Origin of the sequence: Paraburkholderia sp. RHO2 (genome assembly GCF_050955445.1) — a bacterium.
GTDB classification, from domain to species: domain Bacteria; phylum Actinomycetota; class Actinomycetes; order Mycobacteriales; family Mycobacteriaceae; genus Prescottella; species Prescottella agglutinans_A.
On record NZ_CP162617.1, the window covers coordinates 401955 to 458501 of the forward strand.

At 68.3% G+C, this 56547-nt stretch carries 52 protein-coding genes, 1 tRNA gene and 1 other RNA gene (2 of these 54 running past the window's edge); 28 read left to right on the top strand and 26 right to left on the bottom strand.

What is annotated here, in order from left to right; all coding sequences use genetic code 11:
* Positions 1-181, top strand: partial view of a tRNA guanosine(34) transglycosylase Tgt gene (gene tgt / locus ABTV10_RS01805; RefSeq protein WP_433609294.1) — the 3' portion only. It extends 1085 nt beyond the left edge of the window; the window shows 181 of its 1266 coding nt (coding positions 1086-1266); its start codon lies off the left edge, out of view; its stop codon occupies positions 179-181.
* On the opposite strand, the gene ABTV10_RS01810 is transcribed toward tgt, so the two are convergent.
* From ABTV10_RS01810 to gluQRS, 3 genes are all read right to left on the bottom strand, one after another.
* On the bottom strand, positions 148-900 hold the full coding sequence (locus tag ABTV10_RS01810; RefSeq protein ID WP_499032137.1) for a queuosine precursor transporter: 753 nt from the start codon (positions 898-900) through the stop codon (positions 148-150). The two genes, tgt and ABTV10_RS01810, sit on opposite strands and share 34 nt — an antisense overlap.
* A 120-nt stretch (positions 901-1020) precedes the next feature.
* On the bottom strand, positions 1021-2049 hold the full coding sequence (locus tag ABTV10_RS01815) for a DUF2189 domain-containing protein (protein WP_499032138.1): 1029 nt from the start codon (positions 2047-2049) through the stop codon (positions 1021-1023).
* A gap of 101 nt (positions 2050-2150) precedes the next feature.
* Positions 2151-3065: a tRNA glutamyl-Q(34) synthetase GluQRS gene (gene gluQRS, locus ABTV10_RS01820; protein ID WP_499032139.1), complete on the bottom strand. Its 915-nt coding sequence runs from the start codon at positions 3063-3065 to the stop codon at positions 2151-2153.
* Between the two features lie 210 nt (positions 3066-3275).
* Between gluQRS and ctaD the strand changes: the two genes are divergently transcribed.
* On the top strand, positions 3276-5069 hold the full coding sequence (gene ctaD, locus ABTV10_RS01825; RefSeq protein WP_499032141.1) for an aa3-type cytochrome oxidase subunit I: 1794 nt from the start codon (positions 3276-3278) through the stop codon (positions 5067-5069).
* A gap of 23 nt (positions 5070-5092) precedes the next feature.
* Here the strand turns inward: ctaD and ABTV10_RS01830 are convergent, their stop codons facing one another.
* Positions 5093-5650, bottom strand: coding sequence for a TIGR03086 family metal-binding protein (locus ABTV10_RS01830; RefSeq protein ID WP_499032143.1), 558 nt, complete (start codon positions 5648-5650; stop codon positions 5093-5095).
* Entirely contained in the window at positions 5647-6456 is an 810-nt protein-coding gene (locus ABTV10_RS01835; RefSeq protein ID WP_499032144.1) for a helix-turn-helix domain-containing protein, read from the bottom strand. Before ABTV10_RS01835 ends, ABTV10_RS01830 begins: the two co-directional genes overlap by 4 nt.
* Positions 6457-6534: 78 nt before the next feature.
* Between ABTV10_RS01835 and ABTV10_RS01840 the strand changes: the two genes are divergently transcribed.
* Positions 6535-7029, top strand: a complete 495-nt coding sequence (locus tag ABTV10_RS01840) for a COG4315 family predicted lipoprotein (RefSeq protein WP_433609308.1) — start codon at positions 6535-6537, stop codon at positions 7027-7029.
* Positions 7030-7044: 15 nt separating this feature from the next.
* Here ABTV10_RS01840 and ABTV10_RS01845 read toward each other — a convergent pair whose 3' ends face one another.
* From ABTV10_RS01845 to ABTV10_RS01860, 4 genes are all read right to left on the bottom strand, one after another.
* Positions 7045-8091, bottom strand: a complete 1047-nt coding sequence (locus tag ABTV10_RS01845) for an ABC transporter ATP-binding protein (protein WP_499032146.1) — start codon at positions 8089-8091, stop codon at positions 7045-7047.
* The gene (locus ABTV10_RS01850) at positions 8088-9644 is read right to left on the bottom strand and encodes an ABC transporter permease (RefSeq protein ID WP_499032147.1); all 1557 of its coding nucleotides are present in this window, start codon (positions 9642-9644) and stop codon (positions 8088-8090) included. Before ABTV10_RS01850 ends, ABTV10_RS01845 begins: the two co-directional genes overlap by 4 nt.
* On the bottom strand, positions 9628-10665 hold the full coding sequence (locus ABTV10_RS01855; protein ID WP_499032148.1) for an iron ABC transporter substrate-binding protein: 1038 nt from the start codon (positions 10663-10665) through the stop codon (positions 9628-9630). The genes ABTV10_RS01850 and ABTV10_RS01855 overlap by 17 nt, the downstream gene beginning before the upstream one ends.
* Before the next feature lie 204 nt (positions 10666-10869).
* Positions 10870-10957, bottom strand: a tRNA-Ser gene (locus ABTV10_RS01860).
* A 96-nt stretch (positions 10958-11053) separates the two neighbouring features.
* Between ABTV10_RS01860 and ffs the strand changes: the two genes are divergently transcribed.
* Positions 11054-11148, top strand: an RNA gene (gene ffs, locus ABTV10_RS01865) — signal recognition particle sRNA small type.
* Between the two features lie 43 nt (positions 11149-11191).
* Positions 11192-12484: an aspartate aminotransferase type Ic gene (locus tag ABTV10_RS01870; RefSeq protein WP_499032149.1), complete on the top strand. Its 1293-nt coding sequence runs from the start codon at positions 11192-11194 to the stop codon at positions 12482-12484.
* A gap of 72 nt (positions 12485-12556) precedes the next feature.
* Here the strand turns inward: ABTV10_RS01870 and fepB are convergent, their stop codons facing one another.
* Complete coding sequence (fepB, locus tag ABTV10_RS01875) at positions 12557-13588, bottom strand: Fe2+-enterobactin ABC transporter substrate-binding protein (protein ID WP_499032150.1); 1032 nt, start codon at positions 13586-13588, stop codon at positions 12557-12559.
* Positions 13589-13659: 71 nt separating this feature from the next.
* Between fepB and fes the strand changes: the two genes are divergently transcribed.
* The 3 genes from fes to ABTV10_RS01890 all read left to right on the top strand — a co-directional run bounded on the left by fes (position 13660) and on the right by ABTV10_RS01890 (position 16874).
* Complete coding sequence (gene fes, locus ABTV10_RS01880) at positions 13660-14826, top strand: enterochelin esterase (RefSeq protein WP_499032151.1); 1167 nt, start codon at positions 13660-13662, stop codon at positions 14824-14826.
* An 83-nt stretch (positions 14827-14909) separates the two neighbouring features.
* Positions 14910-16235, top strand: a complete 1326-nt coding sequence (locus tag ABTV10_RS01885; RefSeq protein ID WP_499032152.1) for a hypothetical protein — start codon at positions 14910-14912, stop codon at positions 16233-16235.
* A gap of 54 nt (positions 16236-16289) precedes the next feature.
* Positions 16290-16874: an HhH-GPD-type base excision DNA repair protein gene (locus tag ABTV10_RS01890; RefSeq protein WP_433609323.1), complete on the top strand. Its 585-nt coding sequence runs from the start codon at positions 16290-16292 to the stop codon at positions 16872-16874.
* Between the two features lie 4 nt (positions 16875-16878).
* Here ABTV10_RS01890 and ABTV10_RS01895 read toward each other — a convergent pair whose 3' ends face one another.
* Positions 16879-17280 carry a VOC family protein gene (locus ABTV10_RS01895; RefSeq protein ID WP_499032153.1) on the bottom strand — a complete coding sequence of 134 codons (402 nt, stop codon included), beginning with the start codon at positions 17278-17280 and terminating at the stop codon, positions 16879-16881.
* Between the two features lie 287 nt (positions 17281-17567).
* Between ABTV10_RS01895 and ABTV10_RS01900 the strand changes: the two genes are divergently transcribed.
* Entirely contained in the window at positions 17568-17915 is a 348-nt protein-coding gene (locus ABTV10_RS01900; RefSeq protein ID WP_499032154.1) for a hypothetical protein, read from the top strand.
* Positions 17916-17967: 52 nt separating this feature from the next.
* Here the strand turns inward: ABTV10_RS01900 and ABTV10_RS01905 are convergent, their stop codons facing one another.
* A complete protein-coding gene (locus tag ABTV10_RS01905) occupies positions 17968-19290 on the bottom strand; it encodes an ammonium transporter (RefSeq protein ID WP_499032156.1) in 1323 nt (440 codons plus the stop codon).
* A 186-nt stretch (positions 19291-19476) separates the two neighbouring features.
* On the opposite strand from ABTV10_RS01905, the gene ABTV10_RS01910 reads away from it, so the two are divergent.
* The gene (locus tag ABTV10_RS01910) at positions 19477-21666 is read left to right on the top strand and encodes a DNA polymerase III subunit gamma and tau (protein WP_499032157.1); all 2190 of its coding nucleotides are present in this window, start codon (positions 19477-19479) and stop codon (positions 21664-21666) included.
* Positions 21666-22703 (top strand): DUF6670 family protein, encoded by a 1038-nt coding sequence (locus tag ABTV10_RS01915; RefSeq protein ID WP_499032158.1) that lies wholly within the window; start codon positions 21666-21668, stop codon positions 22701-22703. Before ABTV10_RS01910 ends, ABTV10_RS01915 begins: the two co-directional genes overlap by 1 nt.
* Here ABTV10_RS01915 and ABTV10_RS01920 read toward each other — a convergent pair.
* Positions 22634-23203 (bottom strand): dioxygenase family protein, encoded by a 570-nt coding sequence (locus tag ABTV10_RS01920; RefSeq protein ID WP_499032159.1) that lies wholly within the window; start codon positions 23201-23203, stop codon positions 22634-22636. The two genes, ABTV10_RS01915 and ABTV10_RS01920, sit on opposite strands and share 70 nt — an antisense overlap.
* A gap of 354 nt (positions 23204-23557) precedes the next feature.
* On the opposite strand from ABTV10_RS01920, the gene ABTV10_RS01925 reads away from it, so the two are divergent.
* Positions 23558-23923, top strand: a complete 366-nt coding sequence (locus tag ABTV10_RS01925) for a YbjQ family protein (RefSeq protein ID WP_348610635.1) — start codon at positions 23558-23560, stop codon at positions 23921-23923.
* A gap of 413 nt (positions 23924-24336) precedes the next feature.
* Here the strand turns inward: ABTV10_RS01925 and ABTV10_RS01930 are convergent, their stop codons facing one another.
* Positions 24337-25206: an alpha/beta fold hydrolase gene (locus ABTV10_RS01930; RefSeq protein ID WP_499032160.1), complete on the bottom strand. Its 870-nt coding sequence runs from the start codon at positions 25204-25206 to the stop codon at positions 24337-24339.
* A gap of 171 nt (positions 25207-25377) precedes the next feature.
* Between ABTV10_RS01930 and acsA the strand changes: the two genes are divergently transcribed.
* Genes acsA through ABTV10_RS01955 form a run of 5 tightly spaced genes read left to right on the top strand, consistent with a single transcriptional unit; the run spans position 25378 to position 30502 of the window.
* Complete coding sequence (acsA, locus tag ABTV10_RS01935) at positions 25378-27150, top strand: acetate--CoA ligase (protein ID WP_499032161.1); 1773 nt, start codon at positions 25378-25380, stop codon at positions 27148-27150.
* Entirely contained in the window at positions 27150-28154 is a 1005-nt protein-coding gene (pdhA, locus tag ABTV10_RS01940) for a pyruvate dehydrogenase (acetyl-transferring) E1 component subunit alpha (protein WP_499032162.1), read from the top strand. The genes acsA and pdhA overlap by 1 nt, the downstream gene beginning before the upstream one ends.
* Positions 28151-29137, top strand: coding sequence for an alpha-ketoacid dehydrogenase subunit beta (locus ABTV10_RS01945; protein ID WP_499032163.1), 987 nt, complete (start codon positions 28151-28153; stop codon positions 29135-29137). The genes pdhA and ABTV10_RS01945 overlap by 4 nt, the downstream gene beginning before the upstream one ends.
* Positions 29134-30237, top strand: coding sequence for a dihydrolipoamide acetyltransferase family protein (locus tag ABTV10_RS01950; protein WP_499032165.1), 1104 nt, complete (start codon positions 29134-29136; stop codon positions 30235-30237). The genes ABTV10_RS01945 and ABTV10_RS01950 overlap by 4 nt, the downstream gene beginning before the upstream one ends.
* A gap of 13 nt (positions 30238-30250) precedes the next feature.
* A complete protein-coding gene (locus ABTV10_RS01955; protein WP_499032166.1) occupies positions 30251-30502 on the top strand; it encodes an acyl carrier protein in 252 nt (83 codons plus the stop codon).
* Positions 30503-30575: 73 nt separating this feature from the next.
* Here the strand turns inward: ABTV10_RS01955 and ABTV10_RS01960 are convergent, their stop codons facing one another.
* The 8 genes from ABTV10_RS01960 to ABTV10_RS01995 all read right to left on the bottom strand — a co-directional run bounded on the left by ABTV10_RS01960 (position 30576) and on the right by ABTV10_RS01995 (position 39177).
* Entirely contained in the window at positions 30576-30959 is a 384-nt protein-coding gene (locus ABTV10_RS01960) for a carboxymuconolactone decarboxylase family protein (protein ID WP_499032168.1), read from the bottom strand.
* A gap of 64 nt (positions 30960-31023) precedes the next feature.
* Positions 31024-31458, bottom strand: a complete 435-nt coding sequence (locus tag ABTV10_RS01965) for a CBS domain-containing protein (protein ID WP_499032169.1) — start codon at positions 31456-31458, stop codon at positions 31024-31026.
* Positions 31459-31551: 93 nt separating this feature from the next.
* On the bottom strand, positions 31552-32004 hold the full coding sequence (locus tag ABTV10_RS01970) for an Hsp20/alpha crystallin family protein (protein WP_499032170.1): 453 nt from the start codon (positions 32002-32004) through the stop codon (positions 31552-31554).
* A gap of 536 nt (positions 32005-32540) precedes the next feature.
* Positions 32541-34595 (bottom strand): erythromycin esterase family protein, encoded by a 2055-nt coding sequence (locus ABTV10_RS01975; RefSeq protein ID WP_499032171.1) that lies wholly within the window; start codon positions 34593-34595, stop codon positions 32541-32543.
* A 137-nt stretch (positions 34596-34732) separates the two neighbouring features.
* Positions 34733-35332, bottom strand: a complete 600-nt coding sequence (locus tag ABTV10_RS01980) for an Rv1733c family protein (protein WP_499032172.1) — start codon at positions 35330-35332, stop codon at positions 34733-34735.
* Positions 35333-35410: 78 nt separating this feature from the next.
* The gene (locus ABTV10_RS01985) at positions 35411-36016 is read right to left on the bottom strand and encodes a GNAT family N-acetyltransferase (RefSeq protein ID WP_499032173.1); all 606 of its coding nucleotides are present in this window, start codon (positions 36014-36016) and stop codon (positions 35411-35413) included.
* Between the two features lie 276 nt (positions 36017-36292).
* The gene (locus tag ABTV10_RS01990; protein ID WP_499032174.1) at positions 36293-38017 is read right to left on the bottom strand and encodes an adenosylcobalamin-dependent ribonucleoside-diphosphate reductase; all 1725 of its coding nucleotides are present in this window, start codon (positions 38015-38017) and stop codon (positions 36293-36295) included.
* A gap of 8 nt (positions 38018-38025) precedes the next feature.
* Complete coding sequence (locus ABTV10_RS01995) at positions 38026-39177, bottom strand: site-2 protease family protein (protein WP_499032175.1); 1152 nt, start codon at positions 39175-39177, stop codon at positions 38026-38028.
* 286 nt (positions 39178-39463) lie between these two features.
* Here ABTV10_RS01995 and ABTV10_RS02000 point away from each other — a divergent pair, with 286 nt between their 5' ends.
* The 3 genes from ABTV10_RS02000 to ABTV10_RS02010 are packed head-to-tail and all read left to right on the top strand — an operon-like array spanning position 39464 to position 42787.
* A complete protein-coding gene (locus ABTV10_RS02000; protein ID WP_499032177.1) occupies positions 39464-40153 on the top strand; it encodes a hypothetical protein in 690 nt (229 codons plus the stop codon).
* A gap of 43 nt (positions 40154-40196) precedes the next feature.
* Positions 40197-42152: a sensor histidine kinase gene (locus ABTV10_RS02005; protein ID WP_499032178.1), complete on the top strand. Its 1956-nt coding sequence runs from the start codon at positions 40197-40199 to the stop codon at positions 42150-42152.
* On the top strand, positions 42146-42787 hold the full coding sequence (locus tag ABTV10_RS02010; RefSeq protein ID WP_499032179.1) for a response regulator: 642 nt from the start codon (positions 42146-42148) through the stop codon (positions 42785-42787). The genes ABTV10_RS02005 and ABTV10_RS02010 overlap by 7 nt, the downstream gene beginning before the upstream one ends.
* Before the next feature lie 3 nt (positions 42788-42790).
* On the opposite strand, the gene ABTV10_RS02015 is transcribed toward ABTV10_RS02010, so the two are convergent.
* Positions 42791-44497 (bottom strand): amidase, encoded by a 1707-nt coding sequence (locus ABTV10_RS02015; RefSeq protein ID WP_499032180.1) that lies wholly within the window; start codon positions 44495-44497, stop codon positions 42791-42793.
* A gap of 225 nt (positions 44498-44722) precedes the next feature.
* On the opposite strand from ABTV10_RS02015, the gene ABTV10_RS02020 reads away from it, so the two are divergent.
* From ABTV10_RS02020 to ABTV10_RS02040, 5 genes are all read left to right on the top strand, one after another.
* Complete coding sequence (locus ABTV10_RS02020; RefSeq protein ID WP_433609348.1) at positions 44723-45937, top strand: acetyl-CoA C-acetyltransferase; 1215 nt, start codon at positions 44723-44725, stop codon at positions 45935-45937.
* A 31-nt stretch (positions 45938-45968) separates the two neighbouring features.
* Complete coding sequence (locus ABTV10_RS02025; RefSeq protein WP_499032182.1) at positions 45969-48110, top strand: 3-hydroxyacyl-CoA dehydrogenase NAD-binding domain-containing protein; 2142 nt, start codon at positions 45969-45971, stop codon at positions 48108-48110.
* Between the two features lie 302 nt (positions 48111-48412).
* The gene (locus ABTV10_RS02030) at positions 48413-49186 is read left to right on the top strand and encodes an SDR family NAD(P)-dependent oxidoreductase (RefSeq protein WP_499032183.1); all 774 of its coding nucleotides are present in this window, start codon (positions 48413-48415) and stop codon (positions 49184-49186) included.
* A gap of 25 nt (positions 49187-49211) precedes the next feature.
* Positions 49212-49979 (top strand): IclR family transcriptional regulator, encoded by a 768-nt coding sequence (locus tag ABTV10_RS02035; protein ID WP_499032184.1) that lies wholly within the window; start codon positions 49212-49214, stop codon positions 49977-49979.
* A gap of 84 nt (positions 49980-50063) precedes the next feature.
* Positions 50064-51233 (top strand): IS30 family transposase, encoded by a 1170-nt coding sequence (locus ABTV10_RS02040; RefSeq protein ID WP_499028866.1) that lies wholly within the window; start codon positions 50064-50066, stop codon positions 51231-51233.
* A gap of 47 nt (positions 51234-51280) precedes the next feature.
* Here the strand turns inward: ABTV10_RS02040 and ABTV10_RS02045 are convergent, their stop codons facing one another.
* The gene (locus ABTV10_RS02045; protein ID WP_499032186.1) at positions 51281-52585 is read right to left on the bottom strand and encodes a class I SAM-dependent methyltransferase; all 1305 of its coding nucleotides are present in this window, start codon (positions 52583-52585) and stop codon (positions 51281-51283) included.
* Positions 52582-54036 carry an FAD-binding oxidoreductase gene (locus ABTV10_RS02050; RefSeq protein ID WP_499032187.1) on the bottom strand — a complete coding sequence of 485 codons (1455 nt, stop codon included), beginning with the start codon at positions 54034-54036 and terminating at the stop codon, positions 52582-52584. The genes ABTV10_RS02045 and ABTV10_RS02050 overlap by 4 nt, the downstream gene beginning before the upstream one ends.
* Before the next feature lie 170 nt (positions 54037-54206).
* On the opposite strand from ABTV10_RS02050, the gene ABTV10_RS02055 reads away from it, so the two are divergent.
* From ABTV10_RS02055 to recR, 3 genes are all read left to right on the top strand, one after another.
* Complete coding sequence (locus ABTV10_RS02055) at positions 54207-54641, top strand: SRPBCC family protein (protein ID WP_499032189.1); 435 nt, start codon at positions 54207-54209, stop codon at positions 54639-54641.
* A gap of 74 nt (positions 54642-54715) precedes the next feature.
* Positions 54716-55015 carry a YbaB/EbfC family nucleoid-associated protein gene (locus tag ABTV10_RS02060; protein ID WP_499032190.1) on the top strand — a complete coding sequence of 100 codons (300 nt, stop codon included), beginning with the start codon at positions 54716-54718 and terminating at the stop codon, positions 55013-55015.
* Positions 55016-55027: 12 nt separating this feature from the next.
* A complete protein-coding gene (gene recR / locus ABTV10_RS02065; protein ID WP_499032192.1) occupies positions 55028-55636 on the top strand; it encodes a recombination mediator RecR in 609 nt (202 codons plus the stop codon).
* A gap of 10 nt (positions 55637-55646) precedes the next feature.
* Here the strand turns inward: recR and ABTV10_RS02070 are convergent, their stop codons facing one another.
* Positions 55647-56547, bottom strand: partial view of a LysR family transcriptional regulator gene (locus ABTV10_RS02070; protein WP_499032194.1) — the 3' portion only. The gene runs 38 nt beyond the window's last position; the window shows 901 of its 939 coding nt (coding positions 39-939); the start codon falls outside the window, past its right edge — the gene reads right to left on this strand; the stop codon is at positions 55647-55649.

Consider the following 56547-nt stretch of genomic DNA (forward strand, 5'->3'; position numbering starts at 1 on the left):
CCACCTGTTCAAGGCGAAGGAGATGCTCGCCTCGACGCTCTGCACCATCCACAACGAGCGGTTCACCGTGCGGCTCGTCGACCGGATCCGCGAGAGCATCGAGGGCGGCTACTTCGACGAGTACAAGCGCGAGACGCTCGGCCGCTTCTACGGCAAGCGGCCGTCGGCCAACGGCGCGTAGCTGGGCTCGCGCTTCTTCACGTACGCGATCACCCGGTACGTCACCGGCATCACGAGGATCTCGACGAGGGTCTTCCACAGGAAGCCCACGATCACGTAGTTGATGAAGTCGTCCCACGTGGAGATGCCGATCGCACCGGCCGCGATGGAGCAGAAGATCACGGTGTCGGCGAACTCGCCGACCACGGTCGAGCCGATGAGCCGCGCCCACAGGTGCTTCTCGCGGGTGCGTTCCTTGATGAGCACCAGGACGGCCGAGTTGAGCAGCTGGCCGACGAGGTAGCCGGCGAGCCCGGCGATCAGCAGCCGCGGCACGACGCCGACCACGGCGTCGAAGGCGGCCTGGTTCTCGTAGAAGTCGGCGGGCGGCAGTTCCTGGGTGATCCAGAAGGCCAGCGCCGCGAGCAGCAGCGACCCGAAGCCGATGTAGATCGCGCGGCGGGTGGCCTTGAAGCCGTACACCTCGCTCAGGACGTCGCCGACGACGTACGCGAGGGGGAAGAGGAAGAATCCGCCGTCGGTGATGATCGGCAGGATCTGGAACGGGCCGACCGAGACGTCCTGGTCGACGAAGAACGCCACCCCCTTGGTGGCGCAGATATTGGAGATCAGCAGCGTCGCCGTGAACAGTGCCACCATGGTGGCGTAGTAGCCGCGGCTGACGTGGGCGAAGGACGCCGGATCGGACGCGTTGGGCGGGGACTGTACTGACTCTGTCACCGCGCCATCCAAGCATCCGCCGCGGTGTGACGCCGATCCGCACCCCACCCGCGCCCGTTTTGCGCACTTACCGCTGGTCGGGGGCGGCCCGGGCAGCGGTAAGTGCGCGCAACGTGGGAACTACGGAGCGACCGGTTGGCCGACGGTGACGCGGTATGCGTACGTCGACGCGATGATCGTCATCGGGATCGTGATGAACAGTCCCAGGCCGAGCGGGATTGCGCCGAGGATGTTCAGGCCCACCATCGCCAGGGCGAGCAGCAGCAGCGTGCCCCAGTTCGACGAGATCGCGCGGAAGCTGGACTTGATCGCGGTGACCGCATCCTGGTTCTGGTCGAGCACGAACTGCAGCGTCCACCAAGTCAGGAACGCGACGATGATGCCCGGGATGAACAGCAGGATGAAGCCGATCGACGTCATCAGACCGACGAGGAAGCTCGCCAGGACGATCGCGCCGACGTTCGCGAACTGGAAGAACGACCCGAGCGCCGGCTTCGTGCCGGATGTCTCGTGTAGCGCGCCGCCGATCATCGCGGCCTGGATGAGGTAGCCGACGACCGTGGTCACGATGAGGCCGATGATCCCCCACACCGAGAACATGTTCGAGAACTCGATCGTCCCGTCTGCCGCAACCTCGGGGCCCCTGGGGAAGATCAGGCCGAGCACGATCTGGATCGCGGCCGCGATCACCATGATCAACACCCACGTCCCGGCGTTGCCCGCGAATTTCCGCCATCCGTAGGAGATGGCGTCGCCGACGCTGAGTGCGCCGACGTGCTGCAGTTGGCCGTAGCCGGCGTCGAATGCCGGCGGGGGCGGTGGGAAGTTGCCGGGCGGCGGCGGGTAGCTACCGGGCGGTGGCGGGAATCCACCCTGCGGGGGCGGGTAGCTTCCGGGCGGAGGGGGCGGGGCGCCGGCGCCGGGCGGCGGTGGGTATCCACCGGGCGGCGGATAGTTCCCGGGCGGTGGCGGCGGCGGATATCCACCCTGCGGGGGCGGGTAGCTTCCGGGAGGGGGAGTCGGGGCGCCGGTGCCGGGCGGTGGCGGGTATGCGCCGGGCGGCGGGGGTGGAGTGCCACCGCCGGGCTGCGCCGGGGTGTCGTTCCCGCCTTCCGGGTTCTGGTTCGGGTCTTGTCCACCAGTTGTCATGTGTGCACCTGGGTCTCGTCGGGGTATTCGGCGAAGTAATGAACTTCTGGTTCGAAACCCTACGTGGCGAATGGTTGGTTTGCGTGTTCTACCCGGCCGAATCAGCCGCAGAAGATCCACGGGTCCGCCGGAATGCCCTCAGGATCCCACCGATCGAGAAGCTGAGTGAGAGTAACGATCTCGCCGTCGGCGGCCATCCCCAGCGACCGCGCGAGCACTGCCAGGACGTCGGCGGAGGTGTGTCCCGACGCGGCCTGGTCCGCCAGGGTGACCGCGCCGTCGCGCTTGGCGAGCCGCTTGCCTTCGGTGTTGAGCGCGAGCGGCACGTGCGCGTACGTGGGCGCGGGCAGGCTCAGCAGGCCGGCGAGGTAGGCCTGGCGGGGCGCCGACGACAGTAGGTCGTCGCCGCGGACCACCTGGTCGATGCCCTGCGCGGCATCGTCGACGACCACCGCGAGGTTGTAGGCGGGGATCCCGTCGCCGCGCCGTAGTACGAGGTCGTCGACCGTCCCGGTGTAGCGGCCGTGCAACGCGTCCTCGACGGTGAACTTGTCCGTGCCCGCCCGCAGACGCAGCGCCGGCGGGCGCCCGCTCGCCCGGCGCTCGTCGCGTTCGACGTCGGACAGATCGCGGCACGTACCCGGATACGCACCCGCCGGTGCGTGTGGGGCGGACGCTGCCTGCAGGATTTCCTTACGTGTGCAAAAACATTCGTAGGTGAGCCCGGCGCGCTGCAACCGCGCGATCGCGGCGTCGTAGAGCGGGAGCCGCGACGACTGGTGGGCCACCTCGCCGTCCCAGTCCAGTCCGAGCGCGGCGAGATCGGCGAGCTGCCGTTCCTCGGTGCCGGGGCGCACCCGGTCCAGGTCCTCGATGCGGACGAGGAACCGGCGTCCGGTGGAGCGGGCGAACAGCCAGGCGAGCAGGGCCGTGCGCAGGTTGCCCAGATGCAGATCGCCGGACGGGCTGGGAGCGAATCGTCCCGCATGCGTGGTTCCGTCGACCTGTTTCGGCATTGGTGCAGCTTATCGAGGTCGCAACCGTCCTTCGGGACCCGGTCCGGTCGGCAGAATCCGTAGCCAAACGGCCCTCGGGAGGCGTAGCGTCCACAGTGCTGAGTCTGCGCCGGTCGCCAATCTGCCACTGGTCGCTTCGGCAGACCGCGACCGGTGACGCCCTCGATGCAGCGCGCGCCCGGAGCCGGGACGTGCGGTCAGGAGGTCCCGGTGGCGACCGTCGCATCCAAACCTGTTGCCGTTCGGCCCTATCCGCCGCGCTGGGCCCGCAAGGGCGCATTCATCTATCGCGTGATCACCACCACCGATCCCAAACTCCTCGGGATCATGTACCTGGTCACGTCGTTCGCGTTCTTCATGTTCGGTGGTCTGCTGGCGCTGCTGATGCGCGCCGAACTCGCGGTCCCCGGTCTGCAATTCCTGTCGAACGAGCAATACAACCAGTTGTTCACGATGCACGGCACGATCATGCTGCTGCTGTATGCGACGCCGATCGTGTTCGGGTTCGCGAACTACATTCTTCCGCTGCAGATCGGCGCCCCCGATGTGGCGTTCCCGCGGCTCAACGCCTTCAGTTACTGGGCGTTCCTGTTCGGCGGGATCATCGCCTCGGCGGGTTTCATCACGCCCGGCGGCGCGGCCGACTTCGGCTGGACGGCGTACTCGCCGCTGACGAGTGACCTTCACGCGCCGGGGATGGGGCCCAACCTGTGGATCATGGGGCTCGCGCTCAGCGGGCTCGGCACGATCCTGGGCGCCGTCAACATGATCACGACCGTGATCTGCCTGCGGGCGCCCGGCATGACCATGTTCCGGATGCCGATTTTCACGTGGAACATCTTCATCACCAGCATCCTGATCCTGGTGGCGTTCCCGATCCTGACGTCCGCGCTGATGGGGCTGTTCGCCGAGCGGTTGGTCGGGGCGAACGTCTACGCACCCGCAACGGGTGGAGTGCTCCTGTGGCAGCACCTGTTCTGGTTCTTCGGCCATCCCGAGGTGTACATCGTCGCGCTGCCGTTCTTCGGCATCATCTCCGAGATCCTGCCTGTGTTCTCCCGCAAGCCGATCTTCGGTTACACGGGTCTGGTGTACGCGACGATCTCGATCTCCGCGTTGTCCGTCGCGGTGTGGGCGCACCACATGTACGCCACCGGTGCCGTGCTGCTGCCGTTCTTCTCGTTCATGACGTTCCTCATCGCGGTCCCGACGGGGGTGAAGTTCTTCAACTGGATCGGCACCATGTGGCGCGGCCAGCTCACGTTCGAGACCGCGATGCTGTTCTCGATCGGGTTCATCGTCACCTTCCTGTTCGGTGGCCTGTCCGGCGTCATTCTGGCGAGCCCGCCGCTCGACTTCCACGTCACCGACACCTATTTCGTGATCGCGCACTTCCACTACGTGCTGTTCGGCACCATCGTGTTCGCGACCTACGCGGGCATCTACTTCTGGTTCCCGAAGATGACCGGCCGCCTGCTCGACGAACGGTTGGGCAAGTGGCACTTCTGGATGACGTTCATCGGGTTCCACACCACGTTCCTCGTCCAGCACTGGCTCGGCGCCGAGGGCATGCCGCGCCGCTACGCCGACTACCTGCCGACCGACGGGTTCACGACGCTCAACGAGGTGTCGACCATCGGCTCGTTCATCCTCGGCGCCTCGACACTGCCGTTCCTGTGGAACGTCTTCAAGAGTTACCGCTACGGGCAGGTCGTGACCGTCGACGACCCGTGGGGCTTCGGCAACTCGCTCGAGTGGGCAACGACGTGTCCGCCGCCGCGGCACAATTTCACGGAGCTTCCCCGAATTCGTTCGGAGCGACCGGCATTCGAGCTGCACTACCCGCACATGGTGGACCGGCTGCGGGCGGAGGCCCACGTCGGCCCCGGCATATCGAAGCAGCAGTTGACCGAGGTGATCGAGAGCAGCGACCGCGAGGCGGACAGTGACCGCACTCCGCCCCCGGAGGAGGAGCGGCACGGTAGACCCGGCGCCGACGCATGACGTCGCCGCCGGGTGCGGTCGAATCAGGCGCGGCGACCGAGCGTCGCGAGGATCCGCGTGTGTCGATCGGCGTCCGGGGCGACGGCGATGGCGGGGCCGCACACGCCGTCCATCCGGATGGAGTCGCCGAGTTGCGCGATGACCGCGTCGAGCATGTCCATGTCGCGCTCCGGGATGGTCACGTCGAGGCCGGCAGCGCGGGCGATGTCCCAGCCGTGGACGATCAGGTCGAAGCAGTAGAACGTGCGGATCGTCGACGCCAGGTCGGTGCGTCCGAAGTGTCCGTCGTACTGGAGTCCGGCCTTCGCGGGGTCGTCGAGGATTGCCTGGACCGCGTCGCGGGTGTGCCGCCATGCGCCCGCGGGGTCGTCGGCCGCCGCCGGGCCCTCCGGAATGGACAGGCCGACGACGCCGACCATCTGGGCCTGCGTGTCGACGATGTGCGCGACCACGTCACGGGTCGTCCAGCCCTCGCACGGAGAGGGGCTCTGCCAGCGGTCGGCGGGGACGGCGTCGACGATCTCGGTGAGGGCGGCGGCGAGACGGCGGTACAGGTCGGGAGTGGATTCGGTGGTGATCATGCGGCCGATTCTCCTTGTGCCGGGACGGGGAGGTCTTGCATCGATCGGACATCGAGCACCGACGCGCCGCCGTGCCAGTCCGGTGCCTCCCCGGCGAGGAGTTCGGTGGGCGTGACCGTCGCGATGCGTCGGCACTCGCGCGACAGGTGCGCCTGGTCGCTGTACCCGGCGTCGGCGGCGAGCGCGGCCAGCCCCCGGTCCCGGTCCGCACGGGCCACGTGCATGAACCGCTGGAGTCGCAGGATCGAGCGCAGCGTCGACGGCCCGTACCCGAACGCGTCGTTGCAGCGGCGCTGCAGTTGGCGTCCGGTCATCGACGACGCGTCGGCCAGCGCGTCGACGCTCCACGAGTGGGCGGACAGCGCCGAGGTGATCCGGGCCGCAAGCGGATCGGGGTCGGGCCGGGCGTCGAGCCAGCGCCGTCCCGCGGCCTGGAGGATCGCCAGCCGGGCGTCGATGCTGTCGGTGTGCTCGAGCCGGTCGACGAGGGTGCGCTCGGCCGCCGACCCGAGGACGTCCGCGAGGTCGACTCGGGTGTCGCGGATCTGGGCCGCCGAGGTGCGCAGCACGTGCGGGGCCGTACCCGGCCGGAATCGGATGCCGAACGACTCGGTGCCGGGCGGCAGCGTGAACGACCACGCGGTGGTCTCCGGGCCGCAGACCCGTACGCCCACACCGGGAATCCACAGCACGTCGATGCAGCCGTCCGGTACCAGCAGGTGCCGTCCCTCCGCGCGCGCCGACCACGCGCAGACGAGCGCTCCGGCCAGATCCGGCGTCACCGCGGTCGGCGTGTACCACCCCATGCGGCCAAGGGTAGGTGCGGCCACCGACAGCCGGGATCCGAACCGGAACGACCCGCAGGTCACGAGAGGAGTTCACGCATGAGGAGAATTCTGGCGTTCCCGCTCACCGTGCTCGCGGCGGGCGCGGTGGTGGTCGGCTGCTCCGACAACGACGATTCCGGGCCGGCGCAGTCCCCGACGCCGATGCCGTCGACGGTGCCGGCGGCCGGACCGGTACTGTCCACGGCCCAGACCGGCATCGGCGAGGTGGTGGTCGACGTGGACGGCATGACCGTGTACGCGTACGACCGGGACCAGCCCGGCACCAACGCCAGCGCGTGCGACTCCACCTGCCTCCAGATGTGGCCGCCCGTCACCAGCGACAGCACCCGGCCCGAGGTCAACGGGGTCGCCGGCACCATCGGCACGATTCCGGGACCTCTCGGCGGCCACCAGGTGACCGTCAACGGTATGCCGCTGTACCTGTTCGCGGGCGACGCGCGGCCCGGTTCGGTGGCCGGTCAGGGCATGGACAACCTGTGGTGGGCGCTGAACCCGGCGGGGGAGAAGATCACCAACGCTCCGGGCGGGTGAGGGTGCGGCCGCCGGTCAGCGCGCCGGCGGGAAGACTTCGGCTTCGCTGATGACCTCGACGGTCACCCGGGTGCCGACCTCGGGCGTACGCGTGCTGGCCTGCCGCACCAGGATCTCCGTGCCGGAGTCGAGGGTGATGTCGAGCAGGGCGGGGGCGCCCAGGAACTCGGTGCGGGTCACGGTGCCGGTGCCGCCCTCGGACACCGTGGTCGCGACGATCTGTTCGGGCCGCAGCATCAGCCGACCGGGGCCGCGGAAGTCGGTGTTGCGGACCAGGATCCGGCCAAGTGCGCACGACGCGACACCGTCGGCGACGTCGGCGGGCAGCAGCACGCACTCGCCGAGGAAGCGCGCGGTGAAGTCGTCCACGGGGGAGTGGTACAGCTGCTCCGGGGTGCCCACCTGGGTGAACTGTCCGGCGCGCATCACCGCGACCTGCCCGGCGAACGTCAACGCCTCCTCCTGATCGTGGGTGACCAGCAGTGTCGTCACCCCGGCCGCGCCCAGGGTCTGCGCCACCGACTTGCGGGTCGTCACGCGCAGGCCCGCGTCGAGGGCGCTGAACGGTTCGTCGAGCAGCATCACCTCGGGGTCCCGGGCGAGTGCGCGGGCGAGGGCGACGCGCTGCTGCTGGCCGCCGGACAGTTCGTGGGGCCGGCGACGTGCATAGGAGCCGTCGAGCGAGACCATCTCGAGCAGTTCGGCGACGCGCGCCTCGGACGCCTTGCGCCCGCGCCACCGGGAGCCGGGCAATCCGTACGCGATGTTCGCGCCGACGGTCAGGTGCGGGAACAGGGCGCCGTCCTGCGCGACGTAGCCGACGCGACGGCGGTGCGCCGGCACCATCCGCCCGTCGCCGGCGACGGTGGTGCCGCCGATCGACACGGTGCCGCCGTCGGGACTCTCGAAACCGGCGATGATCCGCAGCAGTGTGGTCTTGCCGCAGCCCGACGACCCCACCACCGCGGTGATGGAACCGCGCTCGACTTCGAGGCCGACCTCGCGCAACACGTCCGTCGGCCCGAACGACTTCGACACCTTGTCGATCACGATCTCGCTCACGCGCCGGCCGCCTTCCGGGATTGGCTGAACAACAGGTAGGTCATAGGCAGCGACAGCACGATCATGAGAAGCGCGTACGGCGCCGCGGCCGCGTAGTCGAGTTCGCCGGTGAGGGCCCAGAACCGGGTGGACAGGGTACTGGTGCCGTTGGGTGCGAGCAGCAGCGTCGCGGTCAGTTCGGTCGCGACAGCCATGAACACCAGTGCCGCGCCGACGGCGGCCGACGGCGCCGTCAGCCGCAGCGTCACCCGCCGGAACGTCGCGGCGGGCGGCTTGCCGAGCGCGGACGAGGCCTCCTCGAGGCCGACTGGCACCTGGGCGAGCCCCGAGCGCAGTGACACCAGCGACCGGGGCAGGAACATCAGCACGTATGCGACGATCACCATCGTCGTGGTCTGGTACAGCGGGTTGGCGTAGCGGATCGTGACGGTGATCAGCGCCAGCGCGGTGACGATGCCGGGCAGCGAACTGGTGACGTAGTTGGTGCCTTCGACGATCTTGCTGAGCACGCCGGGCCAGCGGACCGCCAGCCAGGCGACGGGGAACGCGAGGGCGGAGGCGACCAGTGCGCCGGCCAGACCGAAGGTGAGCGTCTGCGACAGCGCGGGCCACATCTGCGGCGACTGCCACACCTCGGCACCGCCGATCCGCAGCCACCGCACGATCGTCCACACCGGTACGCCGAGTGCGAGAGCGGTGAGCGCGGTCAGCGACAGCACCGCCGGAATCGCGCTCCACCGCAGCCGCACGCGCGACGCGTGGCGTGGCGCGCCGGAGCCGATGCGGGCGTAGCGGGCGGAGCCGCGGGCACCGGCCTCGGCGATGAGCAGGACCAGGCAGCACACGACCAGCACGCTCGCCAACATGCTGCCGGCGGCGCCGTTGAACGTGGACTGGAACTGCTCGAGGATCGCGGTGGTGAACGTGTCGAACCGCAGCATCGCGAAGGCGCCGTACTCGGCCAACAAATGCAGGCCGATCAGGAGGCTGCCGCCCAGGATCGGCAGGCGCAGCTGCGGAATGACAACCCGGAAGAACACCGCCCAGGGGCCGGAGCCGAGTGCGCGGGCGGATTCCTCGACCGCGGGATCGAGCCGCCGCAGGGCCGCTGCGACGGGCAGTGCGATCAGCGGGAAGTACGAGAGGGTGGCGACCAGGACGCCCGACCAGAGTCCGTGCAGGGACGGGACGACGGTCACCCAGGCGTAGCTGTTGACGAACGCCGGGACGGCCAGAGGGGCGGCGAGAACCGGACCCCACCAACGAAATCCGGCGACGGTGGTGCGTTCGACGAGCCACGCCGCGCCGACGCCGATCGCAGCGCAGATCGGGATGGTCACCACCACCAGCGAGACGGTGTTGACCATCAGTTCGCCCACGCGGGGGCGGAAGATCAAGGCAGAGGCCGTGTCCCATCCGGTCGTGATGGTGGTGACGACGACGTATCCGAGGGGAATCAGGGTGACGGCGACGAGCGCCGCCACGATCACGACGAGAGCCAGCGGGGGGCGGGGCTTGGCCTGCCCCCCGATCCTCCTAGAGAAGGCCGGCATCCGTCATCAGCTGAGTGACCTTCTCGCTGTTGAGCTTCGACGGGTCGACGTAGGGAGCCTGCAGGTCCGCCAGCGGCACCAGCGCGGGGTTGGCTGCGACGCCGCTGCCGACCGGGTACTCGAACGACGTGCCGGTCTGCAGGACCTCCTGGCCGGACTTGCCGGTGATGTACTTCAGGAACTCCTGTGCGGCCGCCTGGTTCTTGCTCGACTTCAGGACACCGCCACCGGAGACGCTCACGAACGCGCCCGGATCCTCGTTCTTGAAATAGTGCAGCTGGGTGTTGCTGCTGTTCTCGCCGGTCTTGGCCTGATCGCCGAACCAGTAGTAGTGGTAGATGACACCGCCGTCGATCTCGCCGGCGTTGACGGCCTTCATCACGGCGCTGTTGCCCTTGTAGGCGATCGAGTTCGTCTTCATCCCCGCCAGCCACTGCTTGGTGGCGTCCTCGCCCTTCAGTTCGAGGAGAGCGCTGACGATCGCCTGGAAGTCTGCGCCGGACGGCGACGCGCCCCAGCGGCCCTTCCACTCGGGGTTCTGCAGGTCCAGCAGCGACTTGGGCAGCTGATCGGCGGCGAGCTTGTCCTTGTTGTAGACGAACACCGTCGAGCGGGCCGCGATGCCGGTCCACTTGCCGGTCGACGGACGGAACTGGGTGGGAACCTGGTCGAGGGTGGCGGCGTCGACGTCGGCGAACTGCCCGGCGTTCTCGACGATCGCCATCGCCGGCGAGTTCTCGGTGAGGAAGACGTCGGCGGGCGAGGCCGACCCTTCGGCGACGATCTGGTTCGCGAGCTCGGTGTCCTTGCCGTTCCGCAGGGTGACCTCGATGCCGGTCTCGGCGGTGAATCCGTCGACCCACTCCTGCGTCAGCGACTCGTGCTGCGCGTTGTAGACGGTGATCTTGCCGGCGGAAGTGCCGGCGTTGTCGGAATCGGTGTCGTTCGAGCATGCCGCGACGCTGAGCAGCGTCGTGGCCGCGAACGCCGCGCCGAGGATCTTCTTCCACCGTGCTGCCATCTCGGACCTCTCATCGCCCTCACCGGCGCCTCCGATGAGGTATGGCTAAGCAACTTACACCCGCTGATGGCGGCCTCGAATCACGCCTACCCAGGTCGGGACCTTCGGCCCTGAGGTGAGGCCGGGCGGACTCCGCGGTGCCGAGCGGAACCCGAAACGAGAGAAGCCCCCGATCTGCGATGTCGCAGATCGGGGGCTTCCCGTTGGCGGAGGATAGGGGATTTGAACCCCTGAGGGCGTTAACCCAACCCGCGTTCCAGGCGAGCGCCATAGGCCACTAGGCGAATCCTCCGTTGGGCAGCATACCGGGTCGAGGGGTCGGAATGCCAAACGGGCCCCGGGGGAGGGGTGCGTCACTGCGGAGTCTCCGCATCCGGTTACACTCGTAGGCGGATCCCGCGCGGCGCGCATCCTGTGAACTCCCCCAGGGCCGGAAGGCAGCAAGGGTCAACGGGCTCTGCCGGGTGCGCGGGGTCCCCTATCTCTTCCCGTCCCCGACCAGTCGAGTCGGTGAAAGGCCGCCCGCATGCCTGTGCAGACCCAAATCGGGTTGATGAGCCACGAAGAACTTCGCTCCGAACTCGAGCGTCAGACAGCGAAGTACGAGCAGCTCAAGGCGGAGAAGCTGAAGCTCGACCTCACGCGTGGCAAGCCTGCACCGGAACAGCTGGATCTGTCGGCGGCCCTGCTCTCCTTGCCCGGGGACGGCGATTTCCGTGACGGCGACGGCACCGACTGCCGCAACTACGGCGGCCTGATGGGTCTGCCCGAGCTGCGCGCGATCTTCGGTGAGCTGCTCGGCATCCCGACGGCGAACCTGGTGGCCGGCAACAACGCGAGCCTCGAGATCATGCACGACACGATCGTGTTCTCGCTGCTGCACGGCGCCGTGGATTCTCCGCTGCCGTGGTCGCAGGAGTCGGTCGTGAAGTTCCTGTGCCCGGCGCCCGGCTACGACCGCCACTTCGCGATCACCGAGTCGTACGGCATCGAGATGATCGCGATCCCGATGCGCGACGACGGCCCGGACGTGACCAGGGTCGCCGAGCTGGTGGCGTCGGATCCGCAGATCAAGGGCATGTGGTGCGTCCCGACGTACTCCAACCCGACCGGCGCGGTGTACTCCGAGGACGTCGCGCGCGCGCTGGTGTCGATGCCCGCCGCGGCCCCCGACTTCCGCCTGTACTGGGACAACGCGTACGCGGTGCATCCGCTGGTCGAGGAGTGCGCCCCGGCGCTCGACATCCTCGGCATGGCCGCCGCGGCCGGCAACGCGAACCGTCCGCTGGTGTTCGCGTCGACGTCGAAGATCACCTTTGCCGGCGCGGGCGTGAGCTTCTTCGGCGGCTCCGAGCAGAACCTGGCCTGGTACCAGCAGCACCTGGGCAAGAAGACGATCGGCCCGGACAAGATCAACCAGCTGCGTCACCTGCGTTTCTTCGGGAACGCCGACGGTGTCCGCGCGCACATGGACAAGCACCGCGAGATCCTGGCGCCCAAGTTCTCCAAGGTGCTCGAGATCCTCGAGGATCGCCTCGGTGCGTCGAAGGTCGCGTCGTGGACCGAGCCGAAGGGCGGCTACTTCATCAGCCTCGACGTCGTCGACGGCACCGCGAAGCGGGTCATCCAGCTCGCGAAGGACGCCGGTATCGCGCTCACCGCGGCCGGTTCCGCCTTCCCGTACAAGCAGGACCCGGACGACAAGAACATCCGCCTCGCCCCGAGCTTCCCGTCGATGGAGGAGCTGGCGAAGGCGATGGACGGCGTCGCTACCTGCGTCTTGCTGGCGGCCGCGGAGCACGCGCTCACCAAGCAGTAACCCTCGAACGCCATAGTGGCCGGGCACCGAAAGGTGCCCGGCCACTCGTGTTTCCACGCGGCGGTGCGGGGGCTAGGAGAGTGCGGCCACGATGCGGTCGACGACGTTGGTCGCGCTGTAGTAGTCCAGGCGGAAGCTGTCGTAGTCGAGCGGGTAGACGGCGCCGCGCTGCACAGACGGGACGGCGGCGAGCGTCGGATCGGCCTTCAGCTTGTCGGCGCCGGGCTGCTGCGCGTTGATGACGAACGTCGTCGGGCCGGTCAGGGCGAGCGGCAGGTTCTCCGCGTTCACGGCGACGATGTCGGAGCGGCCCGCGGCCGCGCCCGTGCCGGTGATCTCGGTCGGCGGTGTGGCCACGGTGAGGCCGAGGCGCGTGGCGAGTCGTCCCTGCGCCGATTCGGCGGTGAAGATGCGTGAGTCCTCGGGGGTGTTGTAGGTGAGGATGTTCACCGGTGCCGCCCCGGCCTGCAGGGCGGGCGCGATTGTGGTCTTGGCGTCGTCGACCTTGGCGTCGAACTCGGCGATCAGTTCCTTCGCGCGGGCCTCCTGGCCGACCGCGGCGGCCAGCTGGGTGGTGAGGTCCTGCCACGACTTGTCCGAGTAGTCGAACAGCAGCGTCGGGGCGATGTGCGACAGCGTCTCGACCTGCTGTCCGGCCGAGTCGGCACCACTGGTGGAGACGACGATGAGGTCGGGGGCCGCGGCGGTGATCTTCTCGACGTTCGGCTGGCCCTGGTACAGCACCTCGACGTCGCGCTCGGCTGCGACCTCGGCCCACTGCGTGAACAGGCCCCGGTCGTCGGTGACGGTGCCCTTGGGCTGTGCGCCGGTGCCGATCAGCGGCGCGTCGAGCGACAGGAGCGATCCGGTGAGCGTGACGCTCGTGGACACGATGCGCTGCGGCTGAGCGTCGAGTGTCACTGGGCCCCTGGCGGTCTCGACGGTGCGGGGCCATTCGCCCGACTGGGCGCCGGTGGGAGTGGCGGCATCCGCGGAGTCGGTGTCGGACGAGCAGGCGACGGTCGTCAGTCCGATCGCGAGTGCGCCGACGGCGACCGCGATCCGGGCGCCGACGGAGCGCCGGCGCAGCGTGGTGGGGGACAAGGGATTCCTCCTGCGGGTAGGTACGATGAGACACTAATGTTAGGCAAGCTTCACCTAAGTAAGGGGTACCTATGTTGGACGTCGGCTCCGTCGCCGCGCTGGAGCGACGGCTGGGTGTCGAGGGTGGGCCGCTGATCGATCCGGGACCGCCCGGATCCGTGACCGCGACGTTCGTGTGGCGGGCCCCGGCCGGGTCGCCGGTCCGGTACGTCTACCTCGACGCCAACGGCGTCACCGATCGCCGCTTTCCCGAGCGCAACGCGCTTCGACGGGTGCGGGGGAGCGACCTGTGGGCGTTGTCGATCGAGGTCCCGGAGCGGTGGCGCGGCGGCTACGGTTTCCTGCCTCGCCTGGACCCGATCACCCGTCCCGATCCGGGGCGGACCGAATGGGAGTGGTGGCGTGGTGTGCTCGCGGGACTCGTGACGGACGATGCCAATCCGCTGCCTCCCGTCTCGTCGATGGGACTGCCCGCGCGGTCGGAGGCGGTCATGCCGGGTGCTCCCGCGCAGCGCTGGTGGGTCCACGGTGAGTCGCCACGTGGCCGCATGACCGAACGGACGTGGTCGCGTGCCGGCGTGGACCGGAGCATCTGGTTCTACGAACCCCCGGGGATCGCCACCGAGGACCGTCCGGTGCTGATCGTGTTCGACGGTCGCGTGACGGCGGTCGAGATCCCGATCGCGGCGGCCCTCGATCGGCTCCGCGCGCGCGGCTACCGGGTACCGCTGGTGGTGATGATCGACAGCATCGATCCCGGGCTGCGTTCCCGGGAACTTTCTTGCAACGCAGAATTTCTCGATGCGCTCACTGGCGACCTGCTGCCGCACCTGCGCGAGCAGTGGCGTGCGACGGACAATCCGGCGTCGGTGCTGGTCGCCGGCTCGAGCTACGGCGGTCTCGCGGCCACGTTCGCCGCCCTGAACGCGCCCGACCACTTCGGCGGGGCGGTCAGCCTGTCGGGATCGTTCTGGTGGCCGCGGCCCGACATGGCCGGGCGCTCCGTGCAGGCGCAACTCGCGGATCTGGAGGTGAGTCGGTCCCGCTTCTGGATGGCGGCCGGGCTCCTCGAGCCACGGCTGATCGAGCAGAATCGCGAGGTTCGAGATCTACTGGTGCAGAAGGGTTTCGGCGTCGACTACCGCGAATTCTGTGGTGGCCACGACTACATCCACTGGCGAGACGCCCTGGTCGAGGGTGCGTCGGCGCTGCTCGGCCGCGCACACGAGGCGCCATAGTTTCCCCACGCGGCCGAGAAAGCTGCCATACTCCGGCCAGTGTCGCCGCGCCGGACGCGGCGGGTTCGAAAGTGGTGAGTGCCATGGCCACCCCGGCCGCTGTCGACGGACAGGGATTGCCGACGGCGTCGCGTCGACCGGCGACTCTCGACGTTTTCCTCCTGGCCCTGAACATCCCAGGCGCCCTGGACGACTCGGCAGACGCGTCGGAGCAGCGCTCCGGCTCGCGACCCGAGTTGGCTCCGTTCCTGCCCGCGTCCAGTGCCGATCCGGTGAGCACGCCGCTGCCGGTGCGTCTGTCCGCGGTGCGGGGACGGATCGATCGCGCCGGGCAGGAGCTCGTGCTAGGAAGCGATTCTGAGGCAATCCACGTCGGGCACCCGGCCGGATGCCTGTCGTTGTGGATCGTGCCGGGGCACGGCGCGGTGCTCGCGTGCGAGACGTTGGTCGCCTGCCCGAGTGACGGTTTCGTCGACTGGCGTCCCGGCGAGGTCGACGCCACGGTCGACCGCTTCCTCGCGCCCGTCGGGCTGACCGTCGAGGCCCGGTTGCGTGACGTGTTCCCGGACCTCGACGCCGCGTTGCCGAACACACGTCTGTCCGAACTGCTCGCCGGTGCCGGGCACGAACGTGCGTCGGCGGGCCTGGCGATCGAGGTGAACGGCGACGGCGGCGACCGCGTCCGGCAGCGGGTGGAGGCCGGCGGTACGGACGCCGCGGGATGGAGTTGGGAGAGCATCGTGCTGGTCGAGCGGCCCGCCCGGGCCGGTGCGGGCATCGCCGTCCGTGAGGACGCCGGAGCCATCCTGTTCGATCTCGGCGCGACCGCCGCGGACCACGACCACGGCGTGTTCGGCGTCGGCGAGATGATCCGTGCCCTGGTGCCGTGGGTCGCGGTCCGGGCCCGGCATGCCGCGGACTACCGGTTGGTGCTCGATCATCTGCGTGACCACGATGTCCTCGAGGACGGTCGTCTGCTCGCCGCGCTCGACGACGTGGCCGCGGTCCAGGCGCGGCGCATGGAGCGCGTCCTGCTGGTCACCGAGGCGCGGCACAACGGCGTGGCACTGCCGCGGATGGCGCCGACGCAGCTGCGCACGGTGTTGGTGCGGCGGCTGTCGGCGGAGATGACGACGCTCGACGCCGAACTGGGGGAGGCGACCCGGGTGATCGAGCGGGCCCTGCTGCGCAGCGCGGACCGCCGCGGACACCGGCACTCCCGGATCGCGCAGGCGTGGTCGGTCGCCGCCGGCGTGATCGGCGTGGTCGCGGTGTTCGCCGCGCTTGCGGCTGTCCCCGCCGTGGACCAGCCGACGCTGTTCGGGCACTGGCTCGAGGCGCTGGCGGCGACGATCGCGATCCTCGCCGGTGTCGTCGTCATTGTGATCGTCTGGCGGCGCCCCTCCTGACCCCGGACCGGCGGATGACGCCTGCGGCGTCCGGTCGGATGGCAGGATCGGGGCATGGCCCTCACGCTGAACCTCGTCGGTGACCCGGAAGCGGACGCCCTGCTGGCGTCGGACCCGCTCGCGCTGCTGATCGGCATGCTCCTCGACCAGCAGGTGCCGATGGAGACCGCCTTCGCAGGACCGAAGAAGCTCGACGACCGGCTCGGCGGCCTCGACGTCCACAAGATCGCGCAGATGAACCCGGACGACTTCATCGCGGTGTGCGCGCAGCCGCCGGCGGTGCACCGGTTCCCGAAATCGATGGGCGAGCGGATCCAGTCGCTGTGCGGATACATCGTGGAGCACTACGACGGCGACACCGCCGCGATCTGGACGTCGGGCGACCCGGACGGCAAGGAGGTGCTGAAGCGCCTGAAGGCGCTGCCCGGCTACGGCGACCAGAAGGCTCGGATCTTCCTGGCGCTGTTGGGCAAGCAGATCGGCGTGCAGCCCAAGGGCTGGCGGGAGGCGGCCGGGTCGTACGGCGACGAGGGTTCCCGCCGGTCGATCGCCGACGTCGTCGACCGGCAGACGCTCCTCGAGGTGCGCGAGTTCAAGCAGGCCGCCAAGGCCGCGGCGAAGGCGGCCAAGGGGAAGTAGGCCGTCAGCCCGCCGGGGGTGCGAAGAACTCGAGCGCGATGTTGTCCGGGTCGCGGAACGAGAGCCCCGACCCGTAGCCGGCGGACTTGATGCCGCCGTGAGCGATGCCGAGTTCGTCGAGGCGGTCGCGCCAGTATTCGAGTTCGCCGGTGGTGCAGGCGAACGCGACGTGATCGAGGCCGATCCGTCTCTCGTCGAACGCGGCGTCCGGGGTGGAGCCGGTGTGGGTGTGCAGGCCGAACATCGTGCCGCCACCGAGTACGAAGACGGCGTGGCGGAATTCGCCGGATTCCTCGTCCTCGTCGAGCACCGGGGGACTGCCGAACAGCCGCGTGTACCAGTCGGTGCTGGCCGCCATGTCCGACACGGTCACGGCGATGTGGGTGAGAGCGGGAAACGGTGCCACAGTGCTCTTCTTTCGTCGGTGCGTGCTGAACACGCTGCGTTCGTGCGGTATCGCAGCTCCCCTCGAATGCGAATGTAGTTCACAGACAATGCGGTACAGCAGGTGTTCCGGATGCGGTTCCGTGACGATGTGGCAAGTTGGACAAGTCAGCCGTTCCGTAACGGCCACGCGCTGAATACCGACCCATTGGTATGAAACTCTTGCGAATCGCCCGTTTCGCTCCGCTCGCGGCTGCTGCGTGTGCGGCTGTGGTCACCGTGTCTGCTCCGACGGCCGCGGCCGACGTCGTGGACGTGACAATCGTCCCGGGACTCAGCGGTGGTCCGACGACGTCATTCGGGGCCGGCTGCACCTATCTGGTGGTGGCCAGAACGAGCCAACTGGTAGAACCGGGCGTGTCCATCGGCGACTACAACCGGGCATCGACGATGTTTCCGCAGGAGCTGATCTGGGACACCGTCGATCCCTATTACGTCGCGCCTGTCGTGCTCGGTCATGCGTTCACGCTGTGGACCCCGACGGCGCCCGGCGAGCATTCCCTGATGGCGTATCAGACGTCGGCGGGAGGTCCGGTTGAAACGGTCACCGTGAATCCGGGTATCGCGATCGGGCCCGGCTGCATCGTCGCGCCCTGACATTGCACGGGACATGACGGCGGCCGTGCCCGAAGCAGGACGGCCATCAGCGTCAGACCTCGTCGGTCTCCGGCTCTGCCTCCGGCCGCGGCCTCGGCCGCTCGTGCTCCCGGGAGAACAGCCCGGTCGGCGCCCCGTGCGCGAGGACGGCGTGCTCGTAGGCCGATTCGGCGTGCAGGGCGAGGTCGATGCCCGACGTCTCCTGGTCGGCGGTGACGCGGAACCCGATCCAGCGGTCGATGAGCTTGCCGAGGCCGTACGTGACGCCGAACGCGTAGAGGCCGACGACGGCCACCGCCAAGGCCTGCTTGCCGAGCTGGACGAGCCCGCCGCCGTACAGCAGTCCCTCGACACCGTGGGTCATGACCTGCGTGGCGAGCAGGCCGATCAGCAGGGTGCCGACGATGCCGCCGACCAGGTGCACGCCCACGACGTCGAGGGAGTCGTCGTAGCCGAAGCGGAATTTCCAGCCCACCGCGAACGAGCACACGGCGCCCGCGACGACGCCTACGACGGCGGCCCCGACCATGCTGACCCACCCGCACGACGGGGTGATCGCGACCAGTCCGGCGACGACACCCGACGCGGCGCCGAACGTGGTGGGGTGGCCGTCGCGCTTCTGCTCGACGAACAGCCAGCCGAGCAGGCCGGTGCAGCCGGCGACGAGGGTGTTGAGGAACACCGCGGCCGCGGTGCCGTCGGCGGCCATGGCGGAGCCGGCGTTGAACCCGAACCAGCCGAACCACAGCAGACCGACGCCGAGCAGGACCATCGGCAGGTTGTGCGGGCGCATCGGCTCGCTGCGGAACCCGATGCGCGGGCCCAGCACCAGCGCCAACGCCAGCGCCGACGCGCCGGACACGATCTCGACGACCAGGCCGCCCGCGAAGTCGAGCGCCCCCAGCTTCGCGATCCAGCCGTCCGGCCCCCACACCCAGTGCGCGACGGGCACGTAGACCAGCAGCGCCCACACCGGCACGAAGACCATCCACGACGAGAACTTGGCGCGGTCGGCGATCGCCCCGCTGATCAGTGCGGCGGTGAGGATCGCGAACGTCAGTTGGAACGTCGCGAACAGGAACTCGGGCACGCCGCTGCGGGCGGTGTCGGGCGTGATGCCGGCCATGCCGAAGTGCTCGAGCCCGCCGATGAGTCCGCCACCGACGTCGTCGCCGAAGGCCAGGCTGTAGCCGACGAACAGCCACACCACCGTGACCAGCGCGATCGAGATGAAACTCATCATGATCATGTTGAGGACGCCTTTGGAGCGGACCATGCCGCCGTAGAACAGGGCGAGGCCGGGCGTCATCAGCAGGACCAGCGCGGTACTGATCAGCAGCCACGCGGTCGTCGCGGGATCGATCGTCTCGAGCATGTGAACTTCTCCTCACCGGCGGGGTGTCACCGCACGCGAGAAACGACGATCGCGTCCTGCAGTTTCCGGGGCGGGGCGTGCGTGTTGCGTCTGTGTTTCGGATTTCTCTCGACGCCCGGAGCGCGCGACGGGGGTGGGGTGCGACACCTGCGGCGAACTGTCGTCGGTCGCCGGTAGTCTTTCGCCGTGGCCCTGTACCGGAAGTATCGACCAGCTTCGTTCGCGGAGGTGGTGGGTCAGGAGCACGTCACCGAGCCCCTGAGCACCGCACTCGACGCGGGACGCATCAACCACGCCTACCTGTTCTCGGGTCCGCGCGGCTGCGGCAAGACGTCGTCGGCCCGCATCCTGGCGCGCTCGCTCAACTGTGTGCAGGGGCCCACGTCGACGCCGTGCGGCGAGTGCTCGTCGTGCATCGCGCTCGGTCCCGGCGGCGCAGGCAACCTCGACGTCATCGAGCTCGACGCCGCCAGCCACGGCGGCGTGGAGGACACCCGCGAGCTGCGCGACCGCGCGTTCTACGCGCCCGCCGAGTCGCGGTACCGGGTGTTCATCGTCGACGAGGCGCACATGGTCACCACCGCCGGCTTCAACGCGCTGCTCAAGATCGTCGAGGAGCCGCCGGAGCATCTGATCTTCATCTTCGCGACCACCGAGCCGGAGAAGGTGCTGCCGACCATCCGGTCCCGCACGCACCACTACCCGTTCCGGCTGCTGGCGCCGTCGACCATGCGCGGGCTGCTCGAGAAGATCTGCGGGCAGGAGAACGTGCCCGTCGAGGACGCGGTGTACCCGCTGGTCATCCGCGCGGGCGGCGGCTCGCCGCGTGACTCGCTGAGCGTGCTCGACCAGCTCCTCGCCGGTGCCGGCGAGGAGGGTGTGACGTACGCGCGGGCGCTGGCACTGCTCGGTGTCACCGACGTCGCGCTCATCGACGAGGCCGTCGACGCGCTCGCCGCGAACGACGGCGCCGGGCTGTTCGGCACCGTCGACAAGGTGATGGACGCCGGGCACGATCCGCGCCGATTCGCCGTGGACCTGCTCGAGCGCCTGCGCGACCTGATCCTCATGCGCGCCGTCCCCGACGCAGCCGAGCGCGGCCTGGTGGACGCGCCCGGCGACGTGCTCGACCGCATGCGTGAGGAGGCCGACCGGATCGGTCCCGCCACGCTGGCCCGCTACGCCGACCTCGTGCACGCGGGTCTCGGCGAGATGCGCGGTGCGACCGCACCGCGCCTGCTGCTCGAGGTGATGTGCGCGCGGATGCTGCTGCCGGCCGCATCTGATGCGGAATCCGCTGTCCTGCAACGGCTCGAGCGGATCGAGCAGGGTGTCGTGGTGCCCGCGCCGGCCGGCGCCGCACCGGCCGCGGCCGCGCCGGCGGCCCCCGGGCCTGCCGCCGTCGAGCCGCCGACGTCCGGTCCGGTCTACCAGCGCCCGTCGCAGCGCCGTGCGGCCGAGGCCACCCCGGTCGCTCAGGAAACGGCTCGACCCGAGCCGGCACCGACACCGCCGCCCGCTCAGACCCCGCCGCCCGCTCCGACACCCGAGCCGGCACCCGCCCAGGCGCCGGAACCGGCCCCCGCGCCGCAGGCGGAGGCACCGCGCCCGCCCGAACCGATGGTCGCCCCACGTCCGATCGAAACGCCGCGGCCCGAGCCCGCGCCCGAGCCCGTGCCGCGACCGGCCGAGCCCGTTCGGCAGGCGGAGTCGGAACCTGCTCCGGTGCAGCAGAATTCGTCGTCTCGCCCCGATGCCGCCGCGATCCGTGCGGTGTGGTCGGAGGTCCGCACGAAGGTGCGCGAGCGCAGCCGCACGGTCGAGGTGATGCTGTCGGGCGCGACGGTGCGGTCCGTCGACGGCCCGCGCGTGGTGCTCGGCCACGACTCCGCCCCGCTCGCGAAGCGACTGGTCGAGCCCCGCAACAGTGACGTCATCCGGGCGGCCCTGCGTGACGTGTTCGGCGGCGACTGGGAGGTCACGTGCGAGCACGGTGCCGCGGCGCCGTCCGCCGCGCCGGTGCGGGCGCCACAACCGCAGGCGAAAGCGCCTGCTGCGCCACGCTTCTCGCGTCCCAGTCAGGGGCGCGCCGCCGCGGCGCCTGCCGCGCCGACGGCGTCTGCCGCGCCGCGCCCGGCCGCGTCCGACCTTGACGACATTCCGCCGCCCGAGGCCCCCGACTACCCGGACGATCCGGGCCCGCCGCCCGCCGACTACTACGACGACGCTCCGCCGCCGCCCACCACCCGGGAGGACGAGGAGGAGATGATGGCGGAGGCTGCGGTGCCGGTCGACCAGGCCAGCCGACGCGATCCCGAGGACATCGCGAACGAACTGCTCGTCGAGGTCCTCGGCGCCCGCAAGATCGACGGCTGATGACGCGGCGGTCGCTCGCCGAACGGGTCGTCGGCGTCGTCAACCGTGTCGGCTCCGGTCCGGAGCGCCCCCTGACGGCGCCGCCGCCGATGCCACCTCCAGTCGGGCGGTGGTTCAACTGGGCGCACTACGGCGTGATGGTGCCGAATCTGCCTGAACCACACCGGTATTTCGGAATCATGGCGATCGTCGGTACGCCCGAGGTCGCGGTGTTCGCGAACGATCACGTCGTCGCGACGACGCCGCGGGACACCACGACGGTGGTCTCGTCCACGGCCGCGATGACGCACGGCCAGTTCCTGCACTACAGCACCGCCCGCGACTGCGACTTCGCCGACGACGGTTCCCGACTGCGGTTCGGCGACGACATCGCAATCGACGGCCGGTATCCGACGTTCACCGTCGCCCGCCGCCACCCCGAGGTGGGTGTCGAGTTGAGCCTGCGGGCGACCGGAACCATCACCCGGTTCTTCGACATCGCGGGGCTCTACCGGCACTGGAGTCTGCTGTGCGAGTACGACGGTGTCGTCGGCGATACCCCGGTGTCGGGGTTGTGCGCGCTCGAATACGCCTGTGGCGCAGGACCGCACAGTCTGCTGCCACCTGCGCTCGCAACCCGCGCCAAACTGCCGGCGCAGGTCTTCACCTACCAGATCGTCAATGTCGACGACCGAACCCAGGTGCTGCTCACCCATGTGAGCGGTCCGTTCGGGACCCCGGTGATCCGCACCGCCTACGTCCGGACGGTCGACGGCGGCAGCCACGGCTACACGGTGGGCTGTACGTTCACGGTGGACCGGGACGCCGAGCAGAAGCTGCGAACCCCGGACGGTCGGTCGATGGGCGTGCCCGATCGGTACCGGTGGCGGCTCGTCGACGCGGCGGGGAAAGAAGTGTTGTTCCTCGAGTGCGAGGCGACCGACGACTGGACCTACGGTCTCGGCGCCGGTTTCGTCGGCAGCTTCCGCTATGTCGGCACGTTCGGCGGCGACGCGATCGAGGGCGTGGGATACGCGGAGTACGTCGACGTCGGCTGAGCCGCGGACTCGAGCGTGAAGTTGTGGACGGCGTGGTCGACTCCGTCGGCCCCCTGGCACGGATCCAGGATCGCCCAGGCCGGCGCGCCGTGCCGAATCCAGTCGTCCCGCCGGAAGTACAGCCGCGTGGTCTGGGTCAGCATCTCCGGGGCCTTCACGGTCACGAGCAGGTGTGCCGGTCGCCACGGATGCCAACCCTCGTTGGCGACAAACCAACCGGCCGGGCCGTTCGTGCGGATCTGGTAGGGCGCGGGCTGGACGGTCGAGACGACGAAACGGCCGTGGTCGTCGGCCGCGCAGGCTGCGGCCAGGCGGGTGCCGGACCGGACAGTCCCGGCTCCGTCGCTGTGTCGGACGAGGAGCGTCGCGCCGCGTAGCCCGCGTCCGGTTTCGTCGTGAATGCGGCCCTCGAGCACGAGTGGAGTGCCGACGACGTCCTCGAACGTGGAATGGGTCGATATCGGAATGGCGGTCGAGCAGAACCGGAGCGGGAAGATCACAGTAGTTCCCTTCTGCGGAGTGAGCTGGGGGACGGGGGATCAGGCGCTCCGGAGCGTCGCGGAGGCTCCGGGACGGCCGAACTCCTGGCTCATCCAAGTGCGGCAGGCGCAACCTTCGGCCTGCTCCCGACGTGCGCTCGCAGAGTTGGACATTCGTCCGCTACCTTTCTACCCCGACGTCTGTTCCACGGGGGTAATTGAACCCCGGCCGTGCTCGTTGCGCCAGAGTCCAGCCGGTCTGTATTCGCGCCTCGGTGCGGAGTCTGGAGGGCGACTGCGTTCCATGGACACCGCCCTTCGGGTCAGGGGCAGTCGATGAGACAAAGGCGCGCGGCCTCAAATAGGCTCGCACTCATGCTTGTTGTGACAACGAACGACATTCCCGGGTGGGAGATCCAGCGCGTGATCGGCGAGGTCTTCGGCCTGACCGTGCGCTCCCGGAACATCGGATCGCAGATCGGTGCCGGGCTCAAGTCCCTGGTCGGCGGCGAACTTCAGGGCATGACCAAGAATCTCACCGAGAGCCGCAACGAGGCGATGGGACGCCTCATCAACGAGGCCGCGCAGCGCGGCGGAAACGTCATTGTCGCAATGAGATTCGAGACGTCGGATCTCGGCGGCAACTGGTCGGAGATCTGCGCGTACGGCACGGCGGCCTACGCTGTTCCGGTGACGGACGCCGCGAGGCAGACGGCGGCGGAGTTGGGCTATCGGAGCTGACGCGAGCCGTAGAGCCGAACCGGTCGCCCGTCCATTCCCAGGGCGGCCGGTTACCTTCGATTCGTTCCTTCCTTCCTTCCGACGTCGACGACGGACGACCCTTTCCGATCGCTACGCAGGGGGGCAGCATGGGGGGTATGGATCCGTTCGATGTCTGTGTGAACATCGACCCTATGTGCACAGTCCTCACGATTCGTGACGCGACAGGGCGGGTCGTCTACCGGGAGCGGCGCCCCCCGAGATGGGGCCTCAGTTTGGCGGGCGACGACTTCGACTTCGATGCAATGGATTCGGCACTCGCCGGTGCCGGGTTTCGGCGACCTACCTCGGCTGAATGGTTGAGGGGGCACTGGTCGGCGCACACCGTGGTCGACGAGACGGCCAGGTCCGGCGCCGATGCAGGTGCGCGATGATCAGCCGTTCTCCCCGCTCTCGTCCTCGGCTTCCTGTGGTGCCGAAACGATGTTGGTGATGATCTCGCCGAACTCGGCCGGGGCACCGATCAACCAGGAGTGACCGCCGGGCACGGTCACCAGTTCGGGATCACCCAAGCTGGTTCGAAGTGACAGCAGGGTCGACTCTGGAATCACCGTGTCGCGAGTGCTCCACACGATGACGATGGGGAGCCGGCGAGCGCGTAGTTCCGCGAGCTCCTCCTCGAGATCGGCCGTGCGCGCGAGGTGTGCGACTCGCCATACGGCGCGCGGATTGCGAAGGATGTTCGGAACTGCTTCGCGTGTGATTACCGGCAGCACGCGGGTTGCTTCACGGCTCATCGTCAGATCTGTCTGCAGGTGCAGCCCCCAGTCCCACAGCGGCCGCTCGATGCTCGCCCGGATCACGCCGCGGCCGTCGGTCCACTTGGAACCTCCGATCGAGTTGACGAGAACCAATCGTGAAGCGAGGGAGTCGAAGTCGTGGGCCGACTGGATTGCTACGCCACCCCCGAACGAATGGCCGACGACGGTGATCGGTGTCGGGATGTCGGCCGCTTCGCAGAACCTCCATACCCAGCGCGCGTAACCTGCGAGCGATCGTTGACCGACCGGAAGGTCCGCGGTGCCGCCGAAGCCGGGTAGGGCCGGCGCGAACACTCTGAGATGGTTACGGGTCAGCTGCGAGAGCGGCCGCAGGTAGGCCCGGTGGGTCATCGCCCACCCGTGCAGGAACAGCACGGGAGTCCCTGCGCCGCCGACGCCGTAGCTCGTCGGGCGCTTCTCGACCGTGATGGTTCGCCACGCGATTCGTGGAATCGGCGGTTCGGCGACATCCATGCGGGTCATGGAACACCACTCGAGCGCGCCGGAACAGGGCCCATCGTCACCGCTGTCGGGGTGACCGGGTTTGCGAGTCGGCCCGGTTGGGGACCTTTTCCCCTGTCGGTACGCCGTGCTCGGGCGGAGAATGAATGATCGGAGTGGTCAGGTTGCAGACGTGCCCGCCCGGGAGTGACGATGATCCACAAGAGCGCACGCGATCTGTGCGTCGAGCCCAACCTCGCCGACTACGATGCGGTGCGCGCGTCGTTTTCGTGGCGGCAGATGGCACAACGTCTGGACGGTCTGCCCGGCGGTGGAAGGAACATCGCATACGAGGCGCTGGATCGACACGTGGCTGAGGCGGGCGGAAGTCGTGTCGCGTTGCGTTTCGTCTCCGGTGAAGAAACGACGGACATCACCTTCGAGGAACTGCATCGGCTCGCGTGCCGCTTCACCAACGTCCTCCGGAGCCTCGGTGTCGGCAAGGGCGACCGTCTGTTCGTCCTCTCGGGTCGGATACCCGAGTTGTACGTTGCAATGCTCGGGAGTTTGCGTAACGGGACGGTAGTCACGCCGATGTTCTCCGCGTTCGGTCCCGAGCCGATCGCCGCGAGGATGCGATTGGGAGACGCACGGTTGCTCGTGACGACCGACCGGCTGTACCAGCGCAAGGTCGCCGGAATCCGGGAGCAGATCCCAACACTTGAGCACGTTCTGGTGGTGCCGACCGGAACTGCCGACGGTCCACCACCGGGCACGCTCGACTTCGACGCCGCGATGCGCACCGTCGACGATCACGCTGACATCGAGCGGACCGGCCCTGAGGACCCCGCACTGATTCACTTCACGAGCGGCACCACCGGAAGACCGAAGGGCGCCGTCCACGTCCATGACGCGGTGGTCACACACTACGCGACAGGCCTGTATGCCCTGGATCTACATCCCGACGATATCTTTTGGTGCACAGCAGATCCCGGTTGGGTCACCGGCACCTCGTATGGCGTCATCGCCCCGTTGGTCCACGGTGTCACGTCGATCGTCGACGACTCGGACTTCGACGCCGAACGGTGGTACCACCTTCTCGAGAAGCACCGGGTGAGTGTCTGGTACACCGCTCCCACTGCGATCCGCATGCTCATGAAGTCCGGTAGCGATATCGTGCGCCGACATGATTTTCCGGCGTTGCGATTCGTCGCGAGCGTGGGCGAACCTCTCGGACCTGACGCGGTGGTGTGGGGTGACGACGTGCTCGGGCGCCCAGTGCACGACAATTGGTGGCAGACCGAGACCGGCGGCATCATGATCGCCAACACTGCTGCGCAGGACATCAAGCCGGGATCGATGGGGCGGCCGCTCCCGGGGGTGGATGCGACCGTCGTCCGGCGTCTCCCCGGTGGCGGCGTGGAGGAGGTCATGTCCGCGGACACCGACGGCGAGCTCGCGCTGAAGGCCGGGTGGCCCTCCATGTTCCGCGGCTACGTCGGTGACGAGGAGCGGTACCGAAAGTGCTTCGCCGACGGCTGGTACCTCACCGGCGACCTCGTCCGCCGCGACTCCGACGGCTACTTCTGGTTCGTTGGCCGGTCCGACGACGTCATCGAATCTGCGGGGCACCTGATCGGCCCGTTCGAGGTGGAGAACGTGCTGATCGAACATCCGGCAGTCAGCGAGGCTGCGGTGATCGGCAAGCCGGACCCACTGGTCGGCGAGGTCGTCAAGGCGTTCGTGACCCGGACCCCGGACAGTCCGGAACCTTCCGAGGTGGTCCGGCGTGAACTCTTGGCGCACGCTCGGATCCGGCTCGGAGCAGCGGTGGCGCCCAAGGAGATCGAGTTCGTCGACGAACTGCCGCACACGAGGAGTGGGAAGACGATGCGCCGGCTACTGAAGGCGCGAGAGTTGGGCCTACCGGAGGGTGACACCTCCACCCTCGAGACACCGGTCGGCACAGAGCCTGGGAGCACGTGATGACCACGCCACTACCCGCGGATCCGGAATTCGGTCGCAGACTGCTGTTCGACATGGTGCGAATCCGGCGTATGGAGGAGAAGGCAGCGGAACTGTACGGAGCTACGAAGATTCGCGGATTTCTCCACCTGTACGTCGGGGAGGAGGCTGTTGCGGTCGGCGCGCTGCACGCGTTGCGCGCGCAGGACAACATCGTTGCGACCTACCGCGAGCACGGCCACGCCCTCGTCCGCGGAGTGTCGATGAACGCGATCATGGCCGAGATGTTCGGCAAGCGCGAGGGATGCTCACGTGGGCGCGGTGGCTCGATGCACCTCTTCGACGCCGGCACGCACTTCTTCGGGGGAAACGCGATCGTGGCGGGTGGCCTGCCGGTCGCCGTGGGGCTCGCGTTGGCCGACCGGATGCAGGGCCGCCGGAACGTCACCGCATGCTTCTTCGGCGACGGTGCCGTCGCCGAGGGCGCCTTCCATGAATCCATGAATCTGGCTGCCTTGTGGCGCCTTCCGGTGCTGTTCTGTTGCGAGAACAATCTCTACGCGATGGGGACGGCCATCGAACGGGCACAGTCACAGACCGACCTGTGCGTCAAGGCGGCATCCTTCAAGGTTCCAACGCTCAAAGTCGACGGAATGGACGTCTTCGCCAGTCACGCGGCCACGGTGACGGCGGCCGGGCATGTGCGTGAGGGGCACGGTCCGTTCTTCGTCGAGTACTCGACTTACCGTTTTCGTGCGCACTCGATGTTCGACCCGGAACTCTACCGGGACAAGGCGGAGGTCGAGGAATGGAAGAAGCGGGACCCGATCGACGGTTGCCGTGCGCGGCTGGAACAGGAAGGCATCGTGTCTGCGCGTGGTTTCGAGGAGATACAACGCCGCGCCGACGAGGAGGTCCTTGCGGCAGTCGAATTCGCCGATACCGGAACGTGGGAGGACGTAGGGACACTCGAACGTGACGTCATGACGCCGGCTACGGAATCAACAGCGGGGTATGGGGGATGAAGCTCACCTATCGTGAGGCCGTGCGCGACTCGATCCGCGAGGCGCTGCAGTCCGACCCTCGGGTCTTCCTGATGGGTGAGGACGTGGCGCGGTACGGCGGCACGTATGCCGTCTCCAAGGGACTGCTCGACGAGTTCGGGCCGGACCGGGTCCGCGACACACCGCTGTCGGAGCTCGGATTCGTCGGCGTAGGAATCGGTGCGGCACTGGGAGGAATGCGTCCCATCGTCGAGGTGATGACGGTCAACTTCAGCCTCCTGTCCCTCGACCAGATCGTCAATACCGCAGCGGCCCTGCGACACATGTCCGGCGGCCAGTTCTCGGTCCCGCTCGTGGTGCGGATGGCTACAGGTGCGGGAAGGCAACTGGCCGCTCAGCATTCGCACAGTCTCGAGTGCTGGTACGCCCACGTCCCCGGCATCACGGTGCTGGCTCCGGCTACCGTCGAGGATGCGCGTGGAATGCTCGGTCCCGCCCTCGCCGATCCGGATCCGGTGGTCATCTTCGAACATGCGCAGCTGTACAACCGCTCCGACGACATCGAACCAGATCCGGTGGACATCGCGTCGGCGCGGGTGCGCCGGCCGGGCACCGACGTCACGATGATCACTTACGGCGGTTCTCTTCCGAAGACGATGGAGGCGGCGGATCTGTTGGCGGGATCGGGGATCGACGCGGAGGTGATCGATCTGAGGGTGCTGCGCCCGCTCGACGCCGTCACGATCGTAGACTCGGTGCGTCGCACGCACCGCGCGCTCGTCGTCGACGAGGGCTGGCGCTCGGGCAGTCTGGCCGGCGAGATCATGGCCCGCATCGTGGAGGAGGCATTCTTCGATCTCGATGCGCCGCCGGCTCGGGTGTGCAGCCGTGAGGTTCCGATCCCGTACGCACGTCATCTCGAGGAAGCGACGTTGCCGCAGCCCGACCGGATCGTCGCTGCGGCCGCAAGTCTGATGGGGTCCGTTGCAGGGGGTGGGCTTTGATCGAGTTCGCGCTACCGTCACTCGGGGCCGACATGGACGAAGGTCGCCTGAACGAGTGGTTGGTGAAACCGGGCGACACGGTCGAGCGGGGCCAGATTATCGCTGTCGTGGAGACGACGAAGGCTGCGGTCGAGGTCGAGTGCTGGCACGACGGGACCGTCTACGAATTGCTCGTGCCGGTGGGGCGGACGATACCGGTGGGGATGACGATCGCGACGCTGCTCGAGCCCGGGGAGGAGGCGCCGCCTCGACCAGTTGCGCCCCGGGTGCCCGAGAAGCACGGACGCCCCGCTCGGGCCCGAGTGACGCCGGCCGCCCGACGGGAGGCCGCATCGTGCGGTATCGATCTCGGGTCGATCGTCGGGACGGGTCCGGACGGAGCGATCACGCTCGACGACGTCGAGTCGGCGGCTGCCGCAGCGGCACCGGTCGACCGGACGGCTGAAACTCGACGGGCTATCGCCGCGGCGATGAGCCGGTCCAAACGCGAGATACCGCACTACTACCTCACGGAACGGATCTGCCTTGCCCACACACTCGACTGGCTGTCGGAAGCCAACGCCGAACGGTCGGTCACCGAACGGCTACTTCCGGTGGTGTTGCAGGTCAAGGCTGTTGGGCTCGCGGCGAAGAAGTATCCCGACATGAACGGCTTCTGGCGCGACGGGGGCTTCGAGCCTGCAGAGTCGGTGCACGTGGGCGTGGCGATCGCGTTGCGGCAGGGCGGTCTGGTGGCACCCGCTGTCCACGACGTCGTGGACAAGAGTCTCGAGAAGATCGGCGCGGACCTGGTGGATCTGGTGCGCCGCGTTCGGGCGGGCAGCATGCGCAGCTCGGAGATGTCGGATCCGACGCTCACTGTCACCAGCCTGGGCGACGAGGGTGTCGAGTCGGTGATCGGCGTCATTTATCCGCCGCAGGTCGCCTTGGTCGGTTTCGGGCGGACCGTCGCTCGGCCGTGGTCGGTCGATGGCGAGGTGCGGGTGGTCCCGACGGTGGTGGCCAGTCTCGCCGCGGATCACCGCGTGAGCGACGGACGGCGGGGCGCGCTGTTCCTCGCGGAGGTTGCGGATCTGCTGCAGCATCCGGAGCGGATGTGAGAAGGAGGGCCGTGTGAAAGACGCAGACGAGATCCGAGTTTCGCTGATCGAGGCGCTGCGTGCTGTCGCCCCGGAGGTGGGACCGGACGATCTGGTTCCGGATCGTCCGCTCCGCGACCAGATCGATTTGGACTCGATGGACTGGATCAACTTCCTGATGGGTATGAAAACATCTCTGGGGGTAGATGTTCCGGAGGTCGACTATGCACGGCTGATCACCCTCGACGACATGGTGCGCTACGTGCAGGATGTGCGGGCCACGTGACTGTCCGGGGAGCGACCGTCGTCCACATTCCTCGGCGATCTCGTTCGTCCCCTGCCGTACCCCCGTGCAGCCCCTACGGGCCCGGGTCGGGGCGGCCTTCCTCACCGCCGGTGGCCTGTGCAGCGTGGTACTCGTTGAACGCGGCGAAGGCACGCGGACCGTAGACGGTCCCCGGCCCACCGGACATCATGATCGCCACGCCGATTGCCTCGGCCGCCTCCTGCGGCGTGCTGCCCTGCACGGCCGCCCCACGCGCATGCGTGGCGATGCAGCCGTCACATTGGGTGGTCACCGCGATCGCCAAACTGATCAGTTCTTTGGTCTTCGTTTCGAGCGCGCCAGGCGCCACGGATGCCCCGTACAGTTGTCCGAACTTCTCATATACCTGCGGAATCGCATGCCTCAACTCCCGGGCGGGTGCGACCAGTTCCTGCTGAACGTCCTTGCCGTACCCCATGCTGCCTCCGACTGGCCCGCGCGATTCGCTGCCTCTATTGCTGTCACGTTCGTGCCTGAGCCCGTCAGGGGCCCGCGGTGGAGGTGGGTGCGCATATCGACTCGACGAACTGGCCGACAGTGCCGTCGGGAAGGTGGCGGGCAATGTCCGCCTCGCTGATCACCCCGATCAGTCGGTGCTCCTCGATGACCGGGACTCGGCGGACCTGATGTTCCTCCATCACTGCGAGGACGTCGTCGATCTCGGCGTCGGCATCGACGTGGTAGACGCTGCCCTGGGCGAGTTCACCGACGGTCATCACCGAGGGATCGTCGTTCACGGCAACGCACTTGAGGACGATGTCGCGGTCGGTGACGATTCCGTGTAGACGATCGTCGTCGCCGCAGATCGGCAGTGCCCCGACATCGAGTTCCCGCATGCGCTGCGCGGCAGTGGTGACGGTGTCGTGCTCGCCCACGCAGGTCGCCCCGGTGTGCATGATTTCCCGAGCCGTGGTCATGTTCTCTCTCGAACCGTGTTTGCGGGTACTCTGCCCGTTCGAGTCGATGCGTGATCGGTGCCGGAGGGCTACCCCGCTTCGGTCGTTCTGCGTCTACTTGCGGGTGGTCTTCTTGATGTCGACGTGCTTTTCCCGGGAGCCCGACGCGGTGACCGGGATCGATACCGTCAGGATTCCGTCGGTGTAGGTGGCGTCGATCGAATCCTCGTCCGCGCCCGCCGGCAGCACCATCGATCGATAGAAACTCCCGTACCGGAATTCCGATCGTGTTCCCTCTTCCTGTGTCTCTGCACGCTCGGCCTTGATCGTCAACTGCCCTTCCCGAACACTGATGTCGATGTCCTTGGCCGGGTCCATTCCGGGCAGTTCCGCCCGGACCGTGTAACGGTCGTCGCCGAGGTGCTCCTCGACACGAATCATGTGCCCTTCCAACGATGTCCAAGGTGGCATCGACTCGAACCGTGCCATCAGATCGGACCAGTCGGGCAGTGCCGGCCAGTTCGGCACGAGGGCCTGTATCGGCCTGTGCGGTGAATTGACGCTCATGATCGAACCCCTTCCGGCGCGGAAACCCATACTCTGCGCCTGCCACCGCCCTGCGGTTCGGCGCAACCCCTGCATGTTTGGGGCGAGCGGGGCAACACCGCAGACGTCACCCGTCGCGCGGTGCCGACCCGGGATCTCCACGGCCTCGCCGCCCGGGCGCTCGACGCCGCCCTGTTCGACGACGCTGTGGGTTGGGCAGCCCACCGAGCACGAGGCGCCGCATTGAAGGAGGTGGCATTCGCCACTACTGACGTTACTCACCCTCTCTCAGGTGTCAACGGCACCTGACACGACTCTCGGGTGCGCTCGTTTCGGCCCAATTCGTCTGATAGATGGGTCCTTCCCGCGGTGTTGCGAGGCGATAGAGGAGGCTCAGCCGATCGGGTCTCACCGAAAAGTCGGGTCGCGTCGGTGCGAACACCCAGTGCGCGGCATGGGGCCGAAGGTAGTGGCTTTCGCAGCCGTGACGGTTCTCCGCTCGATTCGTGGAAGAGGGCGACAGCGACCGACAGCTATGCGGGTCGTGAAACGCCGCGTCAGAGTGATGTCGGGTACGTTGCGGGGCGTTCTCCGTCGACCCAGGTGCTCGTGTACTCGATGGGTTCGAGTGCGCGGGTGGTATCGATGTGGATGACGGCGTCGAACTGGTCCGAGAGCCGCGCGTGGAAGTAGTGGCTGTATCGTTCGGTCTCGGGCGAATAGATGACGCCGATCGCTCTCTCGAGCCGTGCGGTCCGAAGTGCGTCGGCCACAGCTTTGTCGCTCGCGGTGCGGACGAGAAACGACTCCTTGTCGATCTCATGGAAGAGTTCCTCGACGCTGCCGGCGAGTGCGGGACGGACGATCTTGCGTTCGGCGATGCCTCCCCATTCGCTGGCGGCGGTGACGGTTCCGTGGTGCGTGGTGAACCCGATGAGTCGACACTGGTCCTGATGTCGCTGACGGACCAGATGTCCGAGTGTGAGTTCGCCGTGGGCGCCGGCTTCGGTGGCGTGCGCGTCACCGACGTGGGAGTTGTGGGCCCACACGACCACGCGTGCCGAGGTGTCGTCGTGGCGTTCGAGGTGGGCGATCAGGGCGTCGAGGGTATCGGCCATATGAAGATCGCGGAGGTTCCAGGACGATACGTGCCCATGGAACATCGTCCGATAGTATTCCTCCGCGTTGCGGACGCTCCAAGCGTTGCGCTCGGCGTAGAACTGCTCGTTCTCGGCGGTGATTCCGTCGGCTCGGATGTAGTCGATGGCGTGGCGTTGCAGCTCACGCAGCTGGTCGACTACCTCAGTTTCGCAGGACTCCCCGGCGCCGAAGGCGGCGGCGTACCCGTAAGCCTGACCGTCACTACGCGGGACCTGGTCGAAGCAGGCGTACCGTTGACGTGCCCGGTCGGCGGCCTGTGGGTCGATGAGATCCAGGTAGTCGATGACTTCGTGCATCGATTGGTGCAGGCTGTAGAGGTCGAGTCCGTAGAATCCGGCTGGGGAACCACCGTCGGCGGCGCTGTCGGCGTTGTGTTTTCTGAGCCAGGACGCGAAGTCGAGCATGACCGTGTTGCGCCACATCCAGGCTGGGAAACGCACGAATCCTCGGAGCGACTCCTCTGCCGAGGTGTCCGAACCCTGGTGATGGACGTACCGGTTGACGCGGTAGGCGTCAGGCCAGTCCGCCTCTGCCGCTACCGCCGTGAAGCCCATATCCCTGATGAGGGTGCGGGTGATCTCCGCACGCGCAGCATAGAACTCGTGTGATCCATGGGAGCTCTCGCCGATCAAGACGATCCGCGCGTCGCCGACGAGATCCTGAAGATCGTCGCGGTCGGGAACTCCTGCAGGGGCGTTTCTGCTGGCGAGGCTGACGACTTCGGTCGTGGAAGTGAATCGGCGTTCCCGCATGGTCGGCGCACCGCGACCGACGGTCGATGTGCGTAGCAGAGTGCGCACTTCGGCGTCCGTAACCTGGCGGAAGTCCCAGAACGACTCCCCGACGGCTCGGAACGGGAACGGCATGGTGGCGCAGACGACATCGTCGACCATCGTTTGGAGTTCGCGGCAGGTCGATTCGGGCGCTGCCGGAACGGCAACGACGATCTGTGCCGGATCCTGCTCCCGCAAGGCGTCGACAGCTGCGAACATGCTGGCTCCGGTGGCGAGGCCGTCGTCGACGATGATCACGGTCTTCCCGGTGACGTCGATCGGCGCTTTGCCGCCACGGTAGGCCGCTTCCCGGCGTATGAGCTCTCGTGCTTCACGTTCGACGACGTCGTGCAGATTCTCGGGACTGATGTCGAGATCACGCAAGATGTCGTCGTTGAGGACGATCGACCCGCCACTGGCGAGGGCACCCATGGCGAACTCCTCGTGGCCGGGGACTCCGAGCTTGCGCACCACGAAGGTATCCAGGGGGACACTCAGCGCGGTTGCGACCTCCCACGCGACAGGGACACCTCCGCGGGCGAGGCCGAGCACCACGACATCATCGTTACCCCGGTAAGCCGCCAGCAGCTCTCCGAGGACCTGTCCGGCATCTCTCCGGTCTTGGAAGATGCGGCCGGGCTCGGCCGGCCGAATCTCTGTAGCGCCACTGCTGCTCATGGAGTCGACAACCTTTGCTGTTCACCCGGGTGTCACCTATCCGGGAAGGTGTTCCGCTGCCTTGTCTCGCACAGATGCCCACATGGGCAGGGGGCAGCACGTGTCTGCACGCACACCTACGTTGCCCTGTCTCGGGGTCAGCTCAGTGACCATCCGGTTCTCCGATCCCGGCGGTCCCATTCGCGCTGCCACTGGCGCAGACGGTGTCTGTCGGCCTGCCAATGAAGTGCGAGGATGACGAGTACGCACCCCACCGATCCCAGGGCCCAGACCCCGACCGCAACGCCCACTGCTGCGACGGCGTTGTCCGCACCTGAACGCGGGGCTCCCACGTTGGCGCCGGAGGGATCGATCCAGATAGGCACGGTTTGCCCCGCCTTCGCGCCCGCGTCGACAGTGACCAAGCCGGTGTGCGCGACGCCGTTCATCGACCACCTGGCATGCGCGTGCGCGACAAGGTAACTACTCGAACCTGCGGGCGAGACCAACGGCTGAGGCGCGTCGTCGGTGAGTACGGCAGAGACTTCATGGTTGCGCTCGCGGGCGCCGGTTGTGCCGCTGAGGCGGGCGTAGGTGTTCGTGCCCACCGCACCGGCCACGGGGATCAACAACGCCAGCAAGACTGCGATGACGAGGATCGAGAGAGTCTCGAGTCGATCACTGCCACGCAGGAGAGGGTTACTGCTCCACGGCCTCAGCCGCCACCAGCGGGCGGCAGCGAAGTTGATGTCCGTCATCCCGTCTCCCGGAACGAGTCGATGCACCACAATTGTCTCGCGCACCGACCCGACCAAATAGGGGAATAGGTCCCGTCCTCAGCCTTCGCGTTCTTCGTTCGGACGGAGACGGGGCGGCGGGAAAGGCGATGAGTTTACTTCGTGGCGCTGGAGATCGAGGTCGAAATGCGCGACGGTGCCGTCCAGACGAAGTGCGTGCGACCATCCCAGTTCGGCGATCACCGCAAGCATGAGCGTGTTCTCGGCGAGAATTTCTGCCGTCAGATGATCGACACCACGCTCGAATGCGGCTGCGCTCAGACACATGAGCAGCACGGTGCCGATGCCGTGGCGCTGCTCGTTCTCGTCGACGACGAGAGCAAACTCCGCAGTCGAGTGCCCCCGACCGGTGTCGACGATGACATAGTTGGCTACGCCGATCAGCGCGCCGTCATCGAACGCTCCAAGCGCATAGTGCTCGAAATCCTGTCGACAGATCATTGCCGCCAAAGTGTCGAGCCGGTTCGGTCGCGGCCCACAGAAGCGGAGATGGGCATCGGAGTCCGATAACTGCTCATGTAGCAAACGCACCGCATCGCAGTCGCCGGGTCCGAGATCCCGCACCACGATCCCTCCCGGTGCCTCGCTAGGAGAGGACTCAGCCGCAGGATCGGGGCGCCCCGAGGCCTCGGGAACCTCGTCCATGAGTGCGACCTCCCTACCTTCACCGCTTTCGCGATGGTTGGAGCAACTGCGCGTCCTCAGCGGCGGGCTTCACGTAGCGACTGGTCGGCGGCACGTCTCGAATCTGCGCCCGTCCGGCAACACCACAGATCGATCAGAAGCCGTCGTGCCGTAATTCTCATCGTGCGCCATCCACTCTCCCTGTGTCCAACTCTGCGCATTTCACGCGGAAGAGCACGTTTTCTCCGCCATGATGCACATGGCCTGCACACCTCCGAACGGTGACGCCATGGTCCGCTACGTGCAGGACGCGCAGGTCACGTGATCGTCCCGTGGCCTGCCCGCAACGTCGTCGACGCTCCCGGCGCGGAACACAGTGATGCCCTTGGCGCCCGCGCGCCAGGCGGCGAGGAACACCTCCGATACCAGCTGCACGGATGCCGACTCCGGCAGGAGGACCGTCTTGGACACAGCGGCGTCCACATGTCTCTGCACCGCGGTCTGCATCCGGATGTGCCACTCCGGAGCGATCTCGACGGCGGTGGGGAATGCGGCTCGGAGTTCTTCGGGCACGCAAGGGTTCGATCGCACTGTCCCGGTCTCGAGCACCGCGGCGATGACTGCGTCGCTGTAGCACCCGCGGTCGCGGCAGGCCGTGGTGAAAGCGCGCTCGACTTCGACCACCTCGTGCCCGAGGATCTGCCGTCGTCCACCGATCGCGGTGTACGGTTCGATGCCGGCGCTCGTCCCCGCGAGCAACGAGATGCTCCCGGTGGGGGCGACGGAGGTGACTTGGAGGTTTCGCCGTGCCCGGGCGCCGGCGTCGGGCACTTCCGAGGCGGCGGGGTAGGTGCCGCGCGTGGCGGCCAGTTCGGTGGAGGCATCGTGTGCCGTCTTACTGATGTGCTGGGCGAGATCTTCTGCGAGGTGCACAGCGTCGGCGCTGTCGTACGGAATTCCCAGTACTGCAAGCAATTCGGCGAGGCCCATGAAGCCGAGGCCGATCTTTCGGGTACGTCTGGCGGCGCGGTCCAGCTCGTCGAACGGGTAACGGCTCACATCCACGACGTCGTCGAGGAACCGGACACCGATCCGGACAGTGTCGGTCAGGCGCCCCCAGTCGACGGCCCGGCCGCGCACGCACGCAGCGAGATTCACCGACCCCAGGTTGCAGGACTCGTAAGGGAGTAGGGGCACCTCACCGCACGGGTTGGTCGCTTCGATGCGATCGGGCAGTGGGTGGGCCCGATTGATGCTGTCGAGGAACAGAAGTCCGGGATCGCCGCAGCGGTGTGCGGCCGCGCAGATTGCATCGAACACCTCGGACGCCGAGATCCGGCCGACCGTTGCGCCGGTCCGCGGGTTGATCAGGGGTTGGGGGCCGCCGGACTCGACGGCCTGCAGGAACGAGTCGGGCGCCGCGACCGACAGTGCGAAATGGGGCAGCGCGCCAGGCGTCGAGGCCTTGGACGCGCTGAACTCGAGGATGTCGGGGTGCGATACGTCGAGCGCGCCCATGCAGGCGCCCCGGCGACGGCCGCTTCGCTCGACGACGTCGACCGCGGTGTCGAACAGACGCAGGAAGGACAGGGGCCCACCGGCAGTACCTCCGGTGCTGTCCACACGGTCGCCGGCCGGCCGCAGATGCCCGAACGTGAATCCCGTACCGGCGCCGGCCTGGTGCAGTAGTGCCGTCTGCTTCAGCGTCGTGAAGATCGACGACAGCGAATCCTCCAGTGGAAGCACGAAACAGCCCGAGAGGACGCCGAGGCGGGTGCCGGCGTTCATCAACGTCGGTGAGTTCGGCAGGAACGCCAGGTGCCGCATGACCGCCGAGAACTGCCGCGCCCAGCGCTCCGTCGAGCCCGGTTCGTACCGGTCCTCGGCACGCGCGACGAAGGTCGCGACTGCATCGAACAGGTCCGCGGCCGTACCGGCGACATGGCCACCGGCGTCGCGACGCAGGTACCGTTCTTCGAGCATCGCCTGTGCGGACGCGGTGAGCTCGGGGACAGCGTCCATCGTCGGACTCATCCCGTACCGGCCGGTGGTCGACCGATCGGAAGTCCGAGCGATGTCCTCTCGCAGACCCGTCGTAGATCGGTTGCAGTGACGATGCCCACCAAGTGACCGTCGGCATCGACGACTGTGATCAGGTCCAGCCCTGGTCGGAGGACGGCGGTCGCCAACACGTTCTCCACGCGGGCGTCGGGATGGACGCGCGCTCCGTCGGCGAGCGGCCGAGCGAGTCCGGCCACCGCACCGGACCGGTCGCGGGCGCGCGTGAGGTCCTGCAGAGAGAGGACGCCCACCGGACGACCGAAACGGTCGACGACTGGGAAAGTGTGGTGGCGCAGGCCGGGCAGAACGTCGGCGACGAACGCATGTATGCCGTCGTCGGCGTGGACGACAACCGGGGACGGGGTCATGATCTGCCCGATCTGTAAGTCGCCCAACTGATGTCGCATCGAGGCGCTCATCAGTTCGACGTTTGCTGCACTGCGCAGGAACCAACCGAGCAGCATCAACCACAGACCGCCGATGCCGTGGGCATACAGCGCCTGGAACGCGCCGAGGACGATCAGAGCCAGCCCGAGCGCACGTCCGCTACGGGCGGCGCCGACTGTCGCCGAGAGACGGTCACCGCTGCGCCGCCACAGGATCGCGTGCAAAACTCGGCCCCCGTCGAGAGGCGCGCCCGGAAGCAGATTGAACACGGCCAGAATGACGTTCGTGATTCCGAGCCAGGCCAGCGATGCCGTGACCACGGGGTCGACGGCGTCGCGGAGAACGATTGTGAGCCCTATCGACACGATTCCGATGGCGAGGCTGGTCAGCGGACCGGCCAGGGTGATCCTGAGTTCGGTCCGAGGATCCGCGGGTTCGCCTCGAAGCTCCGACATGCCGCCGAGGAGCCACAGCGTGATCCGTCGGACTGGTACGCCGTGCTGAACCGCGACAACCGAGTGCGCCAACTCGTGCGCCGCCAGCGATGCCACGAACACCACGGCTGCCGCGGCACCGACGGACCAGTACAACGCCGTCGACCGGCCCGCATACTCGGCCGGCAGGATCGACCCGGCCAGCAGGACGGTGATCAATCCCAAGGTCACCAATAGCGACCAGTGGAGGTACAGCCGGACCCTGAACACCCTGCCGATCGGTATCGACCACTTCAGCATCGGCCACCTCGCCCCGCGCGTTTGCTGTCCCCCGTATTCCACAGCTTTCAGCGGCAGTGCGCGAGAGTCGTTGGTCATCTGGTGCTCCGGCAGGCAGTGCCTACTGACGTGACCGGAGCGCGGACGAGGTATTGCCGGCGGATCGGCACGGCAGCCCGAGAACTCAGGACGGCGGTCCCTGGTTTCCGGGACGCCGGGCGAGTGAGCGTGGACGGCGAACACGGCGATCGTGTTCCGGCAGACGCCCGCCACCCGGTCGGCGCAGCCGCGACCGAAGGAAGTACCCGTGAGTGCAATCGAGGTGTCCCCGAACGAGGCGGTGGAGACGGTATCGGGCCGTCGTTCCCGCGCGTGGGCGTACTGCGGCGTCGTCGCCGGCGTTGCCGGTGTTGTCGGCATCCAGGCGAGCGGCATGATCGACGCCGCGTACACCGAGAACATCGCCGGCAACGCCGGCGCGATCGCGCACCGACTGGCCGACCAGCGGACCGCGATCGTCGTCATGCATACCTCGCTGATGATCGCCTGCCTGCTGATGCTCGTCTTCGCGGCCGGGACGGCCCGCCGACTCGCCGACCGCCTGCCCGAGGGCACGCTGCTGCCCGCGGTGGCCGCCGGTGGCATGGTCGTCACCAGCGCCGCGTGCCTGCTCGGCACCGGATTCACCACCGAGCTGCTGTTCGGGCTCGGCCACCTGGACGAACTCGTGCCCGAGTACGCGGTGGTGGGTGCGCACTGGATGGGGACCATCCCGTGGCTGTGGGCGGGCGTCGGCGTGAGCGCGCTGGCGGTGGCATCGGCGCTGCTGCGGCACGGCGCGGGCCCACGCTGGATCGGCTGGGTCTCGGTGGTTCTCGGCGGGCTGACGGCGCTGTTCGGGGTCTCCCCGTTGCAGTACATGGCGGGATTCACCGGACCGGTGTGGGTGTTGGTGGCCGCCGCCGGTTTCGCGTTCGGTGACCGGGTACGCCCGTAGCCGTTCATACTGCTGAGGCGGCGGACCGAGCGGCGGAGGGGACATGACAGAGCGAAGCACGGGGGGTGCCCCGATCGCCGCAGCGGCGGTGGCGGTGACGTGTTGGACGATCGTGGTTCTCGCCCTCGTCGTGTTCTTCGCGGCCGCACCGTCGATCGACGAGAACCAGCTGTTCTTTCTCGTCGACGTCGTCGGCGGCGCGGTGTACGGCACGGTGGCGGGGGTCGTGCTGGCGCGGCGGATCCACCCGGTGCCGATCATTCTGGGGGTCGCGGCGATCGGGATCGCGCTCGCGGCGTTCGGCTACGCCTGGTCGCAGTGGGCGGAGATCCATCCGGGGCTGCCGTGGGTGGACGTGATCTCGCCGCTGCAGAACACGGCGTGGATTCCGGGCACGTTGGCGCTGTTCCTCGTCATTCCGTGGCTCGTGCGGGACCATCGGCTCGACGCCGTCGGCCGCGTCGGTGTGGTCGCGGGCACCGCGGTCACGGCGGGGTACTTCTGGGCCCGGACGTTCACCGACGTGCCCGAGGCGTCCCTGCTCGCACCGGTCGTGGTCGTGGGGTTCGCGGCCGCGGCGGACGCGGCCCGGCGGTGGCGCCGCGGACCGGTCGACGAACGGGTCGGGCTCGGGTGGCTCGCCCTGGGGACGGCGCTGATGGCGTTGTCGTTCGTGCCGCTGATGATGCCGCCGGCGTGGCCGGGCCTGTGGATGTTCACGCCGGTGATGCATCTGGTGGTGCAGCCGTTCTTCCTCGCGGCCATCTTCGTGTCGATTCTGCGGCAACGCATGTGGGGGCTGGACCTGGTGGTGAGTCGGGCGGTGGTGGCCGGCAGCCTGACGGCACTGCTGATCGCGCTGTACGCGGCGGTCGCGACGATCCTGGCCAAGCTGCTGCCGGCCGGCGCCTCGACCGGCGCCCAGGTGGTCGCCGCGGCCGTCGTCGCGGTCGCGGTGCAGCCGGCGCGAATCTGGTTGCAGCGCAGGGTGCACCGCCTGATCTACGGCGTCGGCGCCGAGCCCGGCCGTGCGGTCCGGGAACTGGGCCGGCACTTCGGGAGCGCGGAGTCACCCGCTGAACTGCTCGACGGGCTCGCCGCCGGCGTGGGGCTCGGCCTGCGGCTCGAATCGGTGACGGTGCTCCGCGTCGACGGTGCGGTCGCCGCGAGCTGGGGCACCGCGACGGGGTCGGTCGAGTCCGTGGAGTTGGTGCACCGGGGTGCGCCGGTCGGACGCCTCGAGGTCACGGCACCGCCGGGGGAGTCGCTCGGGATCCGGTCCCGGAAGTCGTTGGGGGAGTTGGCCGCGGTGGTCACCGCCGGGCTGGTCGTGTTGCAGTCCTCGGAGGACCTCGCGGCCGCCCGGCAGCGGCTCGCCTCGGTGCGCGTCGAGGAACGCCGCGTGATCCGCCGCGAACTGCACGACGGCCTCGGGCCGTCGCTCGCGGGGATACGGTTGGGGCTGCAGGGCGTTCGGAACCTCCTGCCGGAGGATCCGGTGGCCGCGTCGGCGCTGCTCGACTCGCTGCAGGAACAACTCGACCATCAGGTCGACGGGGTCCGGTCGCTCTCCCGCAGCCTCTTCCCGCCGGTCCTCGACGAGTTGGGTCTGGCCGCGGCGTTCGACGAACTCGCCGCCGGACACGCCCGCAGCGGGTTCGTGCTCGACGTCGCGGCCGATGTCCCGCCCGAGCTGAGCCGACAGATCAGCGCCGCGGCGTATGGCATCGCGGTCGAAGCCGTCACCAACGCGCGCCGGCACAGCGGCGCGGCCGGCTGCCGGATCGAGGCGTCGTGCGACACGGATCCGGCGGGCGCGCCTGTGCTCACCGTCGTCGTCCGTGATCACGGGCGCGGGTTCCATCCCGGCGAATCCGTCGGCGTCGGGACGCGATCGATGCGCGAGCGCGCCGACGAACTCGGCGGCACCGTCGTCATCGAATCCGGTTGTCCCTCCGGCACGGTCGTCACGGCCCGGCTACCGTTGGCGGCATGGTGAACCGCATCGCCGTCGCCGTCGTCGACGACCATCCCGTGTTCCGGCTGGGGATGGTCGCGCTGCTGTCCACCCTCGACGGCTTCGACGTCGTCGCGCAGGCCAGTTCGGCGGCCGAGGCGCTCGAGGTCGTGACCGACGACGTCGACGTGGTGTTGATGGACCTCGAGCTGGGCGACGGTTCGGGGATCGATGCGACGGCGACGCTGTGCGCCCGGCACCCCGACATCCGGGTTCTGGTCGTGACGATGCACGAGGACGAGGACTCGCTGATCGCGTCCATTCGTGCCGGGGCGCGGGGCTACCTGGTCAAGGGCGCCGCTCCCGACGAGGTGGAGCGCGCGATCCGGGCCGTCGCGCACGGCGACATGATCGTCGGGGCCGCCGTGGCGGCCAAGGCGCTCACCGCAGTCTCCTCGCCGCGCCCGACCAGCGCGGTGTTCCCGGAACTGACCGACCGCGAGCGCGAGGTGCTCGACCTGATCGCGCGCGGGCACGACAATGCGACCATCTCGCGGCGACTCGTGCTGAGCCCCAAGACCGTTCGCAATCACGTGTCGAACGTGTTCGCCAAGCTGGGGCTGCCGGACCGGTCCGCGGCGATCGTGCGGGCGCGGGAGGCGGGGCTGGGCGTGTGACGGTCAGACGGCGGCCGTCGATGTCGTCGGCAGGAACGTGAAGCCGAAGCCGACATTCGTGGTGTTGGTCGGGTCCGGGCCGGCGCCCGGCGCGGTGACCCGGACCCGTGGGATGTCTCGCGGGGCGGGCGGCAGCGTCGGGCTGTCCTGCCAGTCCGGCTGGGCGGCCTGCAGTTCCAGCGCGATCTCGATGAGCGCGGCCTCGTCCCACGGGCGACCGCCGATCTGGACACCGAACGGCAGGCCCGTGGCGGCCGACCGGCCCGCGGGCGTGCAGATCACCGGCGCCCCGGTGAGATTGGCCCAGCCGACAGTTCCGGTCACGCCCTCGAACACCGAGACGCCCGCGATCTCGACTCGCTCGGACCCGTCGACCTTCGACCCGGGCACGAGGATCGCGTCGAGGGCGCCGTCGGCGAACATGCGGTTGTACTCGTGCTGGTAGATCAGCCGGTTGCGGGCGGCCGTCATGTAGTCGATCGACGGAACCGCGAGCGTCGCCAGGGCGCCGGTGACGAGCGCACCGTACTTGAGCCGGTAGGCGCCCAGCCGGTCCTGGAACTGACTGTGATAGCCGCCCACCTCCGCCATGTCGCCGGTCAGCAGGTTCGGTCGCGCGACCGGCAGCGCGACGTCGACGGTGATGCCGCCGAGACGTCGGACGAGGTCGAGATAGTTGTCGAACAGCACGCGGAGCGGGTGGGGCAGCGCGTCGACGCTCGCCCGCACCACGCCGAAACGCTTGCCGGACAGCGGTGTCGGACCGCCCTTGGCGGACAGCGGATAGCCGCCGTCCGGTACCGCGGGGCCGGTCGAGGTGGTCGGATCCTCCGGGTCCACGCCCGCCATGAAGCCGAGCAGCAGGGCCGCGTCGGCGACGCTGCGTCCCATAGGCCCGACGTGGTCGCGGGTCCACGTCAACGGGATGACCCCGCGCATGCTGCAGCGCCCGAACGTCGGCTTGATCGACGTGATGCCGCACGCACTGGCGGGCAACCTCAGTGAGCCGCCGGTGTCGGTTCCCGTCGCGAGCGGCGCGAATCGCGCCGCGAGGACGGCCGCGCTGCCGCCGGACGAGCCGCCGGGCGAGAACCGGGTGTTCCACGGGTTGCCCACCTGCTCGGTGGCGACGCCGAGCGCGAACTCGTCGGTGTGGGCGTGGCCGAGGAGCACCATGCCCGCGTCGCGCAACCGCCGCCACACGGTGGAGTCGCCGGCCGCGATGTTGCCGTCGAGGACCCGGCTCGACGCCGTCAGCGGCAGACCGGACACCGCGAACAGGTCCTTGAGTGCGAGCGGGATCCCGCACACCAGCGGGGCGGGCCCGTCGGCGGCGCGGCCCTTCCCGGACAGTCGCTGCGCCGCCGCGTCGGCGGCCTCGTAGGCCATCTCCGGGTAGATCCGGACCCACCCGCCGATCTCGCCGTCGAACCCGGTGCTGCGCGCGATGCAGGCGTCGAGCAGTTCGCGCGGGTGCAGGGCACCGGACTGCAGCAGGCTCGCGGCTTCCACCGCGCACAGTAGGGCGGGGTCGGTGACGGTGATCGAGTCGGGCGCGGGCAGGTTGGGTGGAGCGCTCGTGCGGCGGGGCCGGGCTCCGGCGGAGCTGGTGGTCGCGAGGGTTGCCGCTCCGGCGGCGCCGAGTGCAGCGGCGCCCAGAAATCCTCGACGTGTCACACCGAGCCTGCGCTCGCTCCCCGTGTCGCTCATCGAGTTCGATCCTCCCAGTCGCTTCCCCACCGAGGGGTATCGGCTCGGTGTGACCGGACGTTTCGGACAGGGGGTGTCGGGGGAACCGGTGATCGCCTCGGTCACACAGCGGGATCGCTTCGGTCCTTTCCGTCAACTGAAACACGTTCTAAGGTGGGTCGGGCCGAGGTCTGTGCCGGTACGGGTAGCTGTAGCGGCACGCAGACGAGAACAGGAAGGAACACCGTGACCACAGAGGCGTTCATTTATGAAGCCATCCGAACCCCGCGCGGACGGGGCAAGGCCTCCGGATCGCTGCACTCGGTCAAGCCGATCGACCTGGTCACCGGGCTGATCGGGGAGCTGCGCACCCGGTTCCCGAATCTCGACGAGGACCGCATCTCCGACATGATCCTCGGTGTCGTCTCGCCGCTCGGTGACCAGGGCGCCGACATCGCGCGCACCGCGGTCACGGTCGCCGGCCTGCCCGACACCGTCGGCGGCGTGCAGATCAACCGCTTCTGCGCCTCCGGCCTCGAGGCCGTGAACATGGCCGCGCAGAAGGTCCGGTCCGGCTGGGACGAGCTGGTCATCGCCGGCGGAGTCGAGTCGATGTCGCGCGTGAAGATGGGCTCGGACGGCGGACCCTGGATGCTGGACCCCGCCACCAACTTCGACACCTATCTGGTGCCGCAGGGCATCGGCGCCGACCTCATCGCCACCATGGAGGGCTTCACCCGCGAGGACGTCGACGCCTACGCGGTGCGCTCGCAGGACCTCGCCGCCAAGGCGTGGGCGGGCGGCTACTTCGCCAAGTCCGTCGTCCCGGTCAAGGACATCAACGGCATCACCGTCCTCGACAACGACGAGCACATGCGTCCCGGCACCACGGTGGAGACCCTGGCGGCTCTGTCTCCGTCGTTCGCCGGCATCGGTGAGATGGGTGGCTTCAACGCCGTCGCGTTGCAGAAGTACCACATGGTCGAAAAGATCAACCACGTCCACCACGGCGGCAACAGCTCCGGCATCGTCGACGGCGCCGCGCTGGTGCTCATCGGCAGCGAAGGCGCAGGGCAGGCGATGGGCCTGACCCCGCGCGCCCGCGTCGTCGCCACCGCCACCTCCGGCGCGGACTCGACCATCATGCTCACCGGCCCCACGCCCGCCGCGCACAAGGTGCTCGCGCAGGCCGGCCTGACCGTCGACGACATCGACCTGTTCGAGATCAACGAGGCGTTCGCGTCCGTCGCGATGAAGTTCCAGAAGGACCTGAAGATCCCGGACGAGAAGCTCAACGTCAATGGCGGCGCCATCGCCATGGGCCACCCGCTCGGCGCGACCGGCGCGATGATCACCGGCACCATGGTCGACGAGCTCGAGCGTCGCGGCGCCAAGCGTGCCCTGGTGACCCTCTGCATCGGCGGCGGCATGGGCGTAGCAACCATCATCGAGCGCGTCTGACGCTCACGAATCAATCAGGAGAGACGAAACAGTGAGCGATCAGAACATCATCGGCTGGGAGCAGGACGCCGACGGCATCGTCGTGCTCACCATCGACGACCCGAACCAGGGCGCGAACACCATGAACGACCGGTACATCTCCTCGATGCGGGAGACCGTCGACCGGCTGTACGCGGAGAAGGATGCCATCACCGGTGTCGTGCTCACCTCCGGCAAGAAGACCTTCTTCGCCGGCGGTGATCTGAAGAACATGATCAAGGCGGGTCCCGAGGACGCCGAGCACATCTACAACCACAGCCTCAACCTCAAGGCCGACCTGCGCCGCCTCGAGACCCTCGGCAAGCCGGTTGTCACCTGCATCAACGGCGCCGCGCTCGGCGGCGGCCTGGAGATCGCGCTGGCCACCCACCACCGCATCGCCGCGGACGTCAAGGGCGTCAAGATCGGCCTGCCCGAGGTCACCCTGGGCTTGCTGCCCGGCGGCGGCGGCGTCGTCCGCATGGTCCGCAAGTTCGGCATCATGACGGCCCTGACCCAGCACCTGATGCAGGGGCAGCAGCGCGGGCCGCAGCAGGCCCTCGAGGCCGGCGTCATCGACGAGGTCGTGTCCTCGGTCGACGAGCTGGTCCCGGCCGCCAAGGCGTGGATCAAGGCCAACCCCGAGTCCGGCGTGCAGCCGTGGGACGTCAAGGGTTACAAGGTCCCCGGCGGCACCCCGGCCACCCCGGCGTTCGCGGCGAACCTGCCCGCGATCCCGGCGAATGTGCGCAAGCAGATCAAGGGCGCGCCGATGCCGGCGCCGCGCGCGATCCTCGCCGCCGCCGTCGAGGGCAGCCAGGTCGACATCGACAACGCCCTGAAGATCGAGTCCCGCTACTTCACCTCGCTGGTCACCGGCCGTGTCGCGAAGAACATGATCCAGGCGTTCTTCTTCGACATGCAGGCCATCGGCTCGGGTGCGTCGCGTCCCAAGGACATCCCCAAGCGCGAGATCAAGAAGGTGGGCGTCCTCGGCGCCGGCATGATGGGCGCCGGCATCGCCTACGTGTGCGCCAAGGCCGGAATCCCGGTGGTGCTCAAGGACGTCACGATCGAGGCGGCCGAGAAGGGCAAGGGGTACGCCGAGAAGCTTGAGGCCAAGGCGCTCTCGCGGGGCAAGACCACCGAGGAGAAGTCGCAGGCGCTGCTGTCGCTGATCACGCCGACCGCGGACCCGGCCGACTTCGCCGGTGTCGACTTCGTGGTCGAGGCCGTGTTCGAGTCGCCCGACCTGAAGAAGAAGGTGTTCCAGGAGATCGAGGACATCGTCGAGCCCGACGCCCTGCTCGGCTCGAACACCTCGACGCTGCCGATCACCGACCTCGCGACCGGCGTCAAGCGGGCCGAGGACTTCATCGGCATCCACTTCTTCTCGCCGGTCGACAAGATGCCGCTGGTGGAGATCATCCGCGGTGAGAAGACCTCGGACGAGACGCTGGCGCGCGTGTTCGACTTCGTGCAGGCGATCCGCAAGACCCCGATCGTCGTCAACGACTCGCGCGGCTTCTTCACCTCGCGCGTCATCGGCACGTTCGTCAACGAGGCCATCGGCATGGTCGCCGAGGGCATCGAGCCCGCCACGATCGAGCAGGCGGGCATGCAGGCCGGCTACCCGGCCGCGCCGCTGCAGCTGTCGGACGAGCTGAATCTGACCCTCATGCAGAAGATCCGCGCCGAGTCGAAGGCCGCCGCGCTCGCCGAGGGCAAGGAACTCCCGGCCGACCCGGCCGGCGACGTCATCAACTACCTCGTCGAGGGCAACGACCGCAAGGGCCGCCTCGGCGGTGCGGGCTTCTACGACTACGCCGACGGCAAGCGCGTCGGCCTCTGGCAGGGCCTGCGGGACCACTTCAACTCCGGCTCGAACCAGGCCCCGATCCAGGACCTGATCGACCGCATGCTGTTCATCGAGGCCATCGAGACGCAGAAGTGCTTCGACGAGGGCGTCATCACGTCCACCGCCGACGCCAACATCGGCTCGATCATGGGCATCGGGTACCCGGCCTGGACCGGTGGCGTCAGCCAGTTCGTCGCCGGTTACCCGGGCGGCACGGCCGGCTTCGTCGCGCGCGCGGAGGAGCTGGCCGCGAAATACGGCGAGCGCTTCACCCCGCCGGCGTCGCTGAAGGGCTGATCTCGGCTGTAAATCCGCCCCGGGTGCCATGTCGGCGCCCGGGGCGGTTCGCATTTGTGAAGGATTCCTCTCGGGATCCGAGAGGAATCCTTCAGGATCAGCTTGCGCCGGGGTCGGATGCGGCGAGCACCGTTCCCGATCCGGTCCGCGCATCGACAACTCGAAGACTCGAGGTAGCGTCCAACCTGTGGTTTTCCGCGAGGCGGGAAAGACCCTGGGCCGACGCCCCGGGCATCGTTAGGTTCTCCCCAGTGTGGTCCGGGACACAGGGTCGCGGACTTCCGAGCGAACGGAGAATCACCATGCTGGCGTTGAGTTTCCCCGAGGGAGCGGCCCTGATCTTCGGTGGTAGCGGCGGCATCGGCCGCGGTGTCGCTCGCGAGTTCGCGCGGGCCGGAACGGCTGTCGCGGTCTGCTACAACTCCAAGCGCGACGTCGCCGAGGAGACCGTCGCCGAGCTGCAGGCTCTCGGGGTCAAGGCCAGTGCGCACCAGGTCGACGTCCGCGACGAGGACGCCGTCACACGCGTGCTCGACGACGTCGTCGCCGAGCATTCCAGGATCCACACTCTCGTGTGGGGCGCCGGTCCGGTGGTCGACCAGATCACCGTCGCCGAGACAACGCCGGCGCAGTACCGGCGGTCCGTCGAGATCGAGACGCTCGGGATGTACACCGCCGTCCACGCCGTGCTGCCGCACTTCCGCCAGTGTGGCGGGGGCTCGATCGTCCATCTCGGTTCGGCCGGTGACCACTGGTTCCCGACGCTCGACGGGCTCTCGGTGATCCCGAAGGCCGCCAACGAGGCCTTGGTCCGCGGCGTCGCGAAGGAGGAGGGCGCCAACAACATCCGCGCCAACTCGGTGCTGGTCGGCGTGATCGAGGCGGGCATGTTCCTCGAACTCCAGGCGCAGGGCGTGTTCGACGAGGAGTGGACGCGGGAGGTGCACAAGCTCGTTCCGCTGAAGCGTTGGGGCAAGCCCGCAGACATCGGGGCGGCAGCCGTCTTCCTCGCCTCGGATCAGGCCAACTATATTACGGGGCAGCAGATTTCGGTGTCAGGTGGTTTCGGTGTCTAACCTGGCGTAGTGAGAGGACGTGGCCGTGCCGCGAATAAGCGAAGATGCCCCGGCCACATCGATGCTGGACCGGATCGAGTTGGTACTCGAGGCGCTGGACGACAACGGATACCTGACGCTGAGTCAGACGACCCGACTCACGGGAATCCCCAGCTCCTCGGCGCACCGACTGCTCGAGAAGATGGTCTCGATGCGCTGGCTCAACCGGGTCGGTTCCCGCTACGAGCTGGGGGTGCGGCTGTTCGAGTTGGGGTCGCGGGCGATCCGGAACCACTGGTTCCACCGGGTTTCGCTGCCGATCATGCAGGAACTGCACCGGACGACCGGCGCGGTCGTCCACCTCGCGTTCCTCGACGGCGCCGACGGCATCTACTGGGAGAAGCTGTCGGGATCGTTCGGTGCCAACGTGCCGTCGCGGATCGGCGGACGCTACCCGGCGCACCGCTCCGCGGTCGGCAAGGCGTTGTTGACGCAGATTCCGTCCGAGGCGCTGGACGATCCGATGTTCGACCACGTCGAGACCGGAGTGGTCGGGGGACGTAAGGCGCTGCATGCGGAACTCGAGCGGGCCGCGTCCGAGGGCGTCACGTTCGACCGGGGCACGCTGTCGTCGTCGCTCGGCTGCGTGGGTGCACCGGTCTCCAAGGGGATTCCCAAGCCGGCCGCGATCTCGATCTGCGGTCCGGTCGATCGGGTGACGAAGGATCGACGCATGATCGAGGCCGTGCAGCGCGCGGCCGCCGCAATCGAGCGAGCGGCCCGCCAGGTCGACGCCGGCTCCCGCACCACGTGACAGGCGCTTCGCGCCTGTGCGCCTTTTCGGTGGGGCGAGTTCAATCGGTCGTTGCAACATCCCTGATCCTGGAGGGTGTTGCAGATGGTGTGGATCGGTCGGCCGCCGGCGCCGGCGCATGCTCGGCTGAAGTTCTGGCAGTGCCGTAGCGAGGGCGCGTCGACGGCAGCGGCCGCGGGTGCGGCATCGGTGGCGTATTCGACGGCGCAGCGGTGGCTGGTGGCGTCCGGTGGGGTTCGTCCCCGCCGGACGCCACCACCGTCGGGCCGGTACCTGTCCCTCGAGGATCGTGAGACGCTCTCCGAACTGCTGCAGGCCGGAAAGAAGCAACACGAGATCGCCGCGGCGTTGGGGCGGTCCCCGTCGACGATCAGCCGAGAGATCGCCCGGGGCACGAACAAGCGTGGCTACTACATCGCCTCCACAGCGCACCGGGCCGCCCAAGCGCGGGCGAAACGACCGAAACCAGCGAAGCTGAACTCGTGCGAGCGGCTGCGGACGTTCGTGCAGTCCCGGCTCGGGAAGAATCATTCTCCGGAGCAGATCTCACGCGCCTTGGTGCGTGAGTTCCCCGACGATCCGGAGATGCGTGTGTCCCACGAAACGATCTACCTCTCGCTCTATGTCCAGGCCCGCGGAGGACTCAAACGGGAACTGACACAGCATCTTCGGACCGGAAGGGTGTTGCGTCAGGGTAGCCGCAAGCCCGACGAGCGGCGGGGCCGGATCCCCGACATGATCAACATTTCCGAGCGTCCCGCCGAGGCCGGGGACCGGGCCGTGCCCGGCCACTGGGAGGGCGATCTGATCATGGGTGCCGGCAACCGGTCCGCGATCGGCACCCTGGTCGAACGTTCCACCCGGTTCGTGATGCTGCTGCACCTGCCCGACGGTCACTCCGCCGAACACGTCAACGTCGCGATGGCCGCCAAGATCCGGGAACTGCCCGCTGCACTGGCCCGCTCGATCACCTGGGACCAGGGCACCGAGATGACCCGGCACGCCCAGTTCACCGTCGACACCGGCGTCCAGGTCTACTTCTGCGACCCCCGCTCACCCTGGCAGCGCGGCTCGAACGAGAACACCAACGGACTGCTGCGCCAGTACTTCCCCAAGGGCACCGACCTGGCCGTTCACACCGCCGAGCGCCTGCAGTTCGTCGCCGACGAACTCAACGAACGGCCCCGCAAGACGCTCGACTGGCATACTCCAGCCGAGCGTCTCGACGAGGCCCTCGTTGCAACGACCGCATGAATCCGCCTGGTCCCAACTACCGAAAAGGCGCACAGGCAGCTTGCTGCCTAGCCCTTCCACCACGGGCGCAGCGGCACGTTCGCCTCGCCGTTCGGGCCGAGCTTGACGGCCAGCACCTGGTGCAGCTGGACGACGTTGCGCTCGAAGCCGAGCCGCGACCCGGCCATGTACAGGCCCCACACCTTCGCGGTGCCCTCGCCGACCTCGGCGACGCACGCGTCCCAGTTCTCGACCAGGTTGCGGCACCAGCCCGCGAGGGTGAGCGCGTAGTGCTCGCGCAGGTTCTCCTCGTGGCGCACCTCGAGGCCCACGTTCTGGATCTCGCTGATGATGCGGCCCGAGCCGGTGAGCTCGCCGTCCGGGAAGATGTACCGGTCGATGAAGTAGCCGGCCTTGGCGCCACCACGGTTGCCGGGGCGGGTGATGCAGTGGTTGAGCAGCCGGCCGCCCTCGCGCAGCTTGTCCTTCATGAACCCGAAGTACGCCGGGTAGTTGTGCACGCCGATGTGCTCGGTGAGCCCGATCGAGGAGATGGCGTCGAAGCCGGTCTCCGGCACGTCCCGGTAGTCGGAGAACCGCACCTCGGCCAGGTCGGACAGGCCCTCGTCGACGATCGTCTTCTGCGCCCATTCGGCCTGCTCGCGCGAGAGAGTGGCGCCGATGACCTTGACGCCGCGACGGGCGGCGTAGCGGACCATCCCGCCCCAGCCGCACCCGATGTCGAGCAGGCGGTCGCCTTCCTTCAGCCCGAGCTTGTCGAACACCAGGCGGTACTTGTTCTCCTGGGCGTCCTCGAGGCTCTGGTCCTCGGACTCGTACGCGGCGCACGTGTAGGTCATCGACGGGCCGAGTACATACTCGTAGAAGGTGTTCGAGACGTCGTAGTGGTGGTGGATCACCTCGGCGTCGCGGGTCTTGGAGTGGCGCAGACCCTCTGCGAACCGGCGCCAGCGGGGCAGGTGCTCCTGGGGCGGGGGAGCGATGGGGCGCAGGTTGTCCCAGCCGATGGAGCGCGTGATGGCCGCGAGTTCCTTCGCCGACGGGCGATGGAAGTGCAGGTCGGTCATCGCTTTCAGGATCGCGTACGGGTCGCCGGGGTGCACCCCGATGGCCTCGAGATCGCCCGAGACGTAGGCGCGGGCCATGCCGAGGTCGCCGGGGGCGGTGGCCAGGTAGGTGGTGCCGCGTGAGGAGCTCAGGTGCAGTCCGTACGGCGCGTTCTCCGGTCCGGTGGCGCTGCCGTCGTACGCGGTGAAGCGCAGCGGAATGTCGCCGTCGGAAACGGTTTCGACAATCTCGGCGAGGCTGAGCTTGGAGGCCGGGCTGGGGTTCTTCGTTCTGAGCGTCGTCACTTTCGTTGCACCGCCTTCGAATAGAGGTCCAGTAGTCGTGAATCGGGGTCGTAACGCTTCTTGATCTGTGGGTAGTGGTCACCGCCGTAGAGCAGCGCGAACTCGTCCTCGTCGTAGAACGATTCGGAGTACAGGGACTTGTGGCCGTCGAGTTCGCTGACCTTCTTCTCGATCAGGCGGTTCGCCGCGCCGACGGGCGCGCCCGGCTCGATCGGCACCGACGACCAGAATCCGACGTTGACGTAGGTGCGGCCGGGATCGAGCGGATACAGGGGCCACGGCCGCGGTGCGGCCTCGTGATTCGGCCGCGTCGCGTCCGCGGACGGGTGCGCGGGCTCGCGAAGACGCAACGGGCACAACCACAGCGGCTCGATCGGGATCTCGTCGAGGAACCACGTGAGGAAGTGTGCGCAGTTTTCGAGGGGGACCTCGATGTCCTGCACGACGCGCTCGCGCGGCGGCAGGCCCTTGCGGGCCTCGAGGCGGTCCCCGATGTCGTACTTCTGGTCGAGGCCGATGAGCTTCCAGTAGAAGCTGCTGCGGCGGTAGCGCTTCGGCCAGAATCGGCGGATCCTCGGGTTCTGCGTCCCGAACGCGCGCGAGCACCAGAACCAGTCGGTGTCCCAGCGCCACAGGTAGTCGTGGATCGTCAGCCGGTCCGTCTTGGGATGGTTCACGGACTCGTGCTGGATGGACCGGTAGTAGATGTCCATGTCGGTGTAGTCGCTGACCGGTCCGGGCTCGTCGGTCTGCACACCCAGGGTCAGGTACGCCTCGTCCGCCGTGAAGACCGTGCCGTCGAGGTAGTCGACGGCGATGCCGTCCCAGGTCCGCTCGGTGACGATGCGGTCCATCGTCGCCTCGAGTTCCTTCAGGTCGGTGAAGCGCACGTGCCGCAGGGCCACGTACTTCTTCACCGGCTCCAGCTCGATCCGGATGCGTGTCGAATAGCCCAGGGTGCCATACGAATTGGGGAAGGACCGAAACAGGTCCGAGTGCTCGCCGTCGGGGGTCGCGGTGACGATGTCGCCGCTGCCGGTGAGGATGTCGATCTCGAGCACGGATTCGTGCGGGAGCCCGTTGCGGAACGACGTGGACTCGATACCGAGTCCGGTGACCGCGCCGCCGAGGGTGATGGTCTTCAGCTGCGGCACCACCAGCGGGGCCAGCCCGTAGGGGAGCGTCGCGGCAACCAGGTTCTCGTACGTGCACATCCCCTGGACATCGGCGGTGCGGGCCTCGGGATCGACGGAGATGACGCCACCCAGTCCGGACACGTCGAGGCCTGGCGCGGTGCTCCTGGCACGCGCCCGGAACAGGTTGGACGTCTTCTTCGCCAGGCGCACGTTCGCATCGGGCGGGATCGCCCGGTAGCTGGACAGCAGGCGCTGGACCCCCGCACGATGCGCGGCAAGCCCGATTTCGCGGATACCACTCTTGGAGTTCCCCACACCCTGACGCTATCGCTAGTCCGAACGGTCGGCCATCGATATCCGGGTGAGTCGTTTTTCTGTAGCTATGCTAACGACTTGGTCGGCGGTGCCCTGCGGGCCGGCTCGATCGCGATCATTGCAGATAGGCGTGCAGGATGGGGGAGTACACCCGAGCAAGGAGGCCCCCAGTGGCACAGGTCAGCGCCAGCAGTTCCATCACCACGACGGCCGCTCCGGCGCGGGCGCTCGCAGCCCTGTCGGACTACGAGACCGTCCGCCCGCGGATCCTGCCGCAGCAGTACCGGGACTACCGCGTACTCGAGGGCGGCCAGGGCAACGGGACTGTCGCGCAGTGGACGCTGCAGGCCACCGAGAAGCGATCCCGCAACGTCGAGGCGACGGTGGCCGTCTCGGGCAACACCGTCACCGAGCGCGACGCGAACTCGTCCATGGTCACGACGTGGGAGGTCACTCCGTCGGGTACCGGCTCCACGATCACCACGACCACCGAGTGGAAGGGCGCCGGCGGCATCGGCGGTTTCTTCGAGCGCACCTTCGCCCCGATCGGACTGCGCAAGATCCAGGAGCAGACCCTCGCGAACCTGGCGCGCGAACTGGGCTGACGCCCCCGACGGACTACGCTGACGAAGCGACTTCAGAAAGGACCAGTCCAGTGCAACCAGGTGGACAGCCCGACATGCAGCAGCTCCTCGCGCAGGCGCAGCAGATGCAGCAGCAGTTGATGGCCGCGCAAGCGGAGATGGCCCAGGCCGAGGTGACCGGTCAGGCCGGCGGCGGTCTGGTGACCGCAACGGTCAAGGGCACCGGTGAGGTCGTCGGCATCGCGATCGACCCCAAGGTCGTCGACCCGGACGACATCGAAACGCTGCAGGACCTCGTGATCGGTGCGATCGCCGACGCGTCGAACAAGGCCCAGGAGCTCGCGGCGAGCAAGCTCGGCCCGCTGGCCGGCGGCCTGCCCGGGCTCCCCTTCTAAGAGGACCCCGCCTTGTACGAAGGTCCCGTCCAGGACTTGATCGACGAGCTGGGCAAGCTGCCCGGCATCGGCCCCAAGAGCGCCCAGCGCATCGCGTTCCACCTGTTGTCGGTCGAACCCCCGGAGATCGACCGGCTCCAGGCGGTGCTGCAGAAGGTGCGCGACGGCGTCCAGTTCTGCGTCGTGTGCGGCACGGTCTCCGAGGAGGAGAAGTGCCGCATCTGTGCCGATCCGCGCCGGGACCGGACCATGGTGTGCGTCGTCGAGGAGCCCAAGGACGTCCAGGCGATCGAGCGCACCCGCGAGTTCAAGGGGCGCTACCACGTGCTCGGCGGCGCACTCGATCCGCTGAGCGGTATCGGCCCGGACCAGTTGCGGATCCGGGAACTGTTGGCGCGCATCGGTAATCAGGAGGACGGCGTCGACGTCACCGAGGTGATCATCGCGACCGATCCCAACACCGAGGGCGAGGCCACCGCGACGTATCTGGTGCGGATGCTGCGCGACTTCCCGGGACTGACGGTGTCTCGACTGGCGTCGGGGCTGCCGATGGGCGGCGATCTGGAGTTCGCCGATGAACTCACCCTCGGCCGCGCCCTGTCGGGTCGACGCACGTTGTAGCCGAAGCCGGCTACCGCTCGTCCGGTGTGCCCCTGACCTGCTTGGTCTGGGGCACACCGTTTTCGGTGCCCTCGAGGGTCACCGTCTGCCGCAGCGAACGGATCAGGCTCGCCATCCCCGGGGCCTCGGCCGCGCCGGTGCGGACGATCCCGCTGACGGGCACGCGCAGCCGGTTGTTGATCTCGCGCATGACGCAGAGCCCGGTGCGCGGTGCCTCCGCGGCGGTGCTCGCGTAGAGCACCGTCCACGCACGCGGGTTGGTGATGACATCGAGGATTGCGGTGTGGTCGCGGGCGATCGGCGGGCCGAGTCGCAGGCGCCGGCCCACGTCGACGAAGGCGTGCTCCACGACGGTGTGGATCAGGACCTGACTCTGCCGCGGCGGAAGCAGCAGGGGGTACGGCGCGAGTTCGCTCAGTTCGACGGTGGAGAACGCCGACACCGGGTGCTGGTTGGACGTCGCGATCATCAGGTCCTCGACGCCGAGTTCGAGGGTCTCGAGCCCGGGCCGGTCCACCTCGCCGCGGATGAGCGCGATGTCGGCGTCCCCCGACGACACCGCCTCGATGCGGTCGGTGAAGTTCTTGATCACGAACTCGATGTCGAGGTCCGGGTGTTTCGCGCGGACGTGGGCGATCGCGGCCAGGCTCTGGGGCGCGAAGCTCATGCTGGCGGTGATCCGAATGCGGTCGCGAGGCTCCTTCGCGACGGCGAACGCCTTGGCCTCGAGGCTCAGCACCTCCTGCGCGATCGGGACCAGACGCGATCCGGCCGGCGTGACGCGGACGACCCGGGTGGAGCGTTCGAACAGCGAGGTGCCGAGCTCCTGCTCGAGCTTGGTGATCTGGTGGCTGATCGCGGACTGCGAGATGAAGCACCGTTTGGCGGCCTTGCTGAAGCTCAGCTCCTCG

Excerpts from the sequence above, each read along its gene's own strand:
- ABTV10_RS01815 (WP_499032138.1), bottom strand. The coding sequence starts at position 2,049 with ATGACAACTGGTGGACAAGACCCGAACCAGAACCCGGAAGGCGGGAAC.
- acsA (WP_499032161.1), top strand. The coding sequence starts at position 25,378 with ATGATCCACAAGAGCGCACGCGATCTGTGCGTCGAGCCCAACCTCGCC.
- ABTV10_RS01850 (WP_499032147.1), bottom strand. The coding sequence starts at position 9,644 with ATGCCGGCCTTCTCTAGGAGGATCGGGGGGCAGGCCAAGCCCCGCCCC.
- ABTV10_RS01930 (WP_499032160.1), bottom strand. The coding sequence starts at position 25,206 with ATGACCCGCATGGATGTCGCCGAACCGCCGATTCCACGAATCGCGTGG.
- ABTV10_RS01970 (WP_499032170.1), bottom strand. The coding sequence starts at position 32,004 with ATGAGCGTCAATTCACCGCACAGGCCGATACAGGCCCTCGTGCCGAAC.
- ABTV10_RS01830 (WP_499032143.1), bottom strand. The coding sequence starts at position 5,650 with ATGATCACCACCGAATCCACTCCCGACCTGTACCGCCGTCTCGCCGCC.
- ABTV10_RS01885 (WP_499032152.1), top strand. The coding sequence starts at position 14,910 with ATGGCCACCCCGGCCGCTGTCGACGGACAGGGATTGCCGACGGCGTCG.
- ABTV10_RS02060 (WP_499032190.1), top strand. The coding sequence starts at position 54,716 with ATGCAGCAGCTCCTCGCGCAGGCGCAGCAGATGCAGCAGCAGTTGATG.
- ABTV10_RS01985 (WP_499032173.1), bottom strand. The coding sequence starts at position 36,016 with ATGGACGAGGTTCCCGAGGCCTCGGGGCGCCCCGATCCTGCGGCTGAG.
- ABTV10_RS01925 (WP_348610635.1), top strand. The coding sequence starts at position 23,558 with ATGCTTGTTGTGACAACGAACGACATTCCCGGGTGGGAGATCCAGCGC.
- ABTV10_RS01870 (WP_499032149.1), top strand. The coding sequence starts at position 11,192 with ATGCCTGTGCAGACCCAAATCGGGTTGATGAGCCACGAAGAACTTCGC.
- fes (WP_499032151.1), top strand. The coding sequence starts at position 13,660 with ATGTTGGACGTCGGCTCCGTCGCCGCGCTGGAGCGACGGCTGGGTGTC.
- ABTV10_RS01835 (WP_499032144.1), bottom strand. The coding sequence starts at position 6,456 with ATGGGGTGGTACACGCCGACCGCGGTGACGCCGGATCTGGCCGGAGCG.
- gluQRS (WP_499032139.1), bottom strand. The coding sequence starts at position 3,065 with ATGCCGAAACAGGTCGACGGAACCACGCATGCGGGACGATTCGCTCCC.
- ABTV10_RS01990 (WP_499032174.1), bottom strand. The coding sequence starts at position 38,017 with ATGGACGCTGTCCCCGAGCTCACCGCGTCCGCACAGGCGATGCTCGAA.
- ABTV10_RS01960 (WP_499032168.1), bottom strand. The coding sequence starts at position 30,959 with ATGGGGTACGGCAAGGACGTTCAGCAGGAACTGGTCGCACCCGCCCGG.
- ABTV10_RS01965 (WP_499032169.1), bottom strand. The coding sequence starts at position 31,458 with ATGACCACGGCTCGGGAAATCATGCACACCGGGGCGACCTGCGTGGGC.
- ABTV10_RS01840 (WP_433609308.1), top strand. The coding sequence starts at position 6,535 with ATGAGGAGAATTCTGGCGTTCCCGCTCACCGTGCTCGCGGCGGGCGCG.
- ABTV10_RS02010 (WP_499032179.1), top strand. The coding sequence starts at position 42,146 with ATGGTGAACCGCATCGCCGTCGCCGTCGTCGACGACCATCCCGTGTTC.
- ABTV10_RS01890 (WP_433609323.1), top strand. The coding sequence starts at position 16,290 with ATGGCCCTCACGCTGAACCTCGTCGGTGACCCGGAAGCGGACGCCCTG.
- ABTV10_RS02005 (WP_499032178.1), top strand. The coding sequence starts at position 40,197 with ATGACAGAGCGAAGCACGGGGGGTGCCCCGATCGCCGCAGCGGCGGTG.
- ABTV10_RS01855 (WP_499032148.1), bottom strand. The coding sequence starts at position 10,665 with ATGGCAGCACGGTGGAAGAAGATCCTCGGCGCGGCGTTCGCGGCCACG.
- ABTV10_RS01975 (WP_499032171.1), bottom strand. The coding sequence starts at position 34,595 with ATGAGCAGCAGTGGCGCTACAGAGATTCGGCCGGCCGAGCCCGGCCGC.
- ABTV10_RS01995 (WP_499032175.1), bottom strand. The coding sequence starts at position 39,177 with ATGCTGAAGTGGTCGATACCGATCGGCAGGGTGTTCAGGGTCCGGCTG.
- pdhA (WP_499032162.1), top strand. The coding sequence starts at position 27,150 with ATGACCACGCCACTACCCGCGGATCCGGAATTCGGTCGCAGACTGCTG.
- ABTV10_RS01980 (WP_499032172.1), bottom strand. The coding sequence starts at position 35,332 with ATGACGGACATCAACTTCGCTGCCGCCCGCTGGTGGCGGCTGAGGCCG.
- ABTV10_RS01945 (WP_499032163.1), top strand. The coding sequence starts at position 28,151 with ATGAAGCTCACCTATCGTGAGGCCGTGCGCGACTCGATCCGCGAGGCG.
- ABTV10_RS02030 (WP_499032183.1), top strand. The coding sequence starts at position 48,413 with ATGCTGGCGTTGAGTTTCCCCGAGGGAGCGGCCCTGATCTTCGGTGGT.
- ABTV10_RS02040 (WP_499028866.1), top strand. The coding sequence starts at position 50,064 with ATGGTGTGGATCGGTCGGCCGCCGGCGCCGGCGCATGCTCGGCTGAAG.
- ABTV10_RS01905 (WP_499032156.1), bottom strand. The coding sequence starts at position 19,290 with ATGCTCGAGACGATCGATCCCGCGACGACCGCGTGGCTGCTGATCAGT.
- ABTV10_RS01915 (WP_499032158.1), top strand. The coding sequence starts at position 21,666 with ATGACGCGGCGGTCGCTCGCCGAACGGGTCGTCGGCGTCGTCAACCGT.
- ABTV10_RS02015 (WP_499032180.1), bottom strand. The coding sequence starts at position 44,497 with ATGAGCGACACGGGGAGCGAGCGCAGGCTCGGTGTGACACGTCGAGGA.